General features: G+C 63.6%; 51 protein-coding genes and 2 pseudogenes (1 of these 53 cut by a window edge). 29 read left to right on the plus strand and 24 right to left on the minus strand.

All coding sequences use genetic code 11. The annotated features are described in order from the left end of the window. Both ACZYX4_RS11830 and nrdF read left to right on the plus strand, forming a co-directional pair. Positions 1–513, plus strand: partial view of an NUMOD3 domain-containing DNA-binding protein gene (locus ACZYX4_RS11830; RefSeq protein ID WP_463876051.1) — the 3' portion only. 282 nt of this gene lie to the left of the window's left edge; only the last 513 of its 795 coding nucleotides appear in the window; the start codon falls outside the window, past its left edge; its stop codon occupies positions 511–513. Beyond that, complete coding sequence (gene nrdF, locus ACZYX4_RS11835; RefSeq protein ID WP_463876053.1) at positions 510–1,484, plus strand: class 1b ribonucleoside-diphosphate reductase subunit beta; 975 nt, start codon at positions 510–512, stop codon at positions 1,482–1,484. Before ACZYX4_RS11830 ends, nrdF begins: the two co-directional genes overlap by 4 nt. A gap of 365 nt (positions 1,485–1,849) precedes the next feature. Here the strand turns inward: nrdF and ACZYX4_RS11840 are convergent, their stop codons facing one another. From ACZYX4_RS11840 to ACZYX4_RS11865, 6 genes are all read right to left on the minus strand, one after another. Continuing rightward, complete coding sequence (locus tag ACZYX4_RS11840) at positions 1,850–2,323, minus strand: hypothetical protein (RefSeq protein ID WP_463876055.1); 474 nt, start codon at positions 2,321–2,323, stop codon at positions 1,850–1,852. A gap of 57 nt (positions 2,324–2,380) precedes the next feature. Continuing rightward, entirely contained in the window at positions 2,381–5,605 is a 3,225-nt protein-coding gene (locus tag ACZYX4_RS11845) for a type I restriction endonuclease subunit R (protein ID WP_463876057.1), read from the minus strand. Continuing rightward, positions 5,602–6,735 (minus strand): PDDEXK nuclease domain-containing protein, encoded by a 1,134-nt coding sequence (locus ACZYX4_RS11850; RefSeq protein WP_463876059.1) that lies wholly within the window; start codon positions 6,733–6,735, stop codon positions 5,602–5,604. Before ACZYX4_RS11850 ends, ACZYX4_RS11845 begins: the two co-directional genes overlap by 4 nt. A 174-nt stretch (positions 6,736–6,909) precedes the next feature. Next, on the minus strand, positions 6,910–8,106 hold the full coding sequence (locus tag ACZYX4_RS11855; RefSeq protein ID WP_463876061.1) for a restriction endonuclease subunit S: 1,197 nt from the start codon (positions 8,104–8,106) through the stop codon (positions 6,910–6,912). Then, positions 8,103–9,731 carry a class I SAM-dependent DNA methyltransferase gene (locus tag ACZYX4_RS11860; protein WP_463876063.1) on the minus strand — a complete coding sequence of 543 codons (1,629 nt, stop codon included), beginning with the start codon at positions 9,729–9,731 and terminating at the stop codon, positions 8,103–8,105. Before ACZYX4_RS11860 ends, ACZYX4_RS11855 begins: the two co-directional genes overlap by 4 nt. Next, positions 9,731–11,797, minus strand: a complete 2,067-nt coding sequence (locus ACZYX4_RS11865; RefSeq protein WP_463876065.1) for a hypothetical protein — start codon at positions 11,795–11,797, stop codon at positions 9,731–9,733. The genes ACZYX4_RS11860 and ACZYX4_RS11865 overlap by 1 nt, the downstream gene beginning before the upstream one ends. Positions 11,798–12,036: 239 nt before the next feature. Between ACZYX4_RS11865 and ACZYX4_RS11870 the strand changes: the two genes are divergently transcribed. The 3 genes from ACZYX4_RS11870 (at position 12,037) to ACZYX4_RS11880 (ending at position 13,879) form a co-directional block, all read left to right on the plus strand. Beyond that, positions 12,037–12,696, plus strand: coding sequence for a PspA/IM30 family protein (locus ACZYX4_RS11870; protein WP_463876067.1), 660 nt, complete (start codon positions 12,037–12,039; stop codon positions 12,694–12,696). Between the two features lie 46 nt (positions 12,697–12,742). Continuing rightward, positions 12,743–13,390, plus strand: coding sequence for a DUF4352 domain-containing protein (locus ACZYX4_RS11875; RefSeq protein ID WP_463876069.1), 648 nt, complete (start codon positions 12,743–12,745; stop codon positions 13,388–13,390). A 129-nt stretch (positions 13,391–13,519) separates the two neighbouring features. Then, on the plus strand, positions 13,520–13,879 hold the full coding sequence (locus tag ACZYX4_RS11880; protein ID WP_463876070.1) for a DUF898 family protein: 360 nt from the start codon (positions 13,520–13,522) through the stop codon (positions 13,877–13,879). 145 nt (positions 13,880–14,024) lie between these two features. Here ACZYX4_RS11880 and ACZYX4_RS11885 read toward each other — a convergent pair. The 6 genes and pseudogenes from ACZYX4_RS11885 to ACZYX4_RS11910 all read right to left on the minus strand — a co-directional run. Further along, a pseudogene (locus tag ACZYX4_RS11885) lies at positions 14,025–14,274 on the minus strand (type I restriction enzyme endonuclease domain-containing protein); the annotation flags it as partial. Positions 14,275–14,403: 129 nt separating this feature from the next. Next, entirely contained in the window at positions 14,404–14,832 is a 429-nt protein-coding gene (locus tag ACZYX4_RS11890; RefSeq protein ID WP_463876072.1) for a hypothetical protein, read from the minus strand. Next, positions 14,825–15,787 (minus strand): hypothetical protein, encoded by a 963-nt coding sequence (locus ACZYX4_RS11895; RefSeq protein ID WP_463876074.1) that lies wholly within the window; start codon positions 15,785–15,787, stop codon positions 14,825–14,827. Before ACZYX4_RS11895 ends, ACZYX4_RS11890 begins: the two co-directional genes overlap by 8 nt. A gap of 385 nt (positions 15,788–16,172) precedes the next feature. Beyond that, entirely contained in the window at positions 16,173–16,322 is a 150-nt protein-coding gene (locus tag ACZYX4_RS11900) for a hypothetical protein (protein ID WP_463876076.1), read from the minus strand. Between the two features lie 490 nt (positions 16,323–16,812). After that, complete coding sequence (locus ACZYX4_RS11905; RefSeq protein ID WP_463876078.1) at positions 16,813–17,253, minus strand: hypothetical protein; 441 nt, start codon at positions 17,251–17,253, stop codon at positions 16,813–16,815. Positions 17,254–17,774: 521 nt separating this feature from the next. Further along, positions 17,775–18,638 (minus strand): PhzF family phenazine biosynthesis protein, encoded by an 864-nt coding sequence (locus tag ACZYX4_RS11910; protein WP_463876080.1) that lies wholly within the window; start codon positions 18,636–18,638, stop codon positions 17,775–17,777. A 107-nt stretch (positions 18,639–18,745) separates the two neighbouring features. Here ACZYX4_RS11910 and ACZYX4_RS11915 point away from each other — a divergent pair, with 107 nt between their 5' ends. The 8 genes and pseudogenes from ACZYX4_RS11915 (at position 18,746) to ACZYX4_RS11950 (ending at position 24,763) form a co-directional block, all read left to right on the plus strand. Continuing rightward, positions 18,746–19,123: an META domain-containing protein gene (locus tag ACZYX4_RS11915; protein WP_463876082.1), complete on the plus strand. Its 378-nt coding sequence runs from the start codon at positions 18,746–18,748 to the stop codon at positions 19,121–19,123. 494 nt (positions 19,124–19,617) lie between these two features. Then, positions 19,618–20,094, plus strand: a complete 477-nt coding sequence (locus ACZYX4_RS11920; protein WP_463876084.1) for a hypothetical protein — start codon at positions 19,618–19,620, stop codon at positions 20,092–20,094. After that, entirely contained in the window at positions 20,094–20,642 is a 549-nt protein-coding gene (locus ACZYX4_RS11925; protein ID WP_463876086.1) for a fluoride efflux transporter FluC, read from the plus strand. The genes ACZYX4_RS11920 and ACZYX4_RS11925 overlap by 1 nt, the downstream gene beginning before the upstream one ends. After that, a complete protein-coding gene (gene crcB, locus ACZYX4_RS11930; protein WP_463876088.1) occupies positions 20,639–21,007 on the plus strand; it encodes a fluoride efflux transporter CrcB in 369 nt (122 codons plus the stop codon). The genes ACZYX4_RS11925 and crcB overlap by 4 nt, the downstream gene beginning before the upstream one ends. 215 nt (positions 21,008–21,222) lie before the next feature. Next, positions 21,223–21,861: an AmiS/UreI family transporter gene (locus ACZYX4_RS11935; RefSeq protein ID WP_463876090.1), complete on the plus strand. Its 639-nt coding sequence runs from the start codon at positions 21,223–21,225 to the stop codon at positions 21,859–21,861. Positions 21,862–21,894: 33 nt separating this feature from the next. Continuing rightward, positions 21,895–22,182, plus strand: a complete 288-nt coding sequence (locus tag ACZYX4_RS11940; RefSeq protein WP_463876092.1) for an FmdB family zinc ribbon protein — start codon at positions 21,895–21,897, stop codon at positions 22,180–22,182. A gap of 34 nt (positions 22,183–22,216) precedes the next feature. Next, positions 22,217–23,473 carry a formamidase gene (fmdA, locus tag ACZYX4_RS11945; RefSeq protein WP_463876094.1) on the plus strand — a complete coding sequence of 419 codons (1,257 nt, stop codon included), beginning with the start codon at positions 22,217–22,219 and terminating at the stop codon, positions 23,471–23,473. 799 nt (positions 23,474–24,272) lie between these two features. Beyond that, positions 24,273–24,763, plus strand: a pseudogene (locus tag ACZYX4_RS11950) (cysteine hydrolase family protein). Positions 24,764–24,911: 148 nt separating this feature from the next. Here the strand turns inward: ACZYX4_RS11950 and ACZYX4_RS11955 are convergent. Continuing rightward, positions 24,912–25,991 carry a universal stress protein gene (locus tag ACZYX4_RS11955; protein WP_463876096.1) on the minus strand — a complete coding sequence of 360 codons (1,080 nt, stop codon included), beginning with the start codon at positions 25,989–25,991 and terminating at the stop codon, positions 24,912–24,914. A 367-nt stretch (positions 25,992–26,358) separates the two neighbouring features. On the opposite strand from ACZYX4_RS11955, the gene ACZYX4_RS11960 reads away from it, so the two are divergent. The 5 genes from ACZYX4_RS11960 to ACZYX4_RS11980 all read left to right on the plus strand — a co-directional run bounded on the left by ACZYX4_RS11960 (position 26,359) and on the right by ACZYX4_RS11980 (position 32,140). Beyond that, positions 26,359–27,975 carry an AMP-binding protein gene (locus ACZYX4_RS11960; protein WP_463876098.1) on the plus strand — a complete coding sequence of 539 codons (1,617 nt, stop codon included), beginning with the start codon at positions 26,359–26,361 and terminating at the stop codon, positions 27,973–27,975. Positions 27,976–28,051: 76 nt separating this feature from the next. Continuing rightward, on the plus strand, positions 28,052–28,651 hold the full coding sequence (locus ACZYX4_RS11965) for a TetR/AcrR family transcriptional regulator (RefSeq protein ID WP_463876100.1): 600 nt from the start codon (positions 28,052–28,054) through the stop codon (positions 28,649–28,651). 207 nt (positions 28,652–28,858) lie between these two features. Next, positions 28,859–29,677, plus strand: coding sequence for a CPBP family glutamic-type intramembrane protease (locus ACZYX4_RS11970; protein WP_463876101.1), 819 nt, complete (start codon positions 28,859–28,861; stop codon positions 29,675–29,677). A gap of 1,592 nt (positions 29,678–31,269) precedes the next feature. Beyond that, positions 31,270–31,734, plus strand: coding sequence for a hypothetical protein (locus tag ACZYX4_RS11975; protein ID WP_463876103.1), 465 nt, complete (start codon positions 31,270–31,272; stop codon positions 31,732–31,734). Positions 31,735–31,822: 88 nt separating this feature from the next. Continuing rightward, entirely contained in the window at positions 31,823–32,140 is a 318-nt protein-coding gene (locus ACZYX4_RS11980) for a hypothetical protein (protein WP_463876105.1), read from the plus strand. Here ACZYX4_RS11980 and ACZYX4_RS11985 read toward each other — a convergent pair. Further along, positions 32,135–32,605 carry an SRPBCC family protein gene (locus ACZYX4_RS11985; protein WP_463876107.1) on the minus strand — a complete coding sequence of 157 codons (471 nt, stop codon included), beginning with the start codon at positions 32,603–32,605 and terminating at the stop codon, positions 32,135–32,137. The two genes, ACZYX4_RS11980 and ACZYX4_RS11985, sit on opposite strands and share 6 nt — an antisense overlap. Positions 32,606–32,864: 259 nt before the next feature. Between ACZYX4_RS11985 and ACZYX4_RS11990 the strand changes: the two genes are divergently transcribed. Next, positions 32,865–33,080: a hypothetical protein gene (locus ACZYX4_RS11990; protein WP_463876109.1), complete on the plus strand. Its 216-nt coding sequence runs from the start codon at positions 32,865–32,867 to the stop codon at positions 33,078–33,080. Positions 33,081–33,307: 227 nt separating this feature from the next. Here the strand turns inward: ACZYX4_RS11990 and ACZYX4_RS11995 are convergent, their stop codons facing one another. After that, positions 33,308–33,484, minus strand: a complete 177-nt coding sequence (locus tag ACZYX4_RS11995; protein ID WP_463876111.1) for a CsbD family protein — start codon at positions 33,482–33,484, stop codon at positions 33,308–33,310. A 101-nt stretch (positions 33,485–33,585) separates the two neighbouring features. Continuing rightward, positions 33,586–35,997, minus strand: coding sequence for an alpha/beta fold hydrolase (locus ACZYX4_RS12000; RefSeq protein ID WP_463876113.1), 2,412 nt, complete (start codon positions 35,995–35,997; stop codon positions 33,586–33,588). Between the two features lie 67 nt (positions 35,998–36,064). On the opposite strand from ACZYX4_RS12000, the gene ACZYX4_RS12005 reads away from it, so the two are divergent. Next, entirely contained in the window at positions 36,065–36,697 is a 633-nt protein-coding gene (locus ACZYX4_RS12005) for a TetR/AcrR family transcriptional regulator (protein ID WP_463876114.1), read from the plus strand. 25 nt (positions 36,698–36,722) lie between these two features. Further along, positions 36,723–37,580: a 3-hydroxyacyl-CoA dehydrogenase gene (locus ACZYX4_RS12010; protein WP_463876115.1), complete on the plus strand. Its 858-nt coding sequence runs from the start codon at positions 36,723–36,725 to the stop codon at positions 37,578–37,580. 47 nt (positions 37,581–37,627) lie between these two features. On the opposite strand, the gene ACZYX4_RS12015 is transcribed toward ACZYX4_RS12010, so the two are convergent. The 6 genes from ACZYX4_RS12015 to pxpA form a co-directional block, all read right to left on the minus strand. Then, a complete protein-coding gene (locus tag ACZYX4_RS12015) occupies positions 37,628–39,775 on the minus strand; it encodes a transglycosylase domain-containing protein (protein WP_463876117.1) in 2,148 nt (715 codons plus the stop codon). A gap of 407 nt (positions 39,776–40,182) precedes the next feature. Next, positions 40,183–41,166 (minus strand): 5-oxoprolinase subunit C family protein, encoded by a 984-nt coding sequence (locus ACZYX4_RS12020; protein WP_463876119.1) that lies wholly within the window; start codon positions 41,164–41,166, stop codon positions 40,183–40,185. Next, positions 41,156–42,061, minus strand: a complete 906-nt coding sequence (locus ACZYX4_RS12025; RefSeq protein WP_463876121.1) for a 5-oxoprolinase subunit B family protein — start codon at positions 42,059–42,061, stop codon at positions 41,156–41,158. Before ACZYX4_RS12025 ends, ACZYX4_RS12020 begins: the two co-directional genes overlap by 11 nt. Beyond that, a complete protein-coding gene (locus tag ACZYX4_RS12030) occupies positions 42,058–43,407 on the minus strand; it encodes an acetyl-CoA carboxylase biotin carboxylase subunit (protein ID WP_463876123.1) in 1,350 nt (449 codons plus the stop codon). The genes ACZYX4_RS12025 and ACZYX4_RS12030 overlap by 4 nt, the downstream gene beginning before the upstream one ends. Beyond that, complete coding sequence (locus ACZYX4_RS12035; protein WP_463876125.1) at positions 43,404–43,649, minus strand: acetyl-CoA carboxylase; 246 nt, start codon at positions 43,647–43,649, stop codon at positions 43,404–43,406. The genes ACZYX4_RS12030 and ACZYX4_RS12035 overlap by 4 nt, the downstream gene beginning before the upstream one ends. A gap of 37 nt (positions 43,650–43,686) precedes the next feature. Then, a complete protein-coding gene (pxpA, locus tag ACZYX4_RS12040) occupies positions 43,687–44,430 on the minus strand; it encodes a 5-oxoprolinase subunit PxpA (RefSeq protein ID WP_463876127.1) in 744 nt (247 codons plus the stop codon). 120 nt (positions 44,431–44,550) lie between these two features. On the opposite strand from pxpA, the gene ACZYX4_RS12045 reads away from it, so the two are divergent. After that, complete coding sequence (locus ACZYX4_RS12045; protein ID WP_463876129.1) at positions 44,551–45,996, plus strand: PucR family transcriptional regulator; 1,446 nt, start codon at positions 44,551–44,553, stop codon at positions 45,994–45,996. A 60-nt stretch (positions 45,997–46,056) separates the two neighbouring features. Here ACZYX4_RS12045 and ACZYX4_RS12050 read toward each other — a convergent pair whose 3' ends face one another. After that, on the minus strand, positions 46,057–47,097 hold the full coding sequence (locus ACZYX4_RS12050) for a LacI family DNA-binding transcriptional regulator (protein ID WP_463876131.1): 1,041 nt from the start codon (positions 47,095–47,097) through the stop codon (positions 46,057–46,059). A gap of 286 nt (positions 47,098–47,383) precedes the next feature. On the opposite strand from ACZYX4_RS12050, the gene ACZYX4_RS12055 reads away from it, so the two are divergent. The 5 genes from ACZYX4_RS12055 (at position 47,384) to ACZYX4_RS12075 (ending at position 52,258) form a co-directional block, all read left to right on the plus strand. Beyond that, positions 47,384–48,403 (plus strand): asparaginase, encoded by a 1,020-nt coding sequence (locus ACZYX4_RS12055; protein WP_463876133.1) that lies wholly within the window; start codon positions 47,384–47,386, stop codon positions 48,401–48,403. A 66-nt stretch (positions 48,404–48,469) separates the two neighbouring features. Next, positions 48,470–49,357, plus strand: coding sequence for a polysaccharide deacetylase family protein (locus ACZYX4_RS12060; RefSeq protein WP_463876135.1), 888 nt, complete (start codon positions 48,470–48,472; stop codon positions 49,355–49,357). Continuing rightward, entirely contained in the window at positions 49,357–50,751 is a 1,395-nt protein-coding gene (locus tag ACZYX4_RS12065; RefSeq protein WP_463876137.1) for an MFS transporter, read from the plus strand. The genes ACZYX4_RS12060 and ACZYX4_RS12065 overlap by 1 nt, the downstream gene beginning before the upstream one ends. Then, positions 50,748–51,515, plus strand: a complete 768-nt coding sequence (locus ACZYX4_RS12070; protein WP_463876139.1) for an SDR family NAD(P)-dependent oxidoreductase — start codon at positions 50,748–50,750, stop codon at positions 51,513–51,515. Before ACZYX4_RS12065 ends, ACZYX4_RS12070 begins: the two co-directional genes overlap by 4 nt. Before the next feature lie 20 nt (positions 51,516–51,535). Beyond that, the gene (locus ACZYX4_RS12075) at positions 51,536–52,258 is read left to right on the plus strand and encodes an SDR family NAD(P)-dependent oxidoreductase (protein WP_463876141.1); all 723 of its coding nucleotides are present in this window, start codon (positions 51,536–51,538) and stop codon (positions 52,256–52,258) included. A 574-nt stretch (positions 52,259–52,832) separates the two neighbouring features. Here the strand turns inward: ACZYX4_RS12075 and ACZYX4_RS12080 are convergent. Next, positions 52,833–53,681 (minus strand): SDR family NAD(P)-dependent oxidoreductase, encoded by an 849-nt coding sequence (locus ACZYX4_RS12080; protein ID WP_463876143.1) that lies wholly within the window; start codon positions 53,679–53,681, stop codon positions 52,833–52,835. A 342-nt stretch (positions 53,682–54,023) separates the two neighbouring features. On the opposite strand from ACZYX4_RS12080, the gene ACZYX4_RS12085 reads away from it, so the two are divergent. Then, entirely contained in the window at positions 54,024–55,148 is a 1,125-nt protein-coding gene (locus ACZYX4_RS12085; RefSeq protein WP_463876145.1) for an EAL domain-containing protein, read from the plus strand. Positions 55,149–56,324: 1,176 nt separating this feature from the next. Beyond that, a complete protein-coding gene (locus tag ACZYX4_RS12090) occupies positions 56,325–56,540 on the plus strand; it encodes a diacylglycerol/lipid kinase family protein (protein WP_463876147.1) in 216 nt (71 codons plus the stop codon). The last annotated feature ends 397 nt before the right edge of the window (positions 56,541–56,937 follow it).

Below are 56,937 nucleotides of genomic sequence, written 5' to 3' on the forward strand. Positions count from 1 at the left end.
CGGCTCCTCAACCTGTCCGACGGCGGCCTTGGCCCCACTGGGGTCGTTTGGACGGCGGAGATGCGCGAAGCGGCTCGGGTGCGTTCAACGGGGCGCAAGATATCCAGACAATCCGGGCCAGGAGCGTCGTTCTATGGCGGGAACCACAGCCTGGAGCAGCGTGAAAAGTGGTCCAGGGAGCGCAAAGGGACTTACTTAGGCCCGGACAATCCCAACTTTGGCAAGTTCGGGCCCGAGCATCCAAGCTACGGACACACCATGAGCGACGAATCCCGCACGGCGTTCTCTGAGGCAAGGAAGGGTGCCGGCAACCCGAACTTCGGGAAAAAGGCCAGCGCCGAAACCCGTGCGAAAATGTCGGCAGCGAGGACGGGCCGATCAATCGCCACCATGCAGCAAAATGCACACACGCGTGATCACACCAACAGGGGCATCGAGAAAGCCGACTGCAAGTATTGCGTCGACGACTCGGCCAAACACAGTCTCTCTTCAGAAAGCGAACCGGAGTCATGACAGAAAAAGTAAAGCTTCTCACCCATGTTGAGGCGATCAACTGGAACCGCATCCAGGACGAGAAGGACGTGGATGTCTGGAACCGTCTCGTCAACAACTTCTGGCTGCCGGAGAAGATCCCGCTGTCCAACGACGTGCAGTCCTGGGCAACGCTGACCCCGGATGAGCAGCAACTCACCATGCGCGTGTTCACCGGTCTGACCCTGCTGGACACCATTCAGGGCACCGTCGGCGCTGTGTCGCTGATTCCGGATGCGATCACGCCGCATGAAGAGGCTGTCTACACGAACATCGCCTTCATGGAGTCCGTGCACGCCAAGAGCTACTCCTCCATCTTTTCCACGCTGGCCTCCACCAAGGAGATCGACGAGGCATTCCGCTGGTCCACCGAGAATGCAAACCTTCAGAAGAAGGCCCAGATCGTCATGGACTACTACCAGGGCGACGATCCCCTGAAGCGCAAGGTGGCCTCGACGCTGTTGGAGAGCTTCCTGTTCTACTCGGGCTTCTACCTGCCGATGTACTGGTCCTCACGGGCCAAGCTGACGAACACGGCCGACCTGATCCGCCTGATCATCCGTGACGAGGCCGTGCACGGCTACTACATCGGCTACAAGTTCCAGAAGGGCCTGGAGGGCCTGTCGGAGGAGCGCAAGCAGGAGATCAAGGACTACACCTTCGAACTGCTCTTCGAGCTCTACGAGAACGAAGTCCAGTACACGCACGATCTCTACGACTCCGTCGGCCTGGCCGAGGACGTCAAGAAGTTCCTGCACTACAACGCCAACAAGGCGCTGATGAACCTGGGCTACGAGGCCATGTTCCCGGCGTCCGTCACCGACGTGAACCCGGCGATCCTGTCGGCGCTGTCACCGAATGCTGACGAGAACCACGACTTCTTCTCGGGTTCGGGTTCGAGCTACGTCATTGGCAAGGCTGTCAATACTGAGGATGACGACTGGGACTTCTAGTCGTGTTTTTCTAAGCGCTAAGGAGAGTGGCCCCCGTGCATTGCACAGGGGCCACTCTCCTTTGTTGGGCAGACAATTCTTCGTCCGGGGCGGCGCCCATTGAACTTTCGACGTGGTGGCTAAACTAATCGCTGATCGCGTCGGCCATACGCACCTACCTCTATGGTTTGAGCCATGAAATCAGCTTCCGCGAGGTCGGGCCTCCGCCGAAGCTGATCCAAACAGTCGATCATGCACCTGGATCCGCAACTTAACACGTAGGTTTGCCAACGGCAGTGGCATCGTTGCACTGTTGTCCGCGGCCGCGGCCGCGTCCGCTCCTCAGACGAATTCTGTGAGCCTGCATCGAAGGGGAATGGCTCGGGCTATGCCTTAGCTGAGCGCCTGCGGTGGGCGCTCTCGACGCCACGGATAATCAGTTCGCCGGCTACCCCCAGACCAATAAGGACCAGCAGGTTTCCGTTGCGCATGGAACTTCCAGCGATGTAGCTGTTCTGGGCTGCCTGCACCACGGCAATGTCGTTCAGGTACCAACCGTTGGCGACGGTTTGCTGTGGTGCGCCCTTAGTCTCTCCAGCGTTAAGTTCATTCTTGACTGCAGCTGCCGCCAGTTCCGACTTCCAGTCCGAAGGGTTGCTGCCGCTGTGAAATGCGGGGTTGTTGGCAGCCCAAGTAGTGACGAGCAGAACGGCCACGACTGCGCCGAGAATTATGCGAGCGAGGTTGGCCGCTCCGACCCTCGCCAGTCTGCGCGGTTTGGACTGGAGCTGAGGCGCGTGTTCCGGTGCCGGAGGTACTTCGTTCGCCGCGCTTGCGGTGGATGCTTCGTAGGTAGTCATTTCCCCATTTTCGGTTCGTTATCGCTGCAACCGCCCGTTGGCGGAAATCTCAGTTGGCTACGCACGCGCCTCCGCGAAACGCGGTGCCATGGATTCCATCTGCTCCATGACCAGCTTGATGGCCTCGGGCTCCTTGTCCGGCGGGTAGCCGAAGCGGACCAGAAGCCGTTTGATCGAGGAGCGCAGCTTGGCCCGGACATCGTCACGCACAGTCCAGTCGGTGCGGACGTCCCGCCGCATCACGGACACCAACTCCCGGGCGATGTCAGCCAGGATGCCTTCGCCCTGGACCTCCACCGCAGACTGGTTCTGAGCCACGGCATCGTAGAACGCCAACTCGTCAGAATTCAGCGGGGGAGTGAACTGCGCACCACGGTTGCCTTCGGCGGCCACCTCCCGGGCCAGCTCCACCAGTTCCGCAATCACCTCCGCCGACGTCAGCTGCTGGTTGGTGTATTTCTTCATCAGTTCGGTGATCCGCTCGGAGAAGGCACGCTGGCGGATCACGTTATTCCGGGTAGTCTTCGCTGACTCGTCGGCAATCAGCTTCCGCAGCGCCTCGATGGCCAGCTGGGGGTTCCGTGCCTGTTGCGTCTTGGCGATGAACTCCGGCGTCAGATCATCCAGGGACGGCTTGGGCATGCCGGCGGCCTCGTAGATGTCCAGCACCTCGCCGGAAGACGTCGCGGTAGCGATCAGATTGCCCAGCAACCGCTGTATCTCCTCCGGCACCGGCTCGCCGCTGGCCTGCCGGTCGGCGGCGTCGAACTTGGCCATGTACACCCGGGTCTCTTCGTAGACCTGGATCTCCGGCCGCAGCCCGGCCAGGGTCTCGGACCCCGAGCACAGTGCCCACGCCCGGGAGAGCTGGCTGGAGAACCGCCGGTACTTCGAGGCCAGCGTCTCCTCGTCCGTGACAGGCTGGTTCCCCGGCGTCTCCGGGCTGCGCAGGTAGTTGGCCGCGCCCGTCGCCGCGGAGACAAACGCCTTCGGACCGCCCTTCATCAGCACGTCCCTCCAGTCGTAGCCGGCGAGCAGCCCGCGCAGGGATTCGACCAGGCCGCGGGCAACCACAACGGCCTCGTCGATGTTCTTGCCCACCGGCTTGTTCGCCCGGTCGGACTGCGTGTACTCGCCCAGCGCCTTGGCCAGGTTCTCCGCCAGCGGGGCATACGCCACCAGCAGCCCATCCCTTTTGCCGCGGAACGTCCTGTTTACTCGGGCCAGGGTCTGCATCAACAGGGCGCCCTTGAGCGGCCGGTCCAGGTACAGGGTATGCAGCGGTGGGGAGTCGTAGCCAGTGAGCATCATGTCCTTGACGATCACCAGTTCCAGCTCATCGTCCACGTCCTTGAGCCGTTCCTTCACCGTGGCATTCGCCGAATCGCGGCGCACGTGGTCGGAGACCGGCGGCACATCGGACGCGGTCCCGGAGTAGACCACCTTGATCTTGCCCTTCGCCAGATCATCGGAATGCCAGTCGGGCCGCAGCTCCACGATCGCCGTGTACAGCTTCGCGCAGATTTCCCGCGTCCCGCCCACGATCATCGCCTTGCCGGGCGCCTCGATGAATTTACCCATCCGGGCGCTGCGGTTCTCCCAGTGCGCCACCAGGTCCGCGGCCAGCGCCGCGATCCGCTGCGGCGCACCGTAGACGGCGTTTACGACGGCGACGCTCGCCTCGATGCGTGCCCGCTCGGTTTCGTCGAGACCCAGGGTGGCCTCGTCGGCCGCCTGGTCAAGGATCTCCTCCGTCACGTCCGCGGCCAGCCCCACCTTGATCAGGCGAGGTTCGAAGTACACCGGCACCGTGGCGCCGTCCTCGACTGCCCGGGAGAGGTCGTAGATGTCGATGTACTCGCCGAACACGTCTTGGGTGTTGCGGTCATCGAAGGAGATCGGCGTTCCGGTGAATGCGATCAGCGTCGCGTGCGGGAGGGCGTCGCGGAGGTGCCGGGCGTAGCCGTCCAGGTCGTCATAGTGGGAACGGTGCGCCTCGTCCACCACCACAATGATGTTTCGCCGGTCGGACAGCAGCGGGTGGTCGGCACCGGCGTCCTTCTCCGACTTGCTGCGGCCAAACTTCTGCAGGGTGGTGAAGTAGATGCCCCCGGTGGTCCGGTTGCTCAGTTCGTCCCGGAGTTCGGAGCGCTTCTTGATCTGTTTGGGGGACTCTGCCAGTAACAGGCTGCGGTCAAAGCCTTCGAACAGTTGGCCGTCGAGCTCGTTCCGGTCCGTGATGACCACGATGGTCGGGTTCTTCAACTTGGGGTGCCGGGCCACTAGGTTGGCGTAGAGCTCCATTTCCATGGACTTGCCCGACCCCTGGGTGTGCCAGACGACGCCGGCCTTACCGTTGCTTTCCACAGCCTGGACGGTGCTGCCCACGGCCTTGGTTACGGCGAAGTACTGGTGCGGTTTCGCGATGCGCTTGGACAGTCCATCCGATCCTTCGTCAAAGGCGGTGAAGTTGCGGACCAGCTGCAGGAAGCGCTCCTGGTTGAACAGTCCTTGGAGTGCCGTTTCCAGTGCGGTCACCGCCTCGCCGTCTTCCATGTAGCCCGGCGCGACGGGCACACCGTCGTCGTCGACGTTCCACGGTGAGAAGTGGTTGAGGGGAGTGAAGGGCGTGCCGTACTTGGCCTGGATTCCGTCCGAGGCGAGCGTGAACACGCAGAAGCGGAATGCCAGGGGGAACTCTCGCAGGTAGGTCTGCAGCTGGGCGTGCGCGGAGGCGACGTCGGCGGTGGTACTGCCGGCCTTCTTCAGTTCGATGATGCTCACCGGCATGCCGTTGCAGTAGAGCACGACGTCGAAGCGGCGTTTGTAGTCGCCCTGCACCAGGGTGACCTGGTTGACGGCAAGCCAGTCGTTCTGGTCCGGATCCGAGCTGAGCAAGTGGAGGGTGGGGTTGGCCTCGTTGCCGTCCGAGTCGATGTAGCTGAACCGGTAGCCGTCCACTAGGTAGCTGTGGATGCGGTGGTTCTCCGCGATGGCGTCGCTGGACTTGGGCGAGGCGATCTCGGCGAGGGCCTGCTGCAGGTACTGGGCCGGAACCGTCGGGTTGAACCGCTGGAGGGCTGCGAGCAGCCGGGACCGGACGAGGAGCTCGTTCCAGGAGTCCCGCTCGCCCCTGCCGGGCGCGATGTCCTGCCCCGTGGTAGGGCGCCAGCCGAGTGGTTCGGCCAACAGCTCAAGGGCCACGCCTTCCCAATCGGCTTCGGAAAAGGCTACTGCCGGCGCTGCTGTCACGGTGGTTCCCCCTGGTTGACCGGATGTCATGCTGAATTATCGCGTGAAAGTTCGGCTTCGAGTTCCTCGATGCTGGGCAGAGTCGACGCGAACTCCTCTGGCAACGACTCGACGATCTCCGCTTTCCACTCCGAGACACCGATCGGCATTGAAGTGGTCCGAAGCGCGTACTCGGCCACCACGTTGTTCTTGGATTTGCAGAGCAGCAGGCCGATGGTCGGTTTGTCCTCGGGGTGAGCCAGGAGGTCGTCAACGGCAGCCATGTACATCCCGATTTGACCGAGGTACCCGGGATCGAACTTCGTGGCCTTCAACTCGATGACCACGTAAGCGCGCAGCTTCAAGTGGTAGAAGAGGAGGTCGGCGAAGAATTCGTCGCCGCCAATCATCAAGCGTACTTGCTCGCCAACGAAGGCGAAGCCTTGGCCGAGCTCCAGAAGGAACTTCTCAACGTGCTTGATGAGCTGGCCTTCCAGCTCACGTTCGTTCCGCTTATCCGTCATGGCCACGAAGTCGAAGATGTAAGGGTCTTTGGTGAGTTGTTCGGCGAGATCGGAGTCCGGCGGCGGGAGGGTCGCTTTGAAGTTGTTGATGGACTTGCCGGCGCGCGCGTGGAGCTTGCTTTCGATTTGGTGGACCATCACGTTCCGAGACCAACCATGTTCGACGGCGGCAGCGGCGTACCAAACGCGGGTTTCGGGATCGCTGAGTTTCTGGATGAGGGCTATGTGGTGGTACCAGGGCAATTGTGAAAGCGGCGCTTTCACAATTGCCTGCTCATTCCATGTGGCTGCCAGCGCACGCATGAACATGAGATTCCGGGGCGAGAACCCTTTGGATTCAGGAAACCGTTCTCGAAGATCTGCGGCAAGGCGGCTGGTCACTTTCGCACCCCAGCCTTCCTCTCCTTGGCGCTTGAGGATGTCGCGGCCGATACCCCAGTATGTGGCGACCAATTCTTGATTGGCGGCCGCTACGGCGCGCGCTCGGCCCAGCTCAACCCGCTGGGAGACGCTGTCGAGTAGTTCCGGATACCACTCTGGCATGGTGCTCGTCGTTGGCGTTTCGGGGAAGGACGCCCCGTCGGCGTGTTTGCGGGTTCCTGGGCCGATGCCCATCTTGTTGGATTCTGTCGGGTTGGGTTTACTCGGCGTTGACATGACAGGTCCCCTCCGCGGTCTTCGGTTTGGCTATCTCGAAATTACCGAAGGGGTCCGACATTGAGGCGGACCATGGCCGGCCAACGAGAGGTGCAAGCGGCGGTTGCCACATTTCCCCGTTCTTCGGCAGCAACGTTGCCGCGGGCTGGAAAATTGCGTTGGAGCTACTCGCCGTCACACGCCGACCCTGGCCAGCTCGACTTCGGCATCCTTGACCCGAAGCTTGCCGGACATGAGATGGGGGAGGAGAGAGTCGCGCAACTGTGAAATTACCAGGTTATCCCTTCGCACTTGGGACGTCACCATGCCCAAGGATGTTATTTGTTCGTGTAGATCAGGATGCACCGACCGAGGGTCTGCAACTTGAGTCATCAGGAGGTCCGCTGGGCTGACTCGCTGGTGGCTCCCTGAGGTTCCGGACACCTTTGCCTTTAAGTCTGAGCTAAATGATGGCTGCGAAAGCATCGCCCAAAGCACCGATGTTGATGAGAACAGGGGCTCCAGAACCAAGAATTCAGTGGAGGCCAACGAGTAGGAGGGAGGAGAAGCGACGTCCCAAATTCGTGGAAAGTGCGGATTCAACTTCGAGACCAGGACACTCGGTTGGTCTATGGCATACTTTGAGCTCTTAATCGAAGCAGGGTCAGTAACGTCTGGCACAATTCCGGCGTCGAAGGCTGGAAGGCTGAAATGAGAGACAGTGTCCCGTCGAAGTGATGCGGGATTGCGGGAAGTCTTGTGGTGGGTTACCACGCTACCCAGGGAGACTGAGTGCGGAGTTTGAGTCAACAATGCGATTGCCAGCCGTTCCGCTGTTGAGACCAGTTTGGTGTTGGCGGCGATCTTGTCGTCGAGTGCCCCCAGCACCTCGGCGATCGCCCGCTGTTCGTGCACCCTCGGGAGCGGGATCTTGGCATTGCTCAGCTCGCGTATTGGGAGCTGTGGCTGAGCGCTGCCCGACGTGAGGGACTCGATCTGTTGTGCCATCGAGTCCGACCTCAAAAAGTAGTAGAGGTACTGCGGATCAAGGTGAGCTCTGTCGGTCCGTAGAATGAGCATTCCGGAGTTGACGCGCATATTTTCGATTGGTACTGATTCGTCGAAATAGGCTACATTTCCCACAGTCCCTCGGGTTGTTAGAACTACGTCGCCACGGATGAGTTTTCCGGCGCGGAGCGCGGCATCCTTCTCCGCGGAGATAAACGTAGTTTGTTCGAATAAGAATCCAGACCTCGTAACGTTGCGGGCGCTCAGAAACAGACAGTCTCCGTGAGCAGTAAAATCAGTCCCGTTGGGATAGTTTTTTCCTCGATCTCCATCAAGCATTTGGAGCGGGGCGTTGCCGAAGGCATGGACGGGCCATTCGCTCAAGAGACCCTCCTCAGCTGCTCGCGCACAACCTGCGCCAACCGTTCGGACTCCTCGAACTGCGTGAACAGCTCCTTGGACAGCCGCGCGATCTTCTCCTCGATCGGCTCGCCGTCGTCCTCCACATCGGCTGCCCCGACATACCTTCCCGGCGTCAGCGCGTAGTCCGCAGCTTTGACCTCCGCGAGGCTGGCCGAGTAGCAGAAGCCGGCCTCGTCGTCGTACGTCAGTCCTGCCTCAACCGCGGAAGAAGTCCCGCGCCAGGCGTGGTACGTGTTCGCAATCTTGGCGATGTCCTCATCCGACAAGGCGCGCTCGGCGCGGTCCACCATGTAGCCGAGGTTCCTCGCATCGATGAAAAGCACCTGCCCGGTGCGGTCCGCGGAGCCGTTCTTGCCAGCGCTCTTGTCCTTGGCGAAGAACCAGGTGCAGACAGGGATGCCGGTGCTGCGGAAGAGCTGGCCGGGCAGCGCAACCATGCAGGAGACCAGGTCCGCCTCGACGAGCTGCGCACGGATCTCGCCCTCGCCGCCGGAGTTGGAGGACATGGAGCCGTTGGCCATGACCACGCCGGCGCTGCCGCCGGGGGCCAGCTTGGCGATGATGTGCTGGATCCAGGCGTAGTTGGCGTTGCTGACCGGGGGTACGCCGTACTTCCAGCGGGGGTCGGATTCGGAGCGGGCCCAGTCCTTAATGTTGAAGGGCGGGTTGGCCATGATGAAGTCCGCGCCGTTGTTGCCGGTCAACTCCGGGTGCTGGTCCCGGGCGAAAGTGTCGCCCCAACGGGAGGCGAGGTTGGCGTTGAGGCCGTGGATGGCGAGGTTCATCTTGGCCATCCGCCAGGTGCGCTCGTTGAGTTCCTGGCCGTAAACGGAGATGTCCGAGCCCTCCATGTTGTGGGCCGCGAGGAACTTCTCGGCCTGGACGAACATGCCGCCCGAGCCGCAGCAGGGATCATAGACCCGGCCGCGGTGGGGTTCGAGGACCTCGACGAGGACCCGGACCACGCCGGCGGGGGTGTAGAACTCGCCGCCGCGCTTGCCCTCGGCCTTGGCAAATTTCTCCAGGAAGTACTCGTAGACCTCGCCGAGCAGGTCGCGGGCCTTGCTGGCGCCCTGGCCGGTGAAGCGGGCGGAGTTGAACAGGTCCAGCAGTTCGCCGAGGCGGCGCTGGTCCACGTTGTCGCGGTTGTAGATGCGGGGGAGGGTTGCGGCTAGGGACTTGTTGTCGGCCATGATGAGTTCCATGGCTTCATCGATGAGTTGGCCGATCGACTTGGGCTCGGCGCCGTCCATAGCGGGGAGACCCTTGGCGTTGTCCGCCAGGTAGGTCCAGCGGGCACGTTCGGAAACCCAGAACACGCCGCGGCCGGTGTACTCGTCGACGTCGTCGATCAGCTGGGCGATCTGCTCCTCGTTGAGCCCGTCGGCCTCCAGCTCGGCCTGGATCTGCGCGCGGCGTTCCTCGAAAGCGTCCGAGACGTACTTCAGGAACACCAGTCCAAGGATCACGTCCTTGTACTGGGAGGCATCCATGGAGCCGCGCAGTTTGTCCGCGGCCTTCCAGAGGGTGTCCTTGAGTTCCTTCATGGTGGACGGGGCGAGGTCTACCTTCAATTTCGGGGGCATTACTGGGTTCCTTCGTTCTGTGGTCCGGCGAGCTTAGTGCTGGGGTCTGTCAGGGTGAGGCTTCCGCCCGCTACGCCGTCCGTAATCAGGGTAGCGAGTTCTTCGAGCCGCCCGAGGCGTTCGCGAGCTTGTTGCTGCTCGTGTTGCAGCCGGGCGAGGGATTCGCCCAGCTTCTTGCGCTGGGCATCCGGTGTGAGGCGCAGGCGCCACTGGCGCCAGGACTTGTCCGCTGCGGGGAGACTTTTGATGTCCGCGGCGACGACGTCGGGCAGCAGCCCGCCGGGGTCACCGGCGTCAATCCGAAGTACCCTCGCCGGAAAGACGACGGCGGAGCCGCCTTGCGTGTCCACCCGTGCGGCGGGCCGGGGGCTCGTACAGAAGACGACGTCGCCGGGCTGGGTCAGCCGGCTCGCGGGATAGGTGGCCGCAAGGTCCAGCAAGCCGATGTGCCGGGGTGGTGCGCCGTGTGGGTTCAGCAGTTCCGCCGCGCCCAGCACCCGGATCCCCTCCCGATGAGCCAGGTCCGCATCCTCGAGCCGGTTCCCCTTGATGTACTTGACCGTGCCCGCTTCGATGAGTTCCTGAACGGAGGCGGACTGGGCCTTCGCGTTCGGCTCAGCGGGCAGTACGTTCACGGCAGCCGATTCTCTGGATTCGCTGCTCTGCAGCAGGCGCACGAGTTCCTCCACCCGCAAGGCTGCCTCGGCGCCGCCGGGGCTCCGAGCCGAACCGTGGGCTGGCGCTGCCACCAAGGACTTCCGGCTGGCCAGCAGCAGACGGGTCTGCACTAGGCGGGCGAAACGGAAGGAGTGGGCGCGCACCGTGGCGCCGTTTCCCATGGAGGCAACGATGTCGCTGACCAGGTCCTGCTTCACGTCTTCGCTGAGGTCCTGGGTGCTGAGGTCCGCCACCATGGTCCAGCGATCGGCAATGGGAACCTCAGCGAACGACGGTCCCAGCACCCAGAGGGCCTGGGCTTCGCGGGGCTTGGACCGCAGCAGGCCCAGGGGCAGCCGGACGATGGCGCGTATCCGGCCGATCCGCAGCAGCCCCGAACGGAGCCCTGCAGCGCCGGCATCCAGCGGCAGATCGCAGAGAACCCTCGCCGGGGCGATGATGACAGCCCGCTGCTGATCGTCCATCTGCAGGACAAGGTGTTCCACCGCCGAGAGAATCTGCGCCGCGCCCATGCCGGGGTCACCGGGGGACGGGTACTGCGCGACATGGATGACGGGGCCATGGACGGCGAACTCACCGCCGGGATCGACGCGGATCTGTCCGCCCTCCACGCCGTGCACCCGCAGGCGGCGACGCACCAGGCGGCCGGCGGCGCCGTCGTCGTCGTCCATTGTCAGAAAGGTGACGGGCGTACCCTCGCCGGCAGCGTGCGCTACGCCCATCAGGAGGTCGCTTCCACCTCGCGTGGCGTCGGCAAAGACAGCGTTCCCGCCCAGTGTTGCCGCCAGTTCGACGGCAGCGGCGGCAACCAGCCCCACGGCGGAGTCGGTGAGAGCGGTATCCGAGTGTTCCCGATGCCCCGTCCGGAACCGTGCTGTCAGGAGTTGCTCGAAGGCAGCCGGCGCGTTGTAGGAACTGTCCACCAGCCGGTCCGCAAAGGCTGCCGTTGAAGCGAGGGACGTGCCCTTGGCCTCCAGCTCCGAATAGAGGAACAAGTCATCGGGGTCGCATTCGTCCGCGAGGTCCAGCAGTTCAGCTGTGCTCAGTGTCCCCAGGGCGTGGCCGGTCATTGCCTTGAGCGTCAGCAGGGCGGTGAGTGCGTCCAGCGTGGTTCCCTGGGCACCGCCGGCTGCTGCCCCGGGCACCCGGGCGAAAGCGGCGGCGTCGCTCACGGCTTCCGTGTTGTTCCCCCGCCCGGTGGCCGCCAACCAGCCGGCGACCTGGTCGGCGTCGAACAGTTCGCGGCCGCCTTCCTGTGCGGCGGGCCCTGGAAACGGGTGAGCTGACCCGGCGCTGCGTTTGCGCCACATGGATACGACCGGGCGCTGGACCTGCGCCAGGGCGGCCACGTCCGAGAGGGTCATGCGCAGGGCTTCTGGTTCGTTCATTTTCCGCCTCCTTCCGACGTCGACCCCCAGCCTAACCGGGCCTGGCGACTTTCCTCGTGAAGTGCTGATAACCGGGGTTATCAGTGTCTTTGGGTCTTGTAGTCGTCGGGCCGCCGTAGTTTCGATTCTGCAGCTGCGAGGGAAATCTTCCGGAGCTGCGACGGCGGCGGGGAACCACGCATTGGGGGATCGGTATCCCGCCGCCGTTCAGCAGCCACCCGAGATCAGAGGAAGAGAACATGTTGAATACCGAGACGAACGCGCCGGCGGAAACACACGTCAAAGACGTGCGGAACGAAGGGAAGTCGTCATCTGACCAGGAAAAGCCGGCACGGAAGAGGAAGGTACTCCCGGTGGTGGCCGTGCTGGCGTTGTTGGCTGGCGCCCTCGGCATCGGCACAACGCTGCCGGACCCGAAATCCAGCGACGCCTATGCAGCGCTCGCAGGGGAGAAGGCGTCCGTGGAATCCGATCGGGACTCGGCCAAGTCCAGCTACGCGTCGATGAAGTCGAAGTACGACACGCTGCAGAACGGCATCGCCGCCCGTGAAGCCAAGGTCACCACAAGGGAGACCGAGGTGGGCAAGGCAGACGCTGCAGTGAAGACGGCCGAGGCCGCCGTCAAGGTCCGCGAAGAGGCAGTCACTGGCGCGGAGAAGACCAAGGCGGCCAACACCGTCGGAGACGGCACCTGGACGGTCGGGTCCGATATCGAGCCCGGAACGTACCGCGCCGTCGAGGCCGTGGGGTCTTCCTGTTACTGGGGGATATACCGCAGCGGTAGCAACGGCGGCGACATCATCGAGAACGATATTCCGGGCGGAGGGCGCCCTGTCGTGGCCCTCTCAGCTGGTCAGGACTTCAATTCAACCCGCTGCGGCAAATGGGAAAAGCGGTAACTTCCCCACGCGCACACACAATTCATTCACTTTGGAAAGGCACCACATGTCCCACGCGACTCCCGAACAGCCCTTGACCGCCGCGATTGCATCGACTCAGCCCCGGCCGTTCTTCAAGAAGAAGCGCTTCCTCATTCCCGCCGGCGTCCTGGTACTTGGCATCGCCCTGGGCTCTTGCTCGGGCGGAACCACGAAGGCCAGTGACGCCGGTCCGGCCGCGGCGCCGGCGTCGTCTGCTGCAGCAGCGGCCCCGGCTCCCACTGCTGCTCCGGCAGTTGCCGCTCCGGCGCCGGCTGTCCCTGCCGGCCCGTCGATTGGGACTCCGTTCAGTGTCAAGATGGGCAACGGTGACGTCGCGAAGATCACGATCGTCTCCGCAGTGCGTACGGACGCTGTCACCACTACGGCCTTCGCAACGGCGGCGAAGAACGGAAGCTACCTGCTCCTGGACGTCCTGTGGGAAACGGAGACGGGGAAGACCAGTTCCAACCCGCTCTACTTCTCGGCGAAGGACTCCAATGGGCGCAAAGCGGATCTGAGCCTCTTCGCGGACAACCAGATGGGCTCCGGCGACGTTCTGCCGGGTGACAAGACCCGCGGGTTCATAGCCTTCGATATTGCGCCCGGTGCTTCCACCGTGATGATCTCGACCCCGCTGATGCAGGAAGCTGCACGGATCCAGATCCCGGGGTAGGGCGGCAATGGAGCCGTGCCTGAACGGCCGGCTCCTTTGTAACTCATACAGTTCAACTGTTCACTTTCGTTTTATCAATTGGGGGATTCATTGAGCATTACCAACGAGCAAGATTCGCTGTATGGACAGATGCCTGCCGCTGGCCCCGGCACCATAGTGACCGCTGGCGGCGGAACTGTTCCCGGGGCCCAGATCTACCAGTTCCGCGGAGGGGCTGCGTCCTTTTTCGGCACCCAGATCCTGGGCGTCCTGATAACGATCTGCACCCTCGGGATCTGCTACCCGTTCGCCGTTGTCCTGATCGAACGGTGGAGGGCCGAGAACACGTATCTTCACGGCCGGCAGCTTCGTTTCGTCGGCACCGGCTGGGGCATCTTCGGGCTTTGGATCAAATGGCTGCTCTTGAGCATCATCACGCTGGGTATCTACACCTTCTGGGTCTACCCGCGGCTGATGCAGTGGAAGGTTGAGAACACCGTCCACGCGTAGACGGAACGGCCCTGCACCCTTCGGGGTGCAGGGCATTTCTGCACGCCGCCCGACTGCCAGTGGGCCGCCACCGCACCATCACCTGAACATCGCACCCCATGGATAGGGCCAGCACGCATGGATCGGCAAGTCGACTATATCGACGCCGGATCGTCTGCGGCTGCTTATCCGGTGGGTAGTCGAACTGGACTAGCAACCGAGGGACGGGAGAGCGCAGTTTCGCCCGCACATCATCTCGGACCGTCTAGTCTGTTCGGATGTGACGGCGCATGACGGGGACCAGCTCGGGGAATATTGGCCAGTACCCCTTCTCTCTGAACCTGAACAGCGGACTCGTTCTCGGCCACCGCGTCGAAAAATGCCAGCTCGTCGGTGTTCAGTGGTGGAGAGAAATGTGATCCTTGGTTTATGCTCAGGAACGCAGCCTGACCACGGTCTCCAGAACATGCATCGCGGCAGGGAATTCGCCGCGACTAGCCAGAGGGCGAGGTCCTCCGATGAGGGAGATTCCTACACCAACCGTCTTACAGTTCAACGGGGTTGGCGTCGGTGCCGAGTTCTGCCCAGAACTTGCCAAAGTCCTCTAGGCCAGCGAGCGGCGAGGACTGGGCGAGATCGACGATGCCCCGGACGACGGCGTGAACCATTTGGGGGTCTCCCGAGTCCATGGCCTGGTCGAGTCGGACGAACATGTCCTCGCTGGTCTTTGCGCGCTCAGCGAAGATTCCCTCGAAGTAGAGCCTCAGAATCTTCTCGGCCGCGTGGATGCGGTCGACTTGGACATGCTCGGCCGCTGCAATAGCTGCGCGCTTTGTGTGTTCCTCCTGCCGGATCCGGCCGTACTCGCGCGCGGCCCCCACGATCTCGCTGAGAGCGACGAAGGCATCAGCGTTGAGAATCGGCGAGTGCTTTGATCCAACCACCTTGCCGACGTGCACCTTCGCGTCAGACATCCTCAACCTCCTTGACCAGAGTGCGGTACTTGACATTGAACATGGCTGTCTCCTCGTTCAAGTCTCCCGATTCGTCAACGACTGTAGCTGATGCGACGTTGCGAACGGCAATCGTCAACGTCACCGCCTGCTGGAACCGAGCCGCATGGCGTGCTGGGTCGAACAGTTCGGACTCGAGCAGCTCGAGCGCCGACGTGGCTCGCACGACAAGTCGGCAAAGCAACCCCTCGAGTTCCGCGGCCCGTGCGCCGACCGCGTCGAACTTCGCTTTCGTCAACTGCATCTCGGCGCTTGCGACGCTTACCTTGGCCTCGTTTTCGCTGGCTTTCGTCTTCGCTTTCTCACCCTGCCCAGCGACTACAAGGCCACTCACGAGGATCGCGGGCCCAATCGTGACGAAGTTGAGGGCGGCTGCTCCGGCTGCCATCCCGGCGCCACCCGAGGCGATGCTGCCACCACCGAGAAAGGCGAGAGTCGCGTTCGTCGCGGCCACACCGGACAAAGCCGAGATGGAAGTGCCTGTGCTCGCAGCGGCGAACGCCGTGACTGCCGTGGTGATCCCGGAGTTGATGCCGACCCCCGTGGCTGCCGACCCCACCATCCCGCGCATCCAGGAGATCGCTTCCTGCCCCAGACTTCCTTCAAGCGTGACCTGCCCCGGCGTCGACTCGAGTCCGTCTACTAAGAGCTTCTCGCTCTCCGTCACCCGCTTCTCGTGTCGCCGCAGGAAGTCAGCCATTCGCTCAACAATCATGTGAATGGCCTGCTCCTGGCGGTTGCCGAGGACTTTCAGGGAATCGTTCGTGAGCAGCTCGTGAGCCTCAAGCTTGCGACGTTCCTGGTCGTAATGCGCTCCGGACTTCCGGATGCGGTCGTTGGCGCTCTTGATGTCATAACCGCCTTTGAGCCCAAAGGCCGCGCCGCTCGCGCCGCTGATGACCCCGATGCCGATCAAGGCAAGTGGGACTAGAGGCAGGACCATCGAACTTCTCCGAGTCGGGTAATAGTGTTCACAACCCCGAATCGTAGTGTCATTTTGGTAGGGTCTGCGGGAAAGCGGCTCATCATAGTTGTGTGTCGTCATGGTTCGTGCGCCGGCGGCGGTGTTGGGCGAGGTCTTCCGATGAGGGAAGTTCCTGAGCTCACCAGCCGGAATACCTCGGCCTCGATGCGGTCGGGCTGGAAGGATTTGCCGAGACAGCACGGGCCTCAGCCCGTCCGCGATGCCCGCAGCGCCACCGCTGCGCCCCGCTTCCTGGGCGAGGCATAACCCAGTACGGACACCACGACGTTGCTGATGACGATCAGCCCATGCCAACTCATTCGTTGAGGTCATGGGCCTAATGGAGGAAGACCCAGCTGGTCCGGGCCGCCCAGATTGGGTTGATGCTGGTCACGGTGGTTCCTTGCAGGCCGGGGAGGCGCCAGTCGACAGTGCGGTTGAGCAGGATGTAGCAGCCCAGGCCGCCGCAGCGGGCAGTGCAGGGCAATGCTCGTAATGTCTGCGGTGGGACCGGGGTTGGTCGACACCACCACGCCGATGTCGGCCTGGAAGGGCCGGCAAGGTCGGGCAGACGCCGCGAGCCGGCAATGGCGACAGCGAGCGGGCCGAGGAACTCGAGTGTTACGGCCAGGCCGAGCCCGGTCCGGTCGACTGCAGCATACAAGCTCAAGTTCATCACGCTAAACACGATTAATGCGGCTTCATAATTCGGGTCAGGTCGACGACTATACGAGTCCGCTGTAAAAGGACTAACTAGTTTGACCACGACAAGATTCGGATTAACTCATGCCGCCGAGTAAACGCAGGGGAGGGGAATGGTCCTGGGGCCCAAGTAGCCTGGCAACCTTCATCCGGTCGTCCGTGCCTGCTGGCTTCCACCAACCTGGTTCTCGGCTGCTGTCAACTAAGAAAGGCCCGCACGTTGAATTCAACGTGCGGGGCCTTTGTAACCTAAGGGGGATTCGCTAGTCCGGCGCCTACTTCTGGGGTACTCCGGCGGCGGCCTCGGCTACCGTCAGCGCCTTGCCGAACGCCGCCACGGCGGACCGGTAGTTCGCCGTGTTGCCTTCTGACTTTGCCTGCTCGGTCTTCCGCATTGCCCTGATCATCGCCGCGGTAGCAGGGAAAGCAGTATCGGACATGGCCGGAAAGTCGAACTGCAGGTGCGGGTCAACCTCGTAGGCCAGCCACCGGCCCTCGAGAAATTTATGGTGTGCAGCAGCGGCGCTGAAGCCCTCAGCGTCAACCAATGACAGCCCGCTCAGGCTTCCAGTGGCCACGCCAGCGGCCTCCTCCGCTGTCCGGGCAGCCTCTCGCTGGCGCTGGAGCGCCTGTGCGGCCCCCAGCCCTCCGGGGTCCTTGAGCCGGTGCTTCAGAACCATGTTGTTCTCGTAGACCCGGATTTCCTCCAGGGTCATACTGTCCAGCTCCGTAGCGGTCTTACTGACTACATCGGCAGGGCCTCTCCGGCTGGCGATACTGCTGACCGGGACGGGGAACAGGAACTTGCCCCCCAGGAAGCCCCCGAGCAAAACACCCAAGACAGCCCAGTCTGGTAAGCCTGCTGAGCCCGTCGACCCGGCAACAAAAAAGGCGCCCGAGTTGGTTATGGCCTGGCCTGTGGTGAAAGTCAGGCGGGTCTTTCCGAAGCGCCTCACCCTGCGGTGCCTGGTGAGTTGTTGGTTGTGAAATGAACCGGCCTTTGCGATCCAATCGCGTGCTCGGTCCACCAGTTGCGGGATTTCAGTCATGATCAGGAGGATACCTCGGTCTATGCAGACACCGACGGGTGCCAACGCCACGCACCCCGCGGGCACGGTCAAGAACGAGTTCTAGCGTCCGCGGCAGGATTCCAGACCGCGAAGCAGGGGAGCGGGACCGTCTTTCACGTGATCAGCGGGTCGGGCTCCGCCAAGCCCCGGCCGCGCCCTGGCTCTGATTAGCTGTCGACCGACGGGACGGGGATCCGGACGGCCGTTCCGCTGACCACGATTCCGCCGGCAGCGGGAATGTCCACTGTGAGTAGGCCAGGCCGGCCGACGTGCCGTCCCTGGTGGATCAGGACTCTCGCCGGGGGTTCGACCAGGCCGAGGATGCGCAGGTAGGCCCCGACCGCAGCTGCGGCGGCCCCTGTTGCGGGGTCCTCCGTGATGGCGCCCACCGGGAACAGGTTCCGGGCTTCGAATTCGCCGTCTGCAATACGATGCAGCACTGTCACCGTTGCGGCCCAGCCCCGTGCGTCCATGAGGCGGCGCAGCGCCTCCGGATCGAAACGAAAGGAATCGAAAAGGGTGCGGTCGGCGAAGACCAGCACCGGATGCCAGTTTCCCGAGTACGCGATCCTGGGCGGATAGTTCGGATCGATGTCGCCCTGCCCGACGCCGAGCAGTCCCAGGAGGTCAGCCAGGACGGCGTCGTCGAATTCGGCCAGCTGCGGCTCCACTGCGGTGAACGATGCGGTGATGTCGGCGCCTTCGCCTGCCGTCTCGATGAGGACGTGGCCGACGGGGGTGTCGAAGGTGAAGGACCCGGCCCCGTCGCGAACGCTCAGCGCGATCGTCGCATGGCCACAAAATGGTACTTCGGCGATCGGCGAGAAGTACCGGACCCGGCTCCGGCGCGGGTCGCCGTCGACGCCCTGCCCGGTCACAAAGGCCGTTTCGGCATACCCGACGGCGGCCGCCACCGCCAGCATCCCGGCTTCATCCAGATGGCGGGCATCCAGGACCAGCCCGGCAGGATTGCCGCCGCCCGGCGTCGTGGAAAAGGCCGCATAACGGAGGATCTCGGGGGAGTTTTCCATACCCCGAGCCTCCCACGCCTGGTCACCGCGTCAGCGCCCTCCCCTCAGAGCGAAGGTCTACGGCCACGATGCTTCCGCCCCGGAGACCCTGCGGCCTACCATGGGGCATGAGCCGATTGCGTCGATGCGGTCTTCTGGTTGTTCTCACCCTGGTTGCCGGCCTTGCGGCAGCGGCACTCACGGGCTGCTCTGGTCCGGCTTCGAAATCGTTCGTGGGCGGTTGGGGCCAGACCGGCGTTGGCCAGCCCAACCTCACGATCACAGACGACGGTTCCTTCCAAGGTACAGACGGTTGCAACCGTTTGACTGGCAAGGGATCGGTTTCGGGCGATGTCTTCGGTTTCGGCCCAATCGCATCGACTTCCATGGCGTGCAGCGGTGTCGATACGTGGCTATCGCAGGCGGACACCGCCAAAGTGGATGGGAGTGTGCTTGTCGTTTACGAGAAGGGCGGTTCCAGGATCGGCACGCTGCCCCAGCAGTGACCTGCCGATTCCGCCCCGTTGGGCGCCACTGACACGAGCACCGCATGGGCCGCCGCGGGCGGGCGGCCACGCCGGTACATCTCGTCGCAGGCAGCCTGCGCCTACGGGGTGGGTCCGGACAGCCCGAGCAGGGGGGGACTTTGAATCCCTTGTTCAGGCGGCCGTTCAGCGCCCCGATTCCGTGTCCCGGCAGGGCCTTGTAGTACACGCCTAGCCGAATTCGGGATTTTGGAGGGACGATCTCTGCCGATGACGGGGCTGCCTGTGCGGCCCCTACGCTGATCCCACGACTCGCACGATGCGCGCAACCTTGTCGTGTTTCGTGGCGTATGTCAGGGCGCCGGCTGCTCACCTCAGCGACGTTCGACCGCGCCGTCGTTATTCGGTCCAGCAACATCGGCAATTGCCCCCGCGCAACGGAGACGTCGGCACGCCGACGAAATGTCCGGTGGCAGGTGTGATTGCCGTTCCCTCAGAGCTGTGAAGTTTCTAAGATGGCAGCACAAGCAGTCAAGGCGAAGGTCACTTGTGGCCGGGCGGATGTGACCAGCATGGCGAAGAAGGCACCGAGGGAAGACGTTCTCAAGGCCGAGCTCACGGTAGGCGGACCGGACACGAGGGCTGTGGGGTTGCCCGCCCTGGTCCAGACGCTGAAGATCGCCCAGGAGCAGACGGGCCCGGTCCGTGCCCCCAAAGCAGCGGCCAAGGAGGCGACGCAGCGGCGGCCGGCGCCGTCATTCTTTGCCGAGCATTCTGTGGTGGAGCTACGTGAGGACAATGATTTCTGGCTGGGCCTGCAGGGCCGGCTTACCCATTCCATGCTGCTCGACGGCGGCGCCGCCCACGACCTCCCGGTCGGCTGGGATGAAACCTTCGGTGTTATCGAGGAGCACTTTCGGTGCACCCGCCTGATGCCTTGGGCCGGTCCCGTAGTTCCTCGGCCCTGGTTCCAGGCGGAAAGGATTACCTGATGAGCGCCGGCGGGGCCGGTCCTACAGACGGGTACGGCGTGCCGGCTGCCGTTCCCGCCCCAAGGAAGCCAGAGCAATTCGGACTGAGAGCTTCCTATATCGCGCTGGTCATGATTGGCGGAGGAGCCGGCGTCCTGTCGCGCTATGGGCTTGAGGAGGCGGTTCCGTCCCCGTCCGGATGGCCGCTCGCCACACTGCTCATCAATTTGTCAGGGGCATGGGCTCTCGGAGCACTGCTCGAGGGGCTCCACCGCCGCGGACCAGACGTTGGAACACAACGTAGTCTTCGGCTTCTGCTCGGCACAGGTTTCCTTGGCGGTTTCACAACCTACAGTGCTCTGGCGCTCGAATCGGTGCTGCTCCTGGCACCGGAGGACAGCTCGAGTGCAGCGCTGTACTTGGCTCTGAGTCTTTTCGGTGGCGCACTCGCCAGCTGGTCCGGGATCTGGTGCGGCGCGGCGTTCGACAGAAGGACTCTCGCGCGCCGCGCCGCTTCGGAAACGTTGATTCCCGGAAATCGGGATCTTTTGAAGGAAGAGAACCCATGACCATACTTCTGCTGACTCTGGCCGGGGCCGCAGGGGCCGCCATGCGATTCATTCTTGACAGTCTCCTGAGGCCAAAAGTGCCGACTCCATTGCCCCTGTCAACGATGGCCATCAACGTGAGCGGCTCTCTACTGCTTGGTGTGCTCGCCGGCGCGGTGTTGACGGCCCGGGTTCCGGCGGAATGGCAGACCATTCTCGGCACGGGTTTCCTGGGCGGATACACCACATTCAGCACTGCCAGCGTCGAAACCATCCGACTGATTCAATCCCGGCGCAGCGGTCTGGCCGTCATCTACAGTCTGGGAACACTGACCCTGTCTTTAGCGGCCGCCGCCACCGGCATAGGCCTGGGCAGGCTCCTGTAGCCCTAGATTCTCTGCCGGTGCCGGTCGCGTAGCTTCTCCCCGCGTTCCCTGCCCCGGTATAGGCCTAAAGTCCCTATACCGGGGCGCAGGCGACGGCCATCCTTTAGGCGTATACCGCTCTCAGGGGCCAGTTGTGCCAATGCGTCCCTGTCACCCGGCACAACTGCGGGGAATTCCAATACTGCACCCCTTTTTCATATGTCGATGGAGCTGACATGGGCAGCGTGGGCTTGCTTTACGTAGGAGCAGTTCTATTCATCAACGGACTGATGCTCGTCGGTGTCATCCCGGGCAAATCGGCCGCCATCCTTAATTTCTTAGTGGGAACCATGCAGGTGGTCTTCCCCACCATCATCATTATTCAAGCCAATGGCAACCCGTCGGTAATCTTCGGCGCCGCCGGGCTGTACCTTTTCGGCTTCACCTACCTCTACGTAGGCGTGCTTCAGATGACAGGCATTAGCGGCGAAGGCCTTGGATGGTTTTCGCTCTTCGTTGCCGCTTGCGCAGTTGTCGTCGGGTACCTGCAGTTCAGCTTGGTAGCCGATCCGGTCTTTGGCGTCATCTGGTGGGTGTGGTCTGTCCTCTGGTTCCTTTTCTTCCTTCTTCTGGGGCTGAACAAATCGTCACTGACCAAGATGACGGGCTGGTTCACAGTGTTCATCAGTCATCTGACTGGCACCATCCCGGCGTTCTTCCTGCTGCTCGGCCGCTACGAGACCAACAACACACTCGCGGCGTTGGTCGCGGCAGTGGCCGCCGTCTCGCTGGCGGCTGCATACTTCCTGGGACGGAAGTCGATGCGAAGCAGCGCCCAACCCGGTCCAGCCGCGAACGTGGTCCAGGCCGCTTGACACAGTTGCCCCGGGGCAGAGAGGAACCATTCCATGGCCATCTACGAGTACCGATGCCCCGACGACTCGCCCTTCGAAGCATCCCACCGGATCGGGGAGGCTCCGGATTCACTGGCATGCCCATCCTGCGGCAAACCATCCCGCAGGATGATCAGTGCACCGCATCTATCCAAGGCAGGTTCCCCGGCGTTCCGGCTGATTGACTCCACTCATCGCAGTGCATCCGAACCTGAGATTGTGAACTCGCAGATTCCAGGCACACCCCGTCGTGTCCAGTCATATTCATCCAACCCGTTACATCGGAAACTGCCGCGACCCTAACAGCCAGGAAGCGGCACCCTTCAAAGGAGATGAAATGCCAGCAAAGATATTTTCCCTGGACTCCAGCAAGAAGTTCGAGGATCAGGAAAAGATCGGCCATAACCGATGGCACCCTGACATACCGCCAGTCGCGACGGTCAAACCCGGAGACTCATTCCGGGTGGACTGCCGGGAATGGTTCGACGGCGCGATCGTGAACGATGACTCCGCGGAAGATATCCTTAACGCACCGCTGTTGACGGTACACAAACTCAGCGGACCCTTCGCAGTCGAAGGCGCCAAACCCGGTGACCTGCTGGTCGTTGACATCCTGGACGTCGGCCCGATCCCGCAGGAGGATTCCGGTCCCCTGGCCGGACAGGGCTGGGGCTACACCGGCATCTTCGCCAGAAACAACGGAGGTGGGTTTCTCACCGAACAGTTCCCGGACGCGTACAAAGCCATCTGGGACTTCACCGGCCAAATAGCAACCTCCCGGCACGTGCCGGGCGTTTCGTTCACCGGGCTGATCCACCCCGGGCTGATGGGAACGGCCCCCTCAGCCCAGCTGCTGGCAAAGTGGAACAAACGCGAAGGTGACCTTATAGCCACCAACCCCAACCGTGTGCCGCCCCTGGCGCTTCCGCCCGAGGCCGGGCACGCGCTCCTTGGACACCTTCCGCAGTCCGATTTCGACCGGGTGGCAGCCGAAGCGGCCAGGACTGCGCCCCCACGGGAAAACGGCGGAAACCAGGACATCAAGAACATGTCCAAAGGCACCCGTATCTTCTACCCGGTGTTCGTGGACGGAGCCAACCTGTCTTTGGGCGACCTGCACTTCTCGCAGGGCGACGGAGAGATCACTTTCTGCGGCGCCATCGAGATGGGTGGTTTCATTGATCTCAGGGTGGACCTGATCAAGGGCGGCATGGAAACTTACGGAGTGAGCGAAAATGCCATCTTCATGCCCGGCCACGTTGACCCGCAGTTCAGTCAGTGGCTGGCGTTCTCCGGCACCTCGGTAACACTGGACGGTGAACAGCGCTACCTTGACTCGCACCTCTCCTATCAGCGGGCATGCCTCCACGCCATCGACTACCTGAGCAAATTCGGTTACAGCCCGGAGCAGGCATACGTTATCCTCGGTGCCGTCCCCATTGAGGGGCGCCTCTCCGGCGTGGTGGACATCCCCAACTCCTGTTCCACGGTCTACATTCCGACAGCGGTCTTCGATTTCGATGTACGACCATCCGCTGCCGGCCCCCACCAAATCGATCCAGGGATGGGAGTGCCGAGGGCCGCCAACCGATAACTTTTTTGGTCAACCGGATTGTTGAGGGCGCCTGGCCAGTGCAGTGCTGGCCGGGCGCCCTCAGGCATTGTCAGAACTGGAGACGGGGGACTTGAGTCTCCCGGGCAGGGCCCGCGTTGTGGCTCGCACAGGTCAAGGAAATCGTTCGAGGTTTACCGAGGACGACTACCACCGCTTCCAGGACGACGGCGATGCATGGGATGCGGCCATGAAGCTGCGCAACATCCACCGGGCGCTGCGGCCTAACGGGATCTTCCTGAGGTGGACATCAAGGCCTCCAGCAAGATGTAGGAGAACATTAAGCTCCCCTGGGGCAGCTACCCGTACGCGAACGTGGAGTCCAAGGACATCGAATCGGATCCGTTCAACGCCTACTTCATCGCCAGAAAGTAACACGCTGCCGCCACACGTGTTCCCGAAGTGCCCGCTCATGCCGTGAACTGGTCCCCGTAAGTTGGACTGAGAATTCAGCTCCGACTTTCGGGGAGGCTTCGACCTGTCCTTCCCGGCATCAGAGTCACGCTGCCGGTACAAAAAGCTGCCTTGCCCCGGGCACGGGACAAGGACCGGCACCGGATTCAGCGGCTGGCGGGGACGGACCCTTGTCCTCTGCAGTGGCCGCGGCTGGTCTGACCCCGACCGTCGGCACTGCCGCGGACGGTCCACCGCCGATCAGGAGGATGCCTTGACGTTTGATCCGAACACCACCGCCGTTGTACTCATCGAATATCAGAACGACTTCACGTCCGAGGGTGGCTGACTGCATGACGCTGTCCGGCCGGTCATGGAAAAAACAGACATGCTCGCCAACACGGCTCGCGTTGTAGAGGCGGCCCCCGCAGCCGGGGTGACGGTAATGCACGCGCCAATCACGTTTGCCGAGGGCTACAACGAGCTCGGCAAGCACCCGTACGGAATCCTCAAGGGGGTCGTGGACGGTGGCGTGTTCGTCAAGGGAACCTGGGGTGCGGCCATCATCGACGAGTTGGCGCCGGCCGAGGGCGACTCGTCATCGAAGGCAAGCGGGGTTTGGACACCTTCGCCAGCACAAACCTGGACTTCATCCTGCGCAGCAAAGGCATCACCACCATCGTCCTGGGCGGGTTCCTGACCAACTGTTGTGTCGAATCAACTATGCGCAGTGGCTACGAGAACGGTTACCAGGTCGTCACGCTGAGCGACTGTCTCGCTGCAACATCGGTTGAGGAACACGACAACGCGATCGCGTACGACTACCCGATGTTCTCCACCCCGATGACTGCCGAGGAATTCTCCAGCCAGCTGTCCTAGCTTCGCAGAAGAACGAAGGCCGCACTGTCAGCCACGAATCCACGATGCGGCCCTTGTTTGCCTACGCCCTAATCGATGGTCGCAGCACGCGTAGAACCAAAATGTGCAGCGGGCTGTTTCGGCTCGGCGATCCTCCCACGCCAGTGCCTCACTTTTCACTTTTGTGGCCAACATCCGCTCCGCTAGACCGCGGTGCGGTGCTAGGGAGGTGGTTGGCGGTGAACCAAACATCCACATTGAGCCCGCGGGCCCATGTCCGCTCAAGATTGGCCAGGGCAGTCGCAAGCCTCCTGTCTTGGTCGTCACCGGACTCCGGCACAATGACGACCGGGCATTCGATCGATTCTTCACTTTCTCGTTCAATCGAACTCTCGAGGTTGTCGTAGATCGATTTTGAAGCAGCACCGATTACGACTAGGTCGGCGACCCGAGAGGCCTCGGTTAGCGTAAGAGCACTCGTTCCACTGCCGAGTTTGAACGGTCGTGTCGGGTCTTCCACCGACACATTCAATTCCCACAGCTTGTCTGAAATCTCCTGCGTGAGCAGCTCTTCAACCTTTTCCCGCGTTGCGACCCATTTGCCCATCCTCGGCGTCTGCCACAAGACGGAAAGCTCACAACGCGCCGGAGGTGTCAACCAGGGGGAAGAGCTACGGCTTACTGCTTCTTCCGCAGCCCAGAGCAAGGCGTCCCGGGCCGTGAAGCTCTCGTCGACCGCGGCGATGACCCGGTTATGCTGCTGGGCAGGCTTCTCCTGACCTTCCCGTACGATCACCAAGGGCGCCGTTGAGAATGATGCGACCCTCTTTGGGACTGACCGATAGATGAGGTCCCAGTATCGGTCTTCCCTCGTAGGAGCCCCCAGGACCAGGAGCGCGGCGTTGTGCGAGCCGGCAGCCAACGACTCGGGTATCTTCCCGGGAATCGTCGCAGACTCAATATCCACAGGCACACCATCGGGCTCGAACGTGTCGTGGATGAAATCTCTGAGGAAACCTTTGTGGAACTGTTCGCCGGGTTCCACGAAATTGACGACATGCAGGTGCGTCTTACGGATACGGGCCTCTTGGCCGGCCCACTTCAGGGCCGCCCTGGATGCCGGGGTATCCCTGACCCCCACGACAATACGGTCCCGGCTGCCACACAGCGGCCGCCCGAGTTCCGGTTCCCACATGTTGACGAGTCGCCCTTCGATCCGTGCGGTTTCCTGATTCTCTTGCTCAGTCATTTCAATTCCGATCCTTGTGGTGGGGACCGCAACAGCCTCGCATTGTGTTTCGCCCGCCAACAGGGCCGTCCGGCCCAAGGTCGTCGTGCAGGGCACGCTTTTGTGGGGGATAGCCCCGGGATGAGAACGCCAACGGGCTCATCCGCGAGCCGCCCGGGGCGTCCGGCCACGACCAAGCCCTATCGAGTTCAAACGCAATACAGTACGCTCGGTCCTCACAACGTACAGTCAAGCAAGGAACGCAGACCCAGCGTTATCGAAGGCGCCATCGACATGTGCACAGCCAGGACCGTGTGCTCCTGGGTGGGGTGCAAGGACTCCGGGGCCACGGCCAGAAACCCGCCATATTTGTCCTTAGGAGATATGAATGCCCGCCTCAGCCTTCAACCTCGACGCCGTCCGCAGCAAATACGTGGCCTCCGATGCCTGTGCTGCTGAGCTACTTTGCGACGGGCACGACCCGGACGCTGTTGCCTTTTCCATCATTGAAGCCGACCTCAGCAGTGAGGACATCACGTACGGTCAGCTGCGCGAGCGGTCCGAACGAGGCGCTGCCGCACTGGCAGACCTGGGTGTCGGGCGGGGGGACGCTGTCGCCACACTAATGGGTAAATCCGCCGACCTTGTGGTCATGCTTCTGGCCATTTGGCGCCGCGGGGCCATCCACGTGCCCCTTTTCACTGCGTTCGCCTGGCCAGCCATCGAGCTCCGGCTCAACGTCTCCGGCGCAAAACTCGTCATTACGGACGCCAACCAACTCGATAAACTGAACGACGCTACTGTCCCGATCCTGGTCGCCGGCGATCACGCGACGGCACCGCATCTGGCCCTTACCCCGCTGCTGGCAGCCCAGCAGCCAGGCATTACTGCCGAAGCTGTGGGAAGCGATGGCCCCCTTGTCCTGATCTTTACCTCCGGAACCACCGGAGCGCCCAAAGGCGTGCCGGTACCGCTCCGCGCCCTTGCGGGCTTCCGGCATTACATCGAGCTCGGCCTCGATGTCCGCGAAGACGACGTGTTCTGGAACGCGGCCGACCCGGGCTGGGCATACGGACTCTATTACGGCATCCTCGGCCCACTCGCGGCCTGCAGGCGCAGCCTGTTGCTGCATGCAGGGTTCTCACCGGTGCTCAGCTTTGCAGTGCTGCAACACTTCAAAGTCACCAACTTCGCGGCTGCCCCGACCGTTTACCGGACGATGCGCTCTCATGCAGATGAAGGTCCGAAGAACCTCAAGCTCCGCCGGGCTTCCTCGGCCGGTGAACCGTTGACCCCGGAGGTAATCTCCTGGGCTGAAGAAACTTTCGGTGTGCCGGTACGCGACCACTACGGACAGACCGAGCTCGGCATGATCATTATCAACGCCTGGCACGATGACTTACGACAAGAACTGAGGACCGGTTCCATGGGGCACCCGCTGCCGGGCTGGGCTTGTGCGGTCCTCCAGGACGGATCGGATGAAATGGCAGCCTCGGACGAGGTGGGACGGGTCGCCGTGGATGCGGCGGCAAGCCCGATGATGTGGTTTTCCGGGTACAAGGACGCTCCGAAAGAAACAGCTGAGCGTTTCAGCCAAGACGGCCGCTGGTACATCACCGGGGACGCGGGCAAAGTGGACGCTGATGGGTATTTCTTTTTTTCTTCCCGGGATGATGATGTCATCATCATGGCCGGGTACCGCATTGGCCCGTTCGATGTGGAGAGCGTTTTGTCCACTCACCCAGCCGTGCTCGAGAGCGCCGCTATCGGTGTCCCGGATGAGCTACGGGGCGAAGTTTTGGAGGCGTACGTCGTGCTCAACGCAGGCGTTCCCGGTGATGACGCCCTCGTTGCCGAACTCCAGAAGGTGGTCAAGACCCAGTTCGCTGCCCACGCCTTTCCCCGACGGATTCACTTCGTCGAGGCATTGCCCAAGACGCCGTCGGGCAAGCTTCAGCGATTCATCCTCCGGAAACAGCGCGCTGCGGACCACCAAGGAAACTGAGGCGACACCGGTTACAGAAGGGTGAACTGGAGAGGTTCATGATCTTTTATGCCAAGTGTTCAGAAATTGTGGGTTGATGATGAGCTCTGAAACCACGCGTAAGCCTCCCCGGAAGAGGACGATCCGTCAGGCGCAGTTATTTGAGCAACTCGTGGCACTCTTCCTTCGAGAAGGCTTCGCGGAGATGACACTTGAGGCGGCTGCTGCCAGGCTGCACTGTTCCAAGTCCACGATTTATAGCCTCGCGAGTAGCCGCGAGCAGCTGGTGCGCAAAGTCGTTGTTTTCTTCTTCCGGGTCGCTGCCGAACGCGTTGAGGGGAAGTTGGCGGGCGAATCCAGTGCGGGAGACCGCCTCGCTGTTTATCTGCGGGCCGTCGGCGACGAGTTGCGGCCAGCCTCCCGCGCCTTCATCAATGATGTAGCGAGTTTTGCGCCGGCATATGAGGTCTATGAACGCAATATCGATATGGCAGCAAACAGGGTCCGGGAGCTAATATCCGAAGGCATGGAAAGCGGCGTTTTCCGACAGGTGCATGCAGTGTTCGTTTCGGAGGTCGTTTCCTCCGTCATGGTAAGCATCGAGCAGCGGCGCATAGCAGATAGCACTGGACTGAGCGACGCCGAAGCCTATGACGCTCTTGCTGCCCTCGTCGTCGACGGGATTCGCGTCAATTAGTGCATTCCCTAGGGCGTGCTCCGTGCTGGCGTAGCCAGATCGGGACTGTGGAGGGTGGCTCCGAAGCGGCCGCCGTCGTCTCAGTCAAAGAATGGGCCACTGCAGCCTCCGGTCAGTCACATGTGAGCTTGTGCCAGCTGGTAGGCGCCGTGACTGAGCCGGCACGTAAGCGTTTCGCACAGGGGCCGTCGCTGACATGCTGGTGGGGTGACCTCGATTTCGACGGAACCGCCCCGTACCGCGCTCACGTGGAAGCTCGTGCCAGCGGTGTTGCTCTCGGCCGCCGGAGTGCTGCTTTTCGGTGTCGAGAATGACCTCGCGGGCTACGGCGTGCTCGCTTTGAGCCTGGTCACCGCTGCAGCGATCGAGCGGGAATTCGTGCGGCACCTGGTGCTCGTGGCGGCCGGAATGGTCATCATCAGCCTGGTTCCCCTGAATGCGGATTTGAGCGTTACGCACATGACGCTCATGGGTGGTGCCCTTGCGTTGGCCGTGCTCGTGCCGTGGCTGGTGTCGCGGTTCGTCTACCGCGAGAAGATCATCAGATTTCCGGTGAACACGGGCCGCAAGTGGCCATTGGCCGCGAAGCTGTACCTGGTCGCTGTTGTGGCACTCGGCTACCTCCTTCTGCCGGTCTACCTGATCCGCACGGGGGTGTATCAAAACTGGCCTGAAGCTTCCGACCCCACTGTCTTCTGGCGGCTTTTCCTTGGCGTGAATGCTGTTGGGATTTGGGACGAGCTGTTCTTCATCTGCACCACCTTCGCCCTGCTGCGGCGGCACTTTCCGGACTGGCTGGCCAACATCCTGCAGGCTGTGGTCTTCTCGTCTTTCCTGTGGGAGATCGGCTACCAGGCCTGGGGCCCGCTTCTGACGTTCCCGTTCGCGCTGATGCAGGGCTACACGTTCAAACTGACCAAGTCGTTCACCTATGTCGTGACGGTGCACCTGCTCTTCGACTTAGTGCTGTTCCTCGCGCTGGTGCACGCGCACAACCGTGACTGGCTGCCGATCTTCCTGTATTAGCCCCCCGGCTCCCGCGAAACACGGTCCCCGCGGCGAGGCATGTTTCCGTGGGCTAAAGGAACTAGGCCACCAGACGCAGTGGCCGTTCGCCCAGCTGGACCATAATTTCCTGGCCAGACGAAGAATTCGGCCTGCCCGCGGGTGGCGTGCCGGTCTAGGAGTTCCTGGAGCTCGGTGCGCCGGTGAACGATTACGAGGCGGGGTTATCCATGACCGGATCGTACCTCCCGACCCGGACGGCCGTCGCAGCCCTTGCACCGGCCGCAGTGTCCCGGAAAACCTCCATGGTCGCGGCCTCGCGTGCCGCGGCCGCTCGCCGACCAGTCGGATCTGGTTCGTTTCGGCGGAGGCGTTGATGCCATGGCGTTGGGATGAAGCCTGCGTCTCAATGAGCCCCGCGGCGGCTTTTTCCTCGGCCTGGCGCTGTGCTTTGGCGCCTTCCTGGGTGACCGGGTGTTCGCGGCGGGTGGCCAGTGCGATCTTGCTCGCCACTTCGGGAGTCTCCCTCCGGGGCTCCCGCGTCGCTGAAATCCGCGAGGAAATTCCCCGGGCTTGCGTCTGCAGGACTCATGCGGTCTTCCCGGAAGCCTCCGGTCGCCGGATCGACGCGGGTATGGCCCACCCCCCAATAGGATTTTGTGCCATATCCGCGCCGGCTCTATTCCGGTCCCGGGCTGGTCCCGGATGTGTGCCCCCGTTGCGCGTTGTGAGCGCGCCGATGGAGTTCGTGATCGACGAGGCCGAGAAGCTCGCAGGGGGCAGTTGGTCCTCCGAGTTCGCGGACCTGTCGCAGCGACTGGCGTAACTTCACAAGGTCTTCTGTCGGCACAAGGGGCCACCTTCTGGAGGTGTGGAATAACCTGTCCCGGTGCCATGGGCTGGCCCTCCCGGTCACGCAGCCAGCTTCGCTGTGCGGTCCGGGTGTCGGTATCCGTGACGGGCGTCCAACGGATGTGGGGGGAGGGTTTTAGCTCCGGATGCCGTGAGGGTCCGAAGCGCCTCCGGGGAGGCTGTTTGCAGCAGGTCCAGGTCCAAATGAACGGCAAAGCCGGGCAGGACGCGCCCGGCACGGCCCACTAATGCGAGGAGGGCGCGGACATTGTTGGGGGTAAGTCTTCCGGTTGGTCTAAGAGTGACGGTCGTTGCGTCCATGTCGACGGCAACGGTGACAGCGAGTTTGGTGGTCATAGGGAAAACATCCTCTACGAAGCACGGACGGCCGCTTGCTTGACCGCCTCCAGACTACCGAGATTGCTGCAGGCAGCAAGTTTATGTGAGGTACGTCACGCAGTTCGTGCTCCCCGGACGGGCGCTTCGACGCAAGTGAATGCTCGCATGGCTCGCACCCGATCGGGCGTCCGCTGGCGCGGCCGAGGGTTGGGTCCGGGTCGTTCGCTGTCTGGCCCCACCTGTCCGGTGGCCCTGTGCCGGGGTGGCGATGAGCTTTAGAGTCAGGCCATGGAGATGCGACGGCGGTCGGTGGCCGGGGACCGGGGGAGCAGCGCGGCTTGGGTGTGGTGGGACGCCCGCCGGGCCCACCGGAAGGTCTGGAGGAGGTCCGGCACCGGCAGAAGACGCGTCTGGCCGGGTTGGTGGCCTACGCCCGTCAGCACTCGGCTTATTACCGGGACCTGCACCGGGAGTTGCCTGAGCACATCGAGGACGTCACTTTGTTGCCGGTGACGAACAAAGGCTTGCTGATGGCCCACTTCGACGAGGTGGCCACGGATCCGGCGGTGACGCTCGCGGCGGTCCAGGCGTTCGTGGCGGACCCGGCCCGGATCGGGGACCGGCTCGCCGGGAAGTACCTCACCACCGCCGGGACCACCGGCACGCGGGGCATCTTCGTGCTCGATGACCGTTATTGGGCCGTGACCTCGGGCCTGATGGGCATTCTGGCCGCAAAGTGGCTGTCCTGGCGGGACGTGGTGCGGCTGGTGGGCCGCGGCGCGCGGTTCGCCAAGGTGGTCGCCACCGGCCGTGCCGCCGGGGACCGTTTCGCACACGGCACTGATCACGAACCTGGCCAACCGCGTTCAGCCCATCATCCGCTATGACGTCGGCGACCGCGTTCTGGTCAGGCCGGATCCGTGTCCGTGCGGAGACCCGGCACCGGCGATCCGGGTGCAGGGGCGGGCCTCTGACGTGATCACTTTCCCGCCTGCCGGCGGCCGGGGCGTGGTGACGGTGCCGCCGCTGGCCTTGGGGACCGTCGTCGACCGCACCCCGGGCGTGGAGCTGTTCCAGACCGCCCCCACCAGACTGTCGGTGCGGCTGCGCCCGGACGCGGGCGCAGACCCCGAACGAGTCCGGGCGGGGGCGCGGGAGGGGATCACCGCCGTGCTCACCGACCTGGGCCTGGCGCACGTCACCGTGGTAGCTGCCCCGGAGCCCCCGGAGCAGACCACCGGCGGCAAGTACAGCACCGTTATCCCCCTGCCGGCGAGGCCGCCGTCGTCATGACCGGAGATAGTCCCGCAGCAATGGAAACTCCGTGCGCACGTGGGCATCCAGGTCCGCGGTGAACCGGGGCGTGAAGTACAGCCGCAGCAGCGGGTCCAGCAACCGGCCGGCCCCGGGCCATCCGGCGGTGATTGTGTGGCGCACCGACACCCCGCCCGGTACCGGGGTGAGCTCCAGGGACAGGCGTGCCGGGAGGGTCACGACCTTGCGGAAGCGCCACACGAGCCTGCGGCCCGGCTCGACCGCCTCCACGACTCCGCGCAGGCGCAACCGGCGCCGGCCGACGAACTCGTCCATCACCACCACGTCACCCACCCCGCCGGCGGCCCGCCCCAGCACGTGGAGCTGCAGGTGGGTGCCCGGCCACCAGTTCTGGTACCGCTCATCGGTGCAGGCCACCATGAAGTCGGTGACGTCACGGCCCGTCAACCCCGCTACCTCGACCCTCGATTTGATCACCAGCATCCGTGCCCCCTGGGCTGTTATGCGGCCGTGGATCCCTGCTGCGGCCTCTGAGTCTGATTTTGCCTCCGGGGGGCATAATTTTCTACCGAATACTTGAAGTCTTTTTAGCGACCCCGCACCCATGAATTGAGGGACTTTGGCCCTAGCCTTCCCCATTGGCAAGGCGATATTGTGTGGGGCTAAGGCGAGCAAGTATCCCCTCGCAGCACACCATGTTCCACCCCAAACCGCACATCGAGAAGGAAGGCGGCATCGTCAGATGCACATAAAGGACCATTGGGACCGTCTGGACCCTGCCACGCGGAAGTGGTTCATGGACAACCCCGGATGCCAGGTACTTCCCAGGACCATCACCGCGGTTGTCTCCAAGGCGGCGGGCGAGGATCTTGCCAGTGGGCAGCACGGCGAGACGGTCATCTCCCAGGAGGACCATGAGTTCATCCGCTCGAAGGCGACCGAGGTCTCCAACGCCTGATTCGGATAACAGCACATACCCCTCCTCTGGCGGACCAACACATCGAACCAGCGGGCGACATCGGACGCCAGCCGTTCCACGGGCCGGCGGTCAGCACTGAGGCGGTTTTGCGGAAGACGACGCCGGGCCCGGCGGTCTGGCCCCTGGGCGACTGAACCACGTCATCGTCCGGTTACAACGAAAGGCGCACCCCTATGTCAGAGATGCGCCTTTCGCCTGGGTCCGGGTCAGTCCTTCTTGAAGGCGTCCTTGACCTTCTCGCCGGCCTGCTTCAAATTACCTTTGGTTTGGTCAGCCTGGCCTTCTGCCTTCAGGCTTTCGTCGCCTGTGGCATTTCCGGCAGCTTCCTTACCCTTACCGCCAGCCTTCTCGGCAGCGTTCCCAATCTTGTCGCCTAATCCCATGGTGTTTCCTCCTCTGGTTGGCGGCCGATCAATCCGGCCATAACACCATCCTAAGCATACTTAGGATCCGGATTTCAAGTAGCAGCGGATCCGCCGGAGGTTCAGCTGCCTGCCGTCTGGCGGCCCGCCATGACCCGGGACAGGAACTCCTCCACAACTGCGGCGAACTCGTCGGGGCGTTCGATCTGTGGCATATGCCCCGTGTTGGAGAAGACGTGCGACTCAGCGCGTGGCAACGCCGTAGTCGCTGCCCTCAGGTGGCTGTACGGGAGGATGTGGTCGTGGTCGCCCCAGATTACAAGCGTTGGAATGTCCGACTGCGCCAGGGCCTCGACGAGGTCCGTGCGCCATTGAGCCCTGATGCCGAAGATCGTTCCCAGATCGCGGGCCACATCGAGGACTGTTTGGCGGTGGGTGGCCCGTTGGGACAGGGCGAAGGCATGGCTGATGCGGGCATCGGTCACCAGCGCCTTGTCGTAGAAAACTGACTGGACGGTTCGGCGTGAAGCTGTCTCGTCCGGACGCATAAGCAGGGCAGCGAGCGGCCTGACCGTGAGCAGGCGCAGCACCAGTGCAACCTCCTGGCCGAATCCGGCGCTGTTGGCCAGAACCAGGGCTGAGACGCGGCGCGGATGGTCGGCGGCGAACTTCATGGCGACGGCCCCTCCGAGCGAATTGCCGATCACGGGAAGCGGCCCGTGCACCCCAAGGGCGTCGAGGAAAGCCGGCAGGGCGCCCGCGAGTTTCGCCAATGTCGCCGGTCCGGAAAGCCGGTCGGAGTACGCGAAGCCGGGCAGGTCCACGCTGTACACGGTGTGGCGTGCCGAGAGCCGCTGGTGCTGCTCGCTCCAGTCATCGAGGCTCTGGCCAATGCCGTGCAGGAGAAGCACCGGGTCCCCGGTGCCGGTCTTCCGGTAGCGCAAGCGCGTGCCCGCGACGTCGAGGTGTCCTGTTCCGGGGAGGTCGAGAGGGTCCTGGCGTGCCGACGGGGTGTCCCACCCCGTCGCAGCCGCCTGCTCCCCGCGCCGGCCGAAACGCACGTGGTCCGTCAGCCTGCCGGCCCTGAGCAGGGCGAAATCGCGCACGTAGTTCTGGTGCAGCCGCCATGGCGAGCTGGTGCCCTGCTTGGGCAGGCGGTCGGCGCCGCGCAGGATGTAGCCCGCCTTCAGGTCGATCAGCGACGCCAGCTCCGCGTTTGCGACGTCGGCGGGAGCCGTGGGCGTGACCCATTGCAGGTTCCGACGGTCGAGGTACTTCAACACCCTGCAGATGTAGCCAGCAACCAGATCCGCCTTCAGGGTCCACGACGCGTTGGTGTAGCCGACAGTGAGTGCAAAATTGGGAACGCCGTCCAGCATCATGCCCTTGTAAGTCACGGTCCTGCCCACGTCCACCGGCTCGCCGTCGACCGTGAGAGTCATACCGCCAAGCACGAGCAGGTTCAGTCCTGTCGCGGTCACAATCACGTCGGCCGGGATCGATCTTCCCGAGGCCAGGTCAATCCCGCTCGGGGTGATCCGCGAGATCCTGTCGGTCACAATGTCGGCAGTGCCCGCGCTGATGGCGCGGTAGAGGTCGCCGTCAGGGATCGCGCAGAGCCGCTGGTCCCATGGCTGATACGACGGGGCCAGGTGCGTGTCGACCGCAAAGCCCGCCGGCAGCGCGGCGATGGCTGCCTTGCGGAGGATTGCCTTCATCGTTTCCGGCCGGCGTCGGCTGAGCTGGTACGTCAGCATCGAAAAGAGAATGTTCTTCGCCCGCACGACGCCGTACGCCAGTTGCGCCGGCACCTTGCCTTGGAGACGGTCGGCCAGGTAATCCCGGGACGGCAGGGGGGCGATATAGGTGGGGGAGCGCTGCAGCATGGTGACCTTGGCAGCCGAGCCCGCCATGGCCGGCACGAGTGTCACCGCGGTGGCCCCGCTGCCGATGATTACTACCTGCTTGCCTTCGTAATCGAGGCCGGCAGGCCAGCGCTGCGGGTGGACGATCGATCCCGCGAAGGTCTCGGCCCCTTCGAAGTCCGGGGTAAACCCTGCGTCATAACGGTAATAACCCGAGCAGACGGACAGGAACGAGCAGGTGAACGTCACTGACCGGCCGGCGGGCGACGCCGGATCGTCCCGTCGGTATTCGCCCCCGGACGTGAGGACGGCCGTGACGGTCCACAGCGCGGTTTCGCTGGACCACTCGGCCGATTCGACCCGGTGGTGCAGCCGGATCCGCGATTCGAGTTCCTCGTCCGCAACCGTCGCCTCGATGTAGTCGCGGATCGAATCGCCGTCGGCTATGGCCTTGGCGCCGGCCCAGGGCCGGAAGGAGTAGCCGAGCGTGTACATGTCGCTGTCGGAGCGGATGCCCGGGTATCTGAAAAGATCCCAGGTGCCTCCCACCGCACCGCGGGACTCCAGGATCGTGAAGGTCTTTCCAGGTACGTCGCGTTTCAGCCGGCTGGCGAAACCTATGCCGCTCAGCCCGGCACCGACAATCAACACATCAACGTGTTCGCTCATGAGGCCAAGTTATCGACTTGGGGTTGAGAGAGTCAACACCGCGTCGAGAGCAGGCTAGACTGGGTGTATGGCTCAACGAGGACGACGTACCGCAAGGGTCTCGGGGGATGAGCGCCAGGACGCGATCCTCGTCACGGCCGAGGCGCTTCTTGGCCAGCGGGCCTTCGACGAGATTTCGATCGAGGATCTGGCCCGGGGCGCCGGCATCTCGCGCCCCACCTTCTACTTCTACTTCTCGTCCAAAGACGCGGTGCTGCTGGCTCTTCTGGACCGCGTGATCACCGAGGTGGAACACCGGATCGCCGAATTGCCGCGGGATTTCGAAAGTGATCCCGCTGGGTCCTGGACACGTGCCATTGGTATGTTCGTCGAGGTGTTCGTGTCCCACCGCGGCGTCTCCAGCGCGGCGATCGCAGCGCGCGCCCGCAACGATGAGGTGCGTTCGCTCTGGTCCAGGTCGATGCAGTCCTGGGCCGACTTCTCGACCGGTGTGATCCAGTCCGAGCAAGCCCGGGGGGCTGCGCCAGGGGGGATCGACGCCCACGACCTGGCAGTAAGCCTCAACCTGATGAACGAGCGGGTGATCACGGCGGTCCTCAACCAGGAGAGTCCCGCCGTAGCGGAGTCCCGCGCCCTGGACGTGTTATCAACCATCTGGATCCGCAGTATCTACGGGTCCGTCAATCCCGGCCGCAGCTAACGCCTGCGTCGAAAGGAAGAACTCCATGCCCCAAATCAAAACGGTGACCGTGCTCGGCACCGGAGTGCTCGGATCGCAAATCGCCTACCAGGCTGCCTTCCACGGATTCGCCGTGACGGCTTATGACATCAGCGATGAGGTCCTCACGAAGGCCCGGGCCCGCTTCGCACAGCTCGCCGGCATCTACCAGGCAGAGAAGGTGGCCGGCGCTTCGGAAGGCAAAGCTGAGGCAGCTCTTGAGAACCTCCGCCTCACCGCTGACCTCGCGGACGCCGTCGCCAACGCTGACCTCGTGATCGAGGCCGTGCCTGAACTGATTGAGCTCAAGCGGGACGTCTACCGCAGGCTCGCAGAACTGGCACCCGCCAAGACCATCTTCGCCACGAACTCGTCAACTCTGCTGCCCAGCGACCTCAAGGATTTCACCGGCCGCCCCGATCGTTTCCTCGCCATCCATTACGCCAACAACATCTGGGCGCAGAACATCGCCGAGGTGATGGGCACGGCCGAGACCGATCCGACGGTGTTCGACGCCGTCGTCGAGTTTGCCCGAAACAGCGGGCTGGAGCCGATCGAGATTAAGAAGGAGAAAGCCGGCTACGTCCTGAACTCGCTTCTGGTGCCGCTCCTGAACGCGGCCGCCGGTCTGCTGCTGCAGGGCATCGCCACCCCGGAAACGATCGACAAAACATGGCGCATTGCCACCGGTGCGCCGACCGGACCGTTCCAGATCTACGACGTCGTTGGCCTGGGGACCGCGTACAACATCTCCTCGTCCTCACCGGACGCCGGATCTCAAGCCTTCGCCAAGCACCTGAAGGAAAACTACATCGACAAGGGCAAGCTCGGCGTCTCCTCCGGCGAAGGCTTCTACACCTACTGAGTCCGGCTAGCGCCCCCTGAAGGGCCGCCCCTCACGGACGCGGCGGTTCATGGTTTGGTCATGGACTCGGGCGGGGGAGCGAAGGGCGCGGCCGGGTAGAGTCCCGCGACCTCGAGCATGTAGTTCGCCCACTGCGGGCCGGCGAGCATGTATCCGTCAATGTTCTTGTAGAATTTGCCGTTGATGGTGACGTCCTGGCCGGGCCGTTTTTGTCCTTCCAGCGCGTCGCCGAAGAAGGACGCGGTGGCCAGGCCGCTGGTGTAGCCGACCACCCAGGTGGCGCCGTTATTGTTGGACGTGCCGGTCTTGGCGGCGAACGGAAAACTGGTGTGGACCTTGGGCTCGATGTAGACGCCGGAGCCCAGTTTCATCACATCCTGGAGCACGGCGTTCACACCGCGGGCTACCTCGGGCTTAACCGCGCTGCGACAGTCGCTGAACTGGGCCGGAAGCTCCCGGCCCGCCGCATCGGTCACATCCGCGATGGCGATCGGGGCGCAATACTTGCCGTCAGCGGCGAACGTGGCAAACGCGTTGGCCAGCACGAGTGGCGCCACACCAATGGCACCCAGCAGGTTGCCCAGCTGGTGCATGTTTACCGGGGCGTTATCCACGCCGCTGTGAAGTCCCACGGTATCCACCATTCTCTGGATGCCGCAGAAGTCCAGCTCGGCGGCCCCAGCGAAGGTTGCCGTATTGATGGAGTTGTAGAGCCCATAATTGACGGGCATTTTGCGGTAGTAGCCCTCGTCGTTGTTCTGTAGGTCGTCCGCGGCGCCGAGGGCCTTTTCGGCCGTATTGTAGGCCCCGAGGACCTTTCCACAGCTGGACTTCCACGGGAAGTCCAGCGGATATGTCCGCCGGGCGGCGTCCACCTCGGCGACCATGGACTTGCCTTCATTGAGCCATTCCGCGAATGTAAACGGCTTCATCGTGGACCCGGGTTGGAACCCGCCGGCGCCGTTCAGGTCATTGCCGTCGGCGTCCTTGGCATCGACGTTGAAATTCAGCTGGGTATCAAATTTCCCGGGGGCGGGAAGAAACACGGTGTTTTGCGCCATCGCCAGGATCTTTCCGGTGCCCGGCCCGATCGAGACCAGCGACGCGCCCCACTTGTCCGGGTTGGCCCCGGCCGTGGCGTCAACCTGGGCCTGCGCGGCCGCCTGCAGCCTGCTGTCGAGCGTAGTGGTGATGGTCAGACCGCCGCGGTACAGCTTCCTCTGGCGATCCGTGGCGTCGACGCCGAACACCGGGTTGTTGAGGATCAGGTGGGAGACGTAGTCGCAGAAGTACGGCGCCATGTCCGCCGCCGCGCACCCCTGCTTTGCAGGGGTGATTCTCAGCTCGACACCGCTGGCGACGGCGGCGTCATGATCAGCTTGGAGGATTTTCCCCTCGCTGTGCATTTTGTCCAGGACCTGGTTGCGCCGCTTAATGGAGTTTTCCGGATATGCGGCGGGATCGTAGAAGCTGGGGCTGTTGACCAGCCCCGCGAGCAGGGCAGCCTGCGGCAGGGTGAGGTCCTTTGCGGAGGTGCTGAAGAAATGCCGGGCTGCGGCCTCAATGCCGTACGCGTCCCGGTTGAAGAACACGATATTAAGATAGCCCTCCAGGATCTGGTCCTTCGCGTAGTTCTTCTCCAGCTCGATGGCGAGCTTCATCTCCCGCACCTTGTCGCCGATGCTCTTCTGCCCGCTGAGGATGACCTGATCGCTCCTGTCCGCCGATAACAGGGACTCATTGATCACGTTCGTGACGTACTGCTGGGTCAGGGTTGAGGCGCCCTGTCTGGCGCCGCCGGTCAGGTTGGATGTGAGCGCCCGGAGAATCCCCTGCGGGTCGACGCCGGCGTGCGTGTAGAAGCGGCTGTCCTCGATGGCGACAATCGCGTCCTTGATGTAGGGGGACATCTGGTCCAGGCTGACCTTCACGCGGTTCTCCGCAAAGAAGGTGGCGATCGGCTTCCCGTCCGCGCTCAGCACTTTGGTTGACTGCGACGGCGGATCCACCGCCAGATCGGCGGGGAGGTTGTTGAAGTAGGTGATGGACCTGCTGACGGCAACGCCGGCAGCAGCGACGCCAGGGATCGCCAGGCTGGCGACGAGAACACCGCAGATCGCGCTCAGTGTTATGAATCCGAGGACCCTCCAGAGGGCCCCGGCAAGACGAGATCCAATTCGTTTCTTCGGCGCCATTGCTGTCCAGTCGTGCTCAAAATCTGTGCCCAGAATACGCCGGGAGGCCGCCGGAGGACCAGTGCCGGAGGGATTCAGACGGCCAGGACTGTGTCGGAACTGTTTATGCGCGTCCTGCTCGCGCGAGTCCGAAACGCCTGGGCAACGCCGGGCGCAACTCGCAAAAGCAGCTCAGACCCGGTCAGGGTCGTTGTCGGGGGCCAGCGACTCTTCCCGCCGAAAGTCCGGTGCTGACAGACCTGACATCTCTTCGGAATTTCTCCGCTCGTCCCGGGAGGCCGTCACGACAGAGGTGGCTATTGGCACTGAACGCGGACAAATGCCGGCCTACATTGCGGTACCGGCAGGCGCGAGTGGAGCCGCCATCAGCCCGGGGCCGCTTCGACTTCCAGCCAGATCACCTTTGATCAGCAGTGTCCCAGGGCCGCCCTCGCATTCCTCTTGCGGTCAGCAAGGTCCTTGCGCGCCCCAAGGGCTTCGTCCAGGCTGACGGCGATGAATCTGGTGGACGTGCCGGGGGCGGCGCGGGCCACCAGATCCATGTCGGCGCTGATGACCGTACCCACCATGGCGTACCCGCCGCCGGAGACGGCATCGCGGTGCAAGATGATCGGTTGCGTGCCGCCGGGAATCTGGATCGACCCGACGGCGTAGCCGGCATCCACGATATTGGATGGGTCGGAACCGGCCCCGAAAGGTTGCTCGCGTTCTTTCCACTTCACGCCGGGGCCGGAGTATCGCAGCCCCATTCGGTCGGCCACTGGGGTCAGCTTCCACTCGGCGTTGAGAAGGTTCTCCAGTCCTTCTTCGGTGAGGCGGTGGTCGTATAGGCCGAGCACGATCCTGACAGTTTGTTCCTTCTCGAAAACGGGACGGAATTCCTCCGGAACCGTGTCGGCGACGGGCAGGGCTCCGCCGTTCACCGGCCTTCCTAAGGGAACGTGGTCGCCAGCCTCCAGCTTGCGGCCGTGGAAACCGCCGATTGCGCCCAGGCTGTAGGTGGACCGGCTTCCGAGCACCTCGGGAACGTCGATGCCACCCTGGACTGCGATGTAGTAGCGCGTGCCGCCCCGGATCACCCCGAAGCTGAGTTCGTCGCCGGCGTTCAGCTGCAGCCGGGCCCACTGCGGCCGGGTTTCGCCGTTGACCTTCACTTCAACCGGGGCCCCCGTGACGGCGATGACAGCGTCCAGCTCGGTCGTCAGCACCGGGCCAAGGTACGTGCATTCAAGGACGGCTTCTTTGGCGGTGTTGCCCACGAGGGCATTGCCAAGTTCTGCAGAGTATTGGTCCATGGACCCGCTCTGCGGGATGCCCACGTTGTAGTGGCCGGTGCGTCCCTGGTCCTGGACCGTGGTGGCCAGGCCGGGTTTCTTGATGTCAAACGCCATTGAGGGCCTCCATGAGTTCCTGGTTGTAGCCTTCGGGATTCGCGAGTGCCTTGGACAGATCGAACGTCACGGGTACCTGCCGGTAGCGGAACGTTCCTGCGGAAATCTGCGCCTGGATGCCGTTGTACTCGGCCTCGGTGACCGGCTTGAATTTAACGATGTCCCCCGGACGGAAGAACACCATGAAGTCCTTGAAGTCTTCCAGTCTCTGGGCGGGATCAAAGATGGGGGCGGCAGCAACGCCGAACATTTGGTAGCCGCCGGCACCGCGCACGGAATAGATGCACCCAAAGCAGCCGCCATGGCCCACCGTCAGCTTGGGGGTATCGGTGCGGGGACTCAAGTACTTAGGGACTTCCAGTTGTTTCTTCCGCTCCACGAGCTGGAAGAGGAACGGAAGGCCGGCCACGAAGCCAACCATGGAGACAAGCCACGGCTGCTCATGGTGGCGCTGGATGAATTCGGCTGCATCTTTGAGGTTGTTGACCTTCGCCGCGTAGTCAATGTCGGTACCTCCCGGTTCCTGATGGAACCCTTCGCGGAAGCGCTTTGCCACTTCCGCCGTGAAGGGATCGTCATACCAGACCGGGACCTCGATGATCCGGGTTTCGAGCTCTTGCTCCTGATGGTGGGCCAGGTCCCCTTCAATTGTCCGGACGGTCTCTTCCAGGGTCTTCGGCGGCAGGACGTCGGGGTCGAATCTCACCAGCAGTGAGGCGTTGGCGGGACAGACGTCCACGATGCCCGGCAGCTCCATATCTGAAAGCTTCGAGGCAATGGACATGACCCTGAAGTTGGCGGCAAGGCTCATTGACTCCGAGACCTCCACGAACAGGAATTCGTCTCCGCCCCAGGTGTAGCGTGCCTCCTGCGTAGCGGGTGCCGGGTGGCTCATTGTGCCTCCAAGAGATCGGCAGTTTCAAGGAACTTCGAGTGGTGGGTCACGGCGGCGAACTCGGGCCGCGCCAGAAGCGTCTTGTGTACCGGGATGGTGGTCTTGACCCCTTCGATGTGTGTACCGTCCAAGGCTGTCAGCATGGCCTCAATGGCCGTTTCACGGTCGGGTGCGTGGACGATCAGCTTGGCGAGCAGGGAGTCGTAGTACGGGCTCACTACGGATCCTGCTTCCACGCCCGTGTCCACCCTGATGCCTTCCCCAGAGGGCCACTCCATGGCCGTGATGAGGCCCGGGCTGGGGAAGAAGTTGTGCTCCGGGTCTTCGGCGTTGATGCGGCATTCGATGGCGTGCCCGCTGAAGCGGACGTCATCCTGTCGGATGGACATTGCTCCTGTGGAGGCTATCAGCAGCTGTTCGCGGATCAGGTCGATCCCGGTGATCTGCTCGGTGATGGGGTGCTCAACCTGGATCCGGGTGTTCATTTCGATGAATGCGGCTTCGTGGTTGGTGGGGTCATAGAGGAATTCGACCGTGCCGGCTCCGCTGTATCCGCATTCCCGGGCGAGCTCCACGGAGGACTCCCGGATCTTCCGGCGGACGGCATCGGGAAGGTCCGGTGCCGGTGCTTCTTCGATGACTTTTTGCGAGCGTCTTTGCATGGAGCAGTCGCGGTCCCCGAGGTGGATGAAGCTGGTTCCGTCGCCGAGGATCTGCACCTCCACGTGGCGGGCATGCTGCACAAATCGTTCCAGGTAAACCGTGGGGTCCCCGAAGACGGATGCCGCCTCCCCGCGGGCCGTCTCGATCGTTTTCAGGAGCTCGTCTTCGCTGTGGACGAAGCGGATGCCCCGGCCGCCGCCGCCGGCGGAGGCCTTCACCACCAGCGGGTAGCCGATGCCGCGGGCCACCTCAATGGCGTCGGCCCCGGGGTCCAGGGGTCCGTCCGAGCCGCGGAGTACCGGGACGCCGGCCTTGCGGGCGGATTCTCTGGCCATGGATTTGTTGCCCATCATTTCGATGGCGTCCGCGTCGGGACCGACCCATATCAGCCCTGCATCTGAGACCTTCCGGGCGAATGCGGAGTTTTCGGAGAGGAAGCCGTAGCCCGGGTGGACGGCATCGCAGCCGTTGTCCAAGGCCGCGGAGATGATGGCGTTCTGGTTCAGGTAGCTGGCGGGCGCAGGAGCCGGGCCTACTACCACCACGTTGTCGGCGGTGCGGGCTGCAAGGGAATTGGCGTCGGGTTCGCTGGCGACCAGGACTGTTTCGATGCCCATTTCGCGTGCGGTCCGTGCAACTCGGACGGCGATTTCGCCGCGGTTGGCGATGAGCAGTTTCTTCACAGCTTTCCTTCGTGGATGACGACAATGGTGTCGCCCGGGTTGACCATGTCGCCGTCATTGACCTCGAAGGACTCGAGGACCCCGGCCGCATCAGATTGGATCTCGGTGAACTGCTTCATGATTTCGACGATGCCCAGGGTCTGGCCGATCTCGATGGTGTCGCCTTCGTTGGCAAACGGCGGTTTGCCGGGGCCGGGCTTACGGTAAAAAATTCCGGGGAGCGGGGAGACGATGGTTGCCACGGGGTTGCTCTCTTTCAGATGGTTGGATAATTCGGAGTCAGCCCAGTACCGCGCGCACGGCGGTGGCCACTGCAACAGAGTTGGGTGCGTCGGAGTGGATGCAGATACTTTGGAACGAGATGTCCAGCTCGGTGCCGTCAACGGCCATAATGGGCTGCCCCGCCAGCGCCCGTCTGACTCGCTCGGCAGCGGCGACCGGGTCCGTGGGGGCCGGGCGGCGCTGGATAAGGAGCTCACCGGCAGGACCGTAATTGAGGTCAACATAGAGTTCCGGCACGAATTCCACCCCCACTGCCCGGCACACGGATTCGTGAGCGGTCCCGGCGAGCCCGTAGAAGGGGACGCCAAACTGTTTGGCGGTTCCGGCGGCGGCCTGCATCAGTTCCTCGTCACCGGCCAGCATTCCGTAGAGGGCGCCGTGGGGTTTGATGTGGTTCAGTTCAAGCCCGTGCTTTGCCAGAAAAGCAGCCAGGGCCCCGGTCTGGTACAGGATGATCGATTCGACCTCGCCAGGGCTAAGGACCATGCGGCGGCGTCCGAATCCCACCACGTCCGGAAGGCCCGGGTGGGCCCCGACCGCCACGCCGTGCTCTGCGGCCAGTGCCACGGTCCGGTTCATGACGTCTGGATCGCCGGCGTGATAGCCGCAGGCGACGTTGGCGACGTCGATGATGCGCATGAGTGCATCGTCGTTGCCGAACTCGTGAAGGCCAAGGCCTTCGCCCATGTCGGAGTTCAGAAGCACGCGTCTGGGAGTGTCGGGGATCACGCTTGTTTGCATGGGTGCAACGCTACTCAGCATTTTCGGTTACCGATATTGTGCAGATCGCTGAATATCCGGTGATGAATTATGGTTATTGCACTGTCCAGCGGGCGACTCCCGCCGTTCTTGGAGGCTTCCTTGCGAATCTCAGACTTGGCGGACGACGCCGACCTCAACATCCGCCTTCGCGTTTCGGGCGGCGAAGGCCGCCTGGCTCGACCCATCACCTGGTGCGCTCCGACCGAACATATGGACCCCACGCCCTTCCTTAGTGTGAATGCCCTTGTGCTGACCAATGGCATGGGCCTTAACGTCAAGGACTTCAGGATCTGGGACGCCTACGTGGAACGCCTCGTATCCGTTCCGGTCTCCGGGCTGGCATTCGGGCTGGGCGCCGCGCACAACGAGCTGCCGGCAGGCTTGGTCCAGGCCTGCGAGGCGCACGGACTGCCACTGCTGGAGCTCCCGCCGGGAGTGCCCTTCGTGCTGATCATGCGCCATGTGGAGCAGGCCATCGCCGCCGAGCGATATGAGGAGTTGCGAAAGGGCTGGGAGCTGGCTGATGGATGCACCCGGTTGGCGGCCGGCGGGCATTCCCTGGCCGAGGTTCTGGAGCGGGTGGCGGACGTCGTCAACGCGAGGGTGGCCGTGATCGATCACAATGCGTTCGAGCTTGTCTCCGCAGGGGCGGCTCACGGCGGGTCCACGCGAACAGCGTTGCGCCTGCCCAGCGGCGACTCAGAGCAATTCCGGCTTGCCATCGAGGGAATCGCGAGCGACGTCGTGCTGCAGCCTATTCTTGGCCCCGTCGCTGCCGTCATCGCGATGCAGCTGAGCTACACCCTCGGGTCACATTCACCCCTGCATTCCCGGGAGGCCGCGCGCTTCATTGAGGCCCTCTATGAGGACCGCGGTGAGCCGTTGGCGCCGTTGCGCCGCTACGCCCACGAATCCGGGTTTGACCCTGACGGCGACTGGGGCGCGGTGCTGATCGGCAGTTCGGACGATGTAGCCCCCGCAAAGTTGCGTGCCATCGCCTGGCGCGCACGCGTGGGGCTGCAGGCCGGGTTCAGCACGGTGAGGTTCATGGAGGAAGCCGGACTCACGACTCTTCTGTTGCAGCACCGGCACGGAGCGGCCGATCTGCTCGATGCCACGCGGGGTTTTTTTACGGACGCCCCGGAATTGTCCGTCGTCGTCTCCGAATCCCTGAGCCTCAGCGAATTGCCGCTGGCGCTGCAGCTTGCCCGCCGAAACGTTGGCCCGGCCGGCGTGCACCAGGCGCCGCCGGCCGATCTTGCCGGCATTGTTCAGGGCCTGCCCAGCCCGGGCCTGGTGGCCATGTGCCAGCGGCTGTTGGCCCCGCTGGCCTCCGACAGCGGCAGCGCTTTGCGGGAGACATTCGACGCTTATCTGCGCCACAACGGGAATTCCGCTAAGATCTGCGAGGAGATCTTCATCCACCGGAACACGCTCAGCTACAGGCTGCGGAAAATCGAGAAGCTCCTCAGACTGGATTTGTCCGACGGCGAAGTCCGCGCCACTTGCTTGCTTGCCTTGGGAATCGTCGCGGCATCGCAATGAGGGAATCCCGCCGCGTAACCGTGCTCGGGAACTCGTGCTAAGGGAACTCCAAGGTGAATATCATCCCGTGTTGCCTCGGGCGCTGCTTTCCCGCACGCAGAGGTTCGGTTCCAGCCTGACGGGCTTGACGATTTCGCCGTCCAGCACGCGCTTCAGGAGTTGCACCGCCGTCCGCCCGATGTCCAGCATGGGCGAGCGGACCGAGGACAGCGGGATGGGAAGCTCCGCGGCCAGCGAGGTGTCATTGAATCCAACTACCGCAACGTCGTCGCCAACAGTGAGGCCATGGGACCTTAGTGCTCCCATCGCACCGATTGCCGCAAAGTCATTGACGGCGAACAGTGCCGTCGGATGTGGGTTGCAATGAGTTAAGATATTCTCGGCCGCTTCCCTTCCGCCGGCGGTATCGAAACGGGACCACACCACGGCCTTGCTGGGGATTTTTCCGCCCAGCGAACGCCAGCGGTCCACGAAGCCGGCTGTCCGGTCAACGGCTGTACTGGCGTAGGGCTCGCCGGCGATGACAGCGACGATTCGATGCCCCTGGGTCCACAGGTGGTCGGCCACAAGCTCGCCGCCAAGGACGTCGTCGCAGGTGGCGGACGGGTAGCCGGGGACGCGGCGGTTCATGAGCACGAACGGCACCTTCCGGACCGTCAACTCCCGCAACAGGCCACTGTCCAGATGTGCGTCACCTATGATCAGCCCGTCCACGCGGCGGGCCAGCATGGTGTCCGTCTTCCGTCGTTGTTCCGCCGGGTCATCGCGGGAGTTCATGACAAACGTCGAATAGCCCAGCTCCGCCGCAGCCTCGTCAATGCCCTCGTACATGAGGGCCAGGACGAGGTCCGACAGCCTGGGCACGATCACCCCCATAAGGCGCGTGCGCCGCGTCCGCAGGCCGGCGGCCTGCGGGTCAGGGGAGTAGCCCCGTTTCCGCGCCAGCTCGCGGACGCGTTCGGCCGTCGCCACGGAGGCTGCACCCCGCGCCACTTCGGATTCAGAGTGAAGGATTCTGGACACGGTCGAGGGGTGGATGCCGAGCTCGCTCGCGAGATCCTTCAGTGTGACCGTGCGGTCCCCGGCCGTGGTTTCTTCCATGCGTTTCCCTGCCTCAGCTCAAAAAGAAGACACCACCAAGACTGCCCCAAAAAGTGCGGATCTCTGGTTGGGGAGCCCTTGACGTGGCGCACCTCACATTCTATAGTCATGTCACCACCCAACCCAATCGATTGGGTTGCTGTGGCTCCGGTGCCAGGCGGGGAAATGTTGACACCGTCGAAACATTGGAAGCGCCTGGTGGAAACATCGAAAAGCTACTTTTTTATCCCATAACCCAATCGATTGGGTACGCATCTGGCAGCAGAACAGGACAAGCGGAGTGAAAATGACTGTCGCAGAATCGGGCGCTCCCTATGTGGTGCTGTTGGCGACGGGGGGAACCATTTCCTCCCGTGCGTCGGAGGCCGGCGGAGCCGCCGTGGCGTCGGACACGGGAGAGCAGGTGTTCGCCAGCCTTGGGGTTGCGGCCCCGCATCCGGTCCGCGTGGTCGATGTTCTCCGGAAGGGTTCGTACCTGCTGACGGTCGATGACATGATCGCCATCTGCGCCAGCATCCGGCAAGCCCTGGCCGACCCGCACGTTTTGGGGGTCGTCGTCACCCACGGTACGGACACGATGGAGGAGACGGCGTATCTCGTGGACCTCACCCACGATGATCCCCGCCCCGTGGTGTTCACCGGAGCGCAGCAGGCGGCCGACTCCCGGATGCCGGATGGTCCCGGAAACCTGTCCCGCGCGATCGCCCTCGCCGGTTCCCCCCAGGCACGGGGGAAGGGCGTACTACTGGCGTTTGCCGGGACCATCTTCCCGGCGGCGGGAGTCCGGAAGAGCCACACAACCCGGCCCGATGCGTTCGCCAACCCGGACTTCGGAACCGCAGGCTCGGTGACCGACTCCGGCGAGGTCAGCATGCGCGGTGCACGGCCCGGCATCATCCCGTTGCCGTTGCCGGGAGCCAGCGCCGGTTCACCGCGCGTGGACCTCGTTGCTTCCTATCCCGGAGCGGATTCGACGCTGTTGCGGGCTTCCCTGCAGGCCGGGGCGGCAGGGGTTGTGCTCCAGGGGACGGGAACGGGCAACGCCAACCGCGCGCTGTGCCGCGACGTCGCGGACGCCACCGCGGCCGGCGTCGTGGTGGTAACGAGCACGCGGGTGGAGGCCGGCGCCGTCGTTCCCCGGTACGGCGACGGCGGAGGTGCAGATCTGCGCGCGGCCGGTGCCATACCTTCCGGGCTGCTCAGGCCATCCCAGTCCCTGGTCCTGCTGAGCCTTCTGCTCAGGCTGGATACCCCCGCGGCCCGCATTGCGGAAACGTTCGCCCGCCGGGGCACGCTCCCGCACTAGTTCCACCCCGAAACCAAAACCCCAACGACAAAACCTCAACAACAAGCGCAGTGAAAGGTTGATCTCATGACTAAGGAAATCCAAGTCGCGTTCGGCGTCGACGTGGACGCCGTAGCCGGAATGCTCGGCTCCTATGGGGGCGAGGATTCCCCGTGCGATATCTCCCGTGGCCTGTTCAGCGGCGAGGTCGGCGGCCCCCGCCTGATCCGTCTTTTCGAGAAATACGGCCTTCCTGCCACGTGGTTCGTGCCCGGCCACTCCATCGAGACCTTCCCGGACCTGACCCGGATGATCGTGGACGCGGGGCACGAAATCGGCGTGCACGGATACTCGCATGAAAACCCCATCGCCATGACCCGCGAGCAGGAGACCGCCATCCTGGACCGGTCGATCGAACTCATCGAAAAGGTCTCCGGCCGCCGCCCCACAGGCTACGTCGCACCCTGGTGGGAATTTTCCCCGGTCACCAACGAGATCCTCCTGGAACGCGGGATCAAGTACGACCACTCCCTGATGCACCGCGATTTCGAGCCCTACTACGTGCGTGTCGGTGACAGCTGGAAGAAGATCGATTACACCAAGGCCGCGGAGACCTGGATGGAGCCGCTCGTCCGGGGCAAGGAGACCGACCTCGTCGAGATCCCGGCCAACTGGTACCTGGACGATCTTCCTCCCATGATGTTCATCAAGGCCTCCCCGAACTCCCACGGCTTCGTCAGTCCCCGGGACATCGAACAAATGTGGCGCGACCAGTTCGACTGGGTCTACCGGGAAATGGACCAGGCCGTCTTCACCATGACAATCCACCCGGATGTCTCGGGCCGCCCCCAGGTCCTGCTTATGCTCGAACGCCTCATCGAACACATCAACTCCCACGAGGGCGTCAGCTGGCTCACATTCGACCAAATCGCAGACTCCTTCCTCGCCCGCAGTCCCCGAAAGGAAAACCAGTAATGACCATCCAGCAGCCCGACGTCGACCTGACGACACCCGCTCCCAACGAGAAACGCCGCTTCCCGGTATTCTCCAAGCGCCACACGACCACCGCCACCGTGCTGGCCCTGCTGGCCTGGACCGTAGCCGTGTTCGACTATGGACTTTTCGGAACCCTCCTGCCGGCCATGCAGGAAGAGTTTGGCTGGACCGAAACCGAAGCCTACGCAATCAACACCTGGATCGCCGTCGGCACCGCGATCGTCGCCTTCGGCATCGGCCCCGTCATCGACCGGCTCGGCCGCCGCAAGGGCATGATGGTCACCGTCGGCGGCACCGCGGTTGTCTCCGGTCTGACGGCCCTGATCCCGACCGGAATCCCGTTCCTCAGCAACGGCCTGGTCGTGCTGGTGCGTTCCTTCGGCGGGCTCGGATTCTCGGAGCAGGCCGTCAACGCGACCTACATGAACGAGGTCTACCAGGTCACCGAAGTCGCCGATAAGCGCAAGCGCCCCGGCTTCCACTACTCCTTCATCCAGGGCGGCTGGCCGCTGGGCTTCCTGCTCGCCAGTGCCCTTGCCCTGGCCTTCCTCCCGTCCCTCGGATGGCGCGCCCTCTATCTCATGGCAACTGTTCCGGCCGTGATCATCGTGTGGGCCATTGCCAAGAAGCTCAAAGAGACACCTCAGTTCGAGCTGCACCACAAGCTGACCGAACTTGAGAAGAGCGGCAAGACCGAGGAAGCCCACGAACTGGCCCGCGCCTACGGCGTCGAACACTCTTCCACGGCCCCGCTCAAGCGCATCTGGGAACCGCACCTGCGCCGGAACACGATCGTCTTCTCGCTGGCCTGGATCTTCAACTTCTTCGGGATCATGATCTTCAGCATCCTCGGCAGCTCCGTCCTGAAGAACGCCAAGGGCGTGGAACTCTCCGACGCCTTCTGGATGCTGATCGTCATCAACATGCTGGCCTACTTCGGCTACGTCTTCCACGGATGGCTCGGTGACAAGATCGGCCGCAAACGGACCATCATCGGCGGCTGGATTCTCTCCGGCATTTCGTTCAGCATCATGCTCAGCCCCTTCGCCACGAGCCCCTTCATGATCATCGTCACCTACGGCGCCGGGCTGTTCTTCCTGGTCGGACCCTACGCCGCAATCCAGTACTTCATGGCCGAGTGCTACCCCGTCAGCTGCCGAGCCACTGGCACCGCCTTCATCGGCGCGATGAGCCAACCCGGCATCATTCTCGGCGGTGCGCTGTTCACAGCTGCGACAGCCAGCGCGGGAACCGGCACTGCAGCCCTGTGGGTCGGCGCCGGCGGAACGCTGCTGTCCGGACTCCTGATGATCGCCGCCAAGCCGCCCGTAGAAGCCCTGCTCGAGGACCACCCGCACGAGGTCGAAGCATGACACCGGAAACAAAGGTGGCCGTGATCACCGGAGCGGCCAGTGGCATAGGACGGTCCCTCGCGGTCCACTACGCCCAACGCGGCGTGCACGCGGTGATCGGCACCTTTCCCGGTGACCCGCACGACCCGGAAGAAACCCTCCGCCAGGTGAAGGACGCAGGCGGCCAAGGAGTTGTCCACGAAGTGGATGTCCGCAGCACACCGTCCGTCGATGCGTTCGCCGAACGCGCCCTGGCGGAGTACGGCCGTCTGGACTACGCGGTGGCCAACGCAGGAATCCTGCGCAACTCGCCCCTGGGCGAGATGACCGATGAGCGCTGGGATGACATGCTCGACGTCGACCTTACCGGCGTGCTGCGGACCCTGCGAGCCGGGTCCGCGCGGATGACCGGCGGCGGATCGATGGTTGCCGTATCCTCCATTGCCGGAGGAGTCTACGGGTGGGAGGAGCATGCCCATTACGCGGCCGCCAAGGCTGGCGTGCTGGGGTTGATCCGCAGCGTAGCCGCCGAGCTGGGACCGCGCGGCATCCGCGCCAACGCCGTGATTCCCGGACTCATCGAGACGCCCCAGTCCCTGGACCCGGTGAACTCGCTCGGTCCTGACGGCCTGCAACGCGCCGGGCTGGAAATCCCTTGGGGACGGGTCGGGCGGCCCGAAGAGGTCGCCAGCGTGATCGGCTTCCTGACCTCCGATGACGCCTCCTACGTCACCGGCCAATCCCTGATCGTAGACGGTGGTCTCACCATCAAGATGCGCGCCTGAAAAAGCCCGAAAGGACAAGAATGGACAACCCAGAAGCCTCCCGTCACACCGAGGGCCGCGCCGTAGTGGTCACAGGCGGAGCCAGCGGCATAGGCAAGGCCATCGCCGAAGCCTTCACCGCCAACGGCGACAGGGTGGCCGTCCTTGACCGGTCCGGCGCGGCGGGAACTATCGTTGTCGACGTCTCAGACGAAGCGAGCGTGACGGCAGCCTTCGCCGAAGCACGCGCCCAGCTTGGGAGCATCGATATTCTCGTGAACAGCGCGGGCCTGCTGACGGAATCGCGGCTGGAAGACATGACCCTCGCCATGTGGAACGAGACGATTTCCGTTGACCTGACGGGTGTCTTCCTGTGCTGCCGGGAGGTGGTGGGGGAAATGCGGCAGCAGAAGTGGGGCCGCATCATCAACATCGCCTCCCAGTTGGCCATCAAGGGCGGCACCGGGCTTAGCCACTACAGCGCCGCCAAAGCCGGCGTCGTAGGACTGACCAAATCGCTGGCCCTGGAAACCGCCGGGGACAACGTGCTGGTCAACAGCATCGCCCCGGGCCCAATTGAGACGCCCTTGGTTGAGGGAATTTCCGAGGACTGGAAAACGGAGAAGCGTGCCGGACTGCCGCTTCTGCGCTTCGGCATTCCGGCTGAGGTCGCGCCTACGGCCCTGCTTCTCGCCAGCGATCCGGGAGGCAATCTGTATGTCGGCCAGACGCTGGGACCAAATTCCGGCGACGTCATGCCCTAGGAAAGGACACCTCACTTGTGCGGTGCGTGCGGACGAAGTGTTGTGAGCGACCCCGTACTGGGGCCGAACCGAACGATGCGGCAGCACCTCATTGTCGCCCAAACGATTAACAGCGTCTGCCAATCGTGGCCGGGGGCCCCGAAAGTGGCCGCCACCAGCGAGGGCTGGATGGTTTCGGGACCAACGGGAGCCACAGCGGCCATCGCGACTGTGGAGGCGCTGTGGTCCGCTGTTCTTCTAAGCAGCCCGGGAACGCGGTCCTCGGATGCGAGTAGATTTGCGCACGAGCCCGGTGCTGCGGAAAATGTTGGCGCCGCCGCGCACATCGGGGGCGTGGACGAGTCAGTCCTGGCGGCGGCGGACTTGCGTCCGGAGGACTTGTCCCTCCGGGTTTTGACTCTTGGCTACCAGATGGCGCGCAATGCGGACACGGCTTTGGATTCGTAAAGGCGCAGCCCTCCGGGAAGCACCTGGGCTAACTTCCGATTCGGCGGTTTTGGCCGTTGAGGAAGCCCAGCGAACGCGCCGTCGCGACCGCATTCCGCTGCGTCAATGCCCTGCGCTGCGGGCACAGTCAGTCTTGGCGGTTGGTGTCCAGGACCGTCACGTCCAGAGGCATACGGTTGGCGCGACTGAGGCGGCCGGCCAGCACGTTGCGTAACCCACGGGTCACCCTGGTCCTCTTGGTCAGGTACCGGAACTCGGCGGCGTCGGAGGTCACGAGGTCCAGGAGGGGGCGCACGGCGTCGTCAGGGCTCTGCCCCCAAAGGCCGACGACAATCTGCAGCCCGCCCAGTCGATGCTCGTACCCGGGCTGGGATGTGACGTGCCCCAGCATGTCCGTCGTCACCAGGCCCGGGTTCATGCCATGGACCCGGGCACCGGTGCCCCGGGTCTCCCGCCGCAAGGTCTCAGTGAACTGGCGGACCCAGCGCTTGCTCGACGCATACGCGTTTTGCAGCGCCACCGGCCCCTGATCGCCTTGGCCGTAAACGTTGACAAGGTCGCCGTGGCCTTGACCGAGGAACACCGGCAACGCAACCCTTGACCCGTGGAACGTGCCGAGGATGTTCGTGCGGACCACTTGGGTGAAGTCGTCCACCGGGGTTGACGCCGTGGGCCCGAAGACACCGGAGGTTCCGGCGTTGTTGACCCAGATGTCGAGCGTCCCGCGGCTGAGGGCCTCATCGCGCAGGGCCTCGACGTCGGCCAGCTCGCCGGTATCACAACGGCGTCCGGACGCCGCGATCCCTTCCGTGCGCAGCCGCTCGACAGCGGCCGCGACGTCGTCGTCGGACCTGGACGCCACCACTACCGTCGCGCCCTGCTGCCCCAGCAGCCGGGCCATGGTAAACCCCAGTCCGCGTGTCGAGCCAGTCACGACCGCCACGCGTCCGCGGAGGACGTCTCGTTGGGATTCCATGCTTCTCTCCTACCCGCAGCGGCCCGTGGGAGCAAGAGTCCTGTGCCGCACTGTTAGACCGAAAGCCGCTTCATGGTCGCGCTGAATCTCGCTGGCGCGCAGGCAGATGCTGCCGCACTAAGCACCGCCTCCGATTGGCGTATGTCCTTATGGGACGGACCTGCAGTCAGTTTTGCGGGACATATCTGCCTCCGTGAGGAACCGCCCGGCCGGGCTTGTTGTACAGTGTGTTTCACGCTCCCACGGTCTCCTGGCCCGCACCCGTTACACGGTCCGGAGAGCGGCCGAGCAGCCAGGCCCGTTCCGGACTCAGCCGGAACCGGGGAACAAAGGAAGCAGCCAATGTCGATGGACCCCTCGTCCGATCCGCAACGCACTGATACCGTGTATCCCGCTGACGCGGAGGCCGGCAGCCAGGTGAATCATGATGTGCCGGTCATCCGGACGCAGTCCGCCAAGATTATTGAGGCGGTACTGTCCGGGTCTGCGCCCGAGCAGGCATCCGCCCGTGACCAGCTGCGCGAACATCTGGCGGCCCATCCGGGACGCCCGGACATAGCACTGGCGGAACATCTGGCCACGTTCAGGTCCCTGCCCGCCTTCCCTCCAGCCATCCCGGAGGCGCCAGGGCCGGTCCGCGCAGCGGGCGGGCAGCACCCGGCTGGTGAATCGTCCCTGCGATCGGACGAGAGTCTCAGCGCGAGGATAGAGGCGGTCCTGAAAGGCCGGATGCTGGTGACAGCGTTCCAGCCGATTCATGACTTGGGCATCGGCGGCGTCGTCGGGGCTGAGGCGCTCACCCGGTTCGTCAACACCGGGAGCGACACCGTGGAGGACTGGTTCGCAGGCGCCCGGGACATGCGGCTGGGAAGCGATCTGGAATTCGCGGCGCTGGAGTCCGCCCTGACCGCTGCGAAGGAGCTGCCGGACCACGTTTATGTGGCGCTGAAGCTGTCCCCGTCCACGTGCCTGGACCCACTCCTGACCGGGCTCCTGGAGAGGTCGGGAATGGCTCCTGACCGCATTGTCCTGGAACTCACCGAAGCCCTGACAAGCGAACAGCCCGCGGCGCTCGTTGCGGCGCTGGCACCGCTGCGCCGCAGCGGGGTCCGGCTCGCGGTTGACCATGCGGGCTCGTACTTCGCCTCGATGCGCCACATCAGGCATCTCCGGCCCGAGATCATCAAACTGGACCGCAACCTTATTGCCGGAATCGATACTGACACCTTGCGCCATGCCCTCGGGGAGGCCATGGTCGGGTTCGCCGAACAGATCGGTGCCGTAACGGTCGCCCAGGGAATCGAAACCTGTGCAGAACTGGAAGCTGTGACCGATCTCGGGATGGCCGCAGGGCAGGGCTATCTCCTGGGTCGCCCGACCACGCGCCGGGCAGACTGGAGGGGCTGGAACGTCGCCGGACTGGACACCCTCTCCGTGACCGGTCCCGACCGGCGACACAGAACCTGACGGGCCGCTGGACCGGGGCGACGAGCTGCGGGGAGTGCTCCTGCTGTTCGCTGCGCCGGCACGCCGACAACGTCGTCGCCCATGAACGCATCGCCGGGGCACGCGACCTCGGCTACACTCCAACAGTCCCGCTGATCGGGCCCCTCGACGACACCGTCCCTGATAACCTGGCATCGCACCTGCTGCGCGTACTCTCCGAAGGATTCAGCAACGCCATCAGACATCACCGACGACGGCTGCGGCTTCGAGTGCCCCGCACGAACCAGCGGCCAGGCCAACATGGAACAGCGCGCAACCTCCCTGGGCGGCGCTTTTGCAATCGACAGCCACCCCGGCCACGGCACCCGACCAAGCTGAACCATTGGGCCGGATACCGCTTCCGAACCCCCGAGCAACGCAGAATCATGGACTTCGCCGGTTGGCGTTCGGGCCACAGCGGCGTCTGATGGCCACCCCATCGACGTGCTGCCGTTTGCATCAGCGCCACCGACCCGCCCCATCGTGCGGATGCCCCCAAGCCGGCGCCCACCTACGGTCAATCGTTCCGTCGTGATACGGCGGTCCGGTTCGGGCAGGGCCAACCCAGCACACGGATTGCCCTAGAGCGGCGGCCAGTAATCGCGGTCGTATCCGAACCGACTGACAGTCCGGGCCGTCACCGGCTGCCCGCCTAAGTCCGCAGAGTCGTCGCCCTCCGGCGGCTCTGCCTCGCTGCCTGGCCCGGTACCGGGAACGCCAATCACATTTGAATCACTGGACATGTGAGATCCCCCGGTTCGTTAGCTGATGGCACACCGGCTCGAATTCGATACCGCCATGCACCTCAAACCACGCTAACGGCGCTCACAGCACCACAACAGGGGCTTTGTACCGTACCCACTGCTCCACCGCCCCGACAGCCAGGATTCAGCAGACTCCCAGCCCGCTGGCATCGAGCTCTCGGCGGAGGCCGGCATCCGCCAGTGAAGGAGGAGGCCGAAGCTGAACAGTCGCGGTTTGGCCTGGGACTTGCATCAGGAACGACCGAATTCAGATGCGCCGGGCACCTGAATCGCAGGGCGAGGGCGCAGACACTGCCGCCCTCGGCGGAGCGTCGAGGCTCCCCGGCCGCCGGCGCCGTCGTGCAGTAACGGCCGCCGAGCGCAGCGTGGGATCGTCCGCCGCAACTTTCGAGTGGTGCCCGCCGGCACCCGCAACCACCTCGCCACGGACCTTGGCCTCGACCGCGGCAGTGTTCTTGGGGCGCTCAACGCGTTCGCAGCGGCGGTGGAACGTCGCATCGACCTCGGGCAGGTCAACGGCCGGGTGTTCGTCAACAACGTCTCGCTCGGGCTGTATGCGCAGATCGTCCGCTCCCCGGAGTACCGGGATGCCAAAGTGGAACCACCCTGAGTATGCTGCCTAGCATGCTGGGGCCCGGGAACCCCGACCTTTCGACCTGCGCTTCACCGGTCCGGCGGGGGAGCGGATCATGAAAGCCCAGACATCCCCGCCACAGCGCTTGCGGTTCCTCTTGCGCGGTGAAGTTTCGGGGTCTGCGCTGTTTCCCTTGGGACTCGCAGTGCGGTTCTTCTTGATTTCCCCTTACGTTTTCATTGCGTTGAGCTCTCGTGGCTACGCTGGCGGCATGCCATGGCGCAAGCTCGACGGCCAAACGTATGAGTACCTGAGGGCGGAGCCCGGGCGCGACTCCGAGGATGCGCGGTCGAGGACCTATCGGAACTTCGTGACGCGCTGGCTGGATTAAGACGAGTCTCTGAATGGCCCGTTGAGTCAAGAGAGTAGGAGC

It is taken from the genome of Pseudarthrobacter leeuwenhoeki, from assembly GCF_055412885.1.

Bases quoted from the DNA above. Each gene is read 5' to 3' on its own strand.
- crcB (WP_463876088.1), top strand. From the start codon at position 20,639: ATGACCATACTTCTGCTGACTCTGGCCGGGGCCGCAGGGGCCGCCATG.
- ACZYX4_RS11910 (WP_463876080.1), bottom strand. From the start codon at position 18,638: ATGGAAAACTCCCCCGAGATCCTCCGTTATGCGGCCTTTTCCACGACG.
- ACZYX4_RS11865 (WP_463876065.1), bottom strand. From the start codon at position 11,797: ATGAACGAACCAGAAGCCCTGCGCATGACCCTCTCGGACGTGGCCGCC.
- ACZYX4_RS11935 (WP_463876090.1), top strand. From the start codon at position 21,223: ATGGGCAGCGTGGGCTTGCTTTACGTAGGAGCAGTTCTATTCATCAAC.
- ACZYX4_RS12065 (WP_463876137.1), top strand. From the start codon at position 49,357: ATGACCATCCAGCAGCCCGACGTCGACCTGACGACACCCGCTCCCAAC.
- ACZYX4_RS11915 (WP_463876082.1), top strand. From the start codon at position 18,746: ATGAGCCGATTGCGTCGATGCGGTCTTCTGGTTGTTCTCACCCTGGTT.
- ACZYX4_RS12010 (WP_463876115.1), top strand. From the start codon at position 36,723: ATGCCCCAAATCAAAACGGTGACCGTGCTCGGCACCGGAGTGCTCGGA.
- ACZYX4_RS12025 (WP_463876121.1), bottom strand. From the start codon at position 42,061: ATGAGCCACCCGGCACCCGCTACGCAGGAGGCACGCTACACCTGGGGC.
- ACZYX4_RS11845 (WP_463876057.1), bottom strand. From the start codon at position 5,605: ATGACATCCGGTCAACCAGGGGGAACCACCGTGACAGCAGCGCCGGCA.
- ACZYX4_RS12005 (WP_463876114.1), top strand. From the start codon at position 36,065: ATGGCTCAACGAGGACGACGTACCGCAAGGGTCTCGGGGGATGAGCGC.
- ACZYX4_RS11840 (WP_463876055.1), bottom strand. From the start codon at position 2,323: ATGACTACCTACGAAGCATCCACCGCAAGCGCGGCGAACGAAGTACCT.
- ACZYX4_RS11925 (WP_463876086.1), top strand. From the start codon at position 20,094: ATGAGCGCCGGCGGGGCCGGTCCTACAGACGGGTACGGCGTGCCGGCT.
- ACZYX4_RS11960 (WP_463876098.1), top strand. From the start codon at position 26,359: ATGCCCGCCTCAGCCTTCAACCTCGACGCCGTCCGCAGCAAATACGTG.
- ACZYX4_RS12060 (WP_463876135.1), top strand. From the start codon at position 48,470: ATGACTAAGGAAATCCAAGTCGCGTTCGGCGTCGACGTGGACGCCGTA.
- ACZYX4_RS12020 (WP_463876119.1), bottom strand. From the start codon at position 41,166: ATGGCGTTTGACATCAAGAAACCCGGCCTGGCCACCACGGTCCAGGAC.
- ACZYX4_RS11940 (WP_463876092.1), top strand. From the start codon at position 21,895: ATGGCCATCTACGAGTACCGATGCCCCGACGACTCGCCCTTCGAAGCA.
- ACZYX4_RS12085 (WP_463876145.1), top strand. From the start codon at position 54,024: ATGTCGATGGACCCCTCGTCCGATCCGCAACGCACTGATACCGTGTAT.
- ACZYX4_RS12075 (WP_463876141.1), top strand. From the start codon at position 51,536: ATGGACAACCCAGAAGCCTCCCGTCACACCGAGGGCCGCGCCGTAGTG.
- ACZYX4_RS11995 (WP_463876111.1), bottom strand. From the start codon at position 33,484: ATGGGATTAGGCGACAAGATTGGGAACGCTGCCGAGAAGGCTGGCGGT.
- ACZYX4_RS11860 (WP_463876063.1), bottom strand. From the start codon at position 9,731: ATGCCCCCGAAATTGAAGGTAGACCTCGCCCCGTCCACCATGAAGGAA.
- ACZYX4_RS12050 (WP_463876131.1), bottom strand. From the start codon at position 47,097: ATGGAAGAAACCACGGCCGGGGACCGCACGGTCACACTGAAGGATCTC.
- ACZYX4_RS11965 (WP_463876100.1), top strand. From the start codon at position 28,052: ATGATGAGCTCTGAAACCACGCGTAAGCCTCCCCGGAAGAGGACGATC.
- nrdF (WP_463876053.1), top strand. From the start codon at position 510: ATGACAGAAAAAGTAAAGCTTCTCACCCATGTTGAGGCGATCAACTGG.
- ACZYX4_RS12000 (WP_463876113.1), bottom strand. From the start codon at position 35,997: ATGAGCGAACACGTTGATGTGTTGATTGTCGGTGCCGGGCTGAGCGGC.
- ACZYX4_RS11870 (WP_463876067.1), top strand. From the start codon at position 12,037: ATGTTGAATACCGAGACGAACGCGCCGGCGGAAACACACGTCAAAGAC.
- pxpA (WP_463876127.1), bottom strand. From the start codon at position 44,430: ATGCAAACAAGCGTGATCCCCGACACTCCCAGACGCGTGCTTCTGAAC.
- ACZYX4_RS12015 (WP_463876117.1), bottom strand. From the start codon at position 39,775: ATGGCGCCGAAGAAACGAATTGGATCTCGTCTTGCCGGGGCCCTCTGG.
- ACZYX4_RS11875 (WP_463876069.1), top strand. From the start codon at position 12,743: ATGTCCCACGCGACTCCCGAACAGCCCTTGACCGCCGCGATTGCATCG.
- ACZYX4_RS11880 (WP_463876070.1), top strand. From the start codon at position 13,520: ATGCCTGCCGCTGGCCCCGGCACCATAGTGACCGCTGGCGGCGGAACT.
- ACZYX4_RS11920 (WP_463876084.1), top strand. From the start codon at position 19,618: ATGGCAGCACAAGCAGTCAAGGCGAAGGTCACTTGTGGCCGGGCGGAT.
- ACZYX4_RS11990 (WP_463876109.1), top strand. From the start codon at position 32,865: ATGCACATAAAGGACCATTGGGACCGTCTGGACCCTGCCACGCGGAAG.
- ACZYX4_RS12055 (WP_463876133.1), top strand. From the start codon at position 47,384: ATGACTGTCGCAGAATCGGGCGCTCCCTATGTGGTGCTGTTGGCGACG.
- ACZYX4_RS11905 (WP_463876078.1), bottom strand. From the start codon at position 17,253: ATGACCCTGGAGGAAATCCGGGTCTACGAGAACAACATGGTTCTGAAG.
- ACZYX4_RS11985 (WP_463876107.1), bottom strand. From the start codon at position 32,605: ATGCTGGTGATCAAATCGAGGGTCGAGGTAGCGGGGTTGACGGGCCGT.
- ACZYX4_RS11850 (WP_463876059.1), bottom strand. From the start codon at position 6,735: ATGTCAACGCCGAGTAAACCCAACCCGACAGAATCCAACAAGATGGGC.
- ACZYX4_RS11955 (WP_463876096.1), bottom strand. From the start codon at position 25,991: ATGACTGAGCAAGAGAATCAGGAAACCGCACGGATCGAAGGGCGACTC.
- ACZYX4_RS12080 (WP_463876143.1), bottom strand. From the start codon at position 53,681: ATGGAATCCCAACGAGACGTCCTCCGCGGACGCGTGGCGGTCGTGACT.
- fmdA (WP_463876094.1), top strand. From the start codon at position 22,217: ATGCCAGCAAAGATATTTTCCCTGGACTCCAGCAAGAAGTTCGAGGAT.
- ACZYX4_RS11890 (WP_463876072.1), bottom strand. From the start codon at position 14,832: ATGTCTGACGCGAAGGTGCACGTCGGCAAGGTGGTTGGATCAAAGCAC.
- ACZYX4_RS12070 (WP_463876139.1), top strand. From the start codon at position 50,748: ATGACACCGGAAACAAAGGTGGCCGTGATCACCGGAGCGGCCAGTGGC.